This window comes from Bacillus sp. SH5-2 (assembly GCF_008368905.1).
Lineage (GTDB): Bacteria > Bacillota > Bacilli > Bacillales > Bacillaceae_G > Bacillus_A > Bacillus_A luti.
On record NZ_QOSD01000014.1, the window covers coordinates 1 to 57,671 of the forward strand.

Annotated in this window: 58 protein-coding genes and 7 pseudogenes; 24 read left to right on the plus strand and 41 right to left on the minus strand. The window is 33.9% G+C overall.

Annotated features, from left to right (window positions below):
• Window positions 1-133 precede the first annotated feature (133 nt).
• The gene (brnQ, locus tag DN410_RS11260) at window positions 134-1,492 is read right to left on the minus strand and encodes a branched-chain amino acid transport system II carrier protein (protein ID WP_149176564.1); all 1,359 of its coding nucleotides are present in this window, start codon (window positions 1,490-1,492) and stop codon (window positions 134-136) included.
• Between the two features lie 238 nt (window positions 1,493-1,730).
• The gene (locus DN410_RS11265) at window positions 1,731-2,423 is read right to left on the minus strand and encodes an FMN-dependent NADH-azoreductase (RefSeq protein ID WP_000522528.1); all 693 of its coding nucleotides are present in this window, start codon (window positions 2,421-2,423) and stop codon (window positions 1,731-1,733) included.
• 292 nt (window positions 2,424-2,715) lie between these two features.
• On the opposite strand from DN410_RS11265, the gene DN410_RS11270 reads away from it, so the two are divergent.
• Window positions 2,716-3,681, plus strand: coding sequence for an arsenic resistance protein (locus tag DN410_RS11270; protein WP_149176565.1), 966 nt, complete (start codon window positions 2,716-2,718; stop codon window positions 3,679-3,681).
• 184 nt (window positions 3,682-3,865) lie between these two features.
• Here DN410_RS11270 and DN410_RS11275 read toward each other — a convergent pair whose 3' ends face one another.
• On the minus strand, window positions 3,866-5,113 hold the full coding sequence (locus tag DN410_RS11275) for a DUF4153 domain-containing protein (RefSeq protein ID WP_149176566.1): 1,248 nt from the start codon (window positions 5,111-5,113) through the stop codon (window positions 3,866-3,868).
• Between the two features lie 263 nt (window positions 5,114-5,376).
• A complete protein-coding gene (topB, locus tag DN410_RS11280) occupies window positions 5,377-7,521 on the minus strand; it encodes a DNA topoisomerase III (RefSeq protein ID WP_149176567.1) in 2,145 nt (714 codons plus the stop codon).
• A gap of 335 nt (window positions 7,522-7,856) precedes the next feature.
• Here topB and DN410_RS11285 point away from each other — a divergent pair, with 335 nt between their 5' ends.
• Window positions 7,857-8,402, plus strand: coding sequence for a hypothetical protein (locus DN410_RS11285; protein WP_046959121.1), 546 nt, complete (start codon window positions 7,857-7,859; stop codon window positions 8,400-8,402).
• Window positions 8,403-8,582: 180 nt separating this feature from the next.
• Here DN410_RS11285 and DN410_RS11290 read toward each other — a convergent pair whose 3' ends face one another.
• Both DN410_RS11290 and DN410_RS11295 read right to left on the minus strand, forming a co-directional pair.
• Window positions 8,583-10,277, minus strand: coding sequence for an SH3 domain-containing protein (locus tag DN410_RS11290; RefSeq protein ID WP_149176568.1), 1,695 nt, complete (start codon window positions 10,275-10,277; stop codon window positions 8,583-8,585).
• Between the two features lie 605 nt (window positions 10,278-10,882).
• Window positions 10,883-12,526, minus strand: a complete 1,644-nt coding sequence (locus tag DN410_RS11295) for a multicopper oxidase family protein (RefSeq protein WP_149176569.1) — start codon at window positions 12,524-12,526, stop codon at window positions 10,883-10,885.
• Between the two features lie 370 nt (window positions 12,527-12,896).
• Between DN410_RS11295 and DN410_RS11300 the strand changes: the two genes are divergently transcribed.
• On the plus strand, window positions 12,897-13,532 hold the full coding sequence (locus tag DN410_RS11300; protein ID WP_149176570.1) for a pentapeptide repeat-containing protein: 636 nt from the start codon (window positions 12,897-12,899) through the stop codon (window positions 13,530-13,532).
• Between the two features lie 100 nt (window positions 13,533-13,632).
• Here DN410_RS11300 and DN410_RS11305 read toward each other — a convergent pair whose 3' ends face one another.
• The gene (locus DN410_RS11305) at window positions 13,633-14,916 is read right to left on the minus strand and encodes an aminopeptidase P family protein (protein ID WP_149176571.1); all 1,284 of its coding nucleotides are present in this window, start codon (window positions 14,914-14,916) and stop codon (window positions 13,633-13,635) included.
• A gap of 193 nt (window positions 14,917-15,109) precedes the next feature.
• On the opposite strand from DN410_RS11305, the gene DN410_RS11310 reads away from it, so the two are divergent.
• Complete coding sequence (locus DN410_RS11310) at window positions 15,110-16,093, plus strand: F510_1955 family glycosylhydrolase (protein ID WP_149176572.1); 984 nt, start codon at window positions 15,110-15,112, stop codon at window positions 16,091-16,093.
• A 15-nt stretch (window positions 16,094-16,108) separates the two neighbouring features.
• Window positions 16,109-16,825, plus strand: a complete 717-nt coding sequence (locus DN410_RS11315; protein ID WP_255446728.1) for an urease accessory protein UreH domain-containing protein — start codon at window positions 16,109-16,111, stop codon at window positions 16,823-16,825.
• A 55-nt stretch (window positions 16,826-16,880) separates the two neighbouring features.
• On the opposite strand, the gene DN410_RS11320 is transcribed toward DN410_RS11315, so the two are convergent.
• The gene (locus tag DN410_RS11320) at window positions 16,881-17,798 is read right to left on the minus strand and encodes a hypothetical protein (RefSeq protein ID WP_149176573.1); all 918 of its coding nucleotides are present in this window, start codon (window positions 17,796-17,798) and stop codon (window positions 16,881-16,883) included.
• A gap of 249 nt (window positions 17,799-18,047) precedes the next feature.
• On the opposite strand from DN410_RS11320, the gene DN410_RS11325 reads away from it, so the two are divergent.
• Complete coding sequence (locus DN410_RS11325) at window positions 18,048-18,278, plus strand: DUF896 domain-containing protein (RefSeq protein WP_149176574.1); 231 nt, start codon at window positions 18,048-18,050, stop codon at window positions 18,276-18,278.
• Window positions 18,279-18,325: 47 nt separating this feature from the next.
• Here the strand turns inward: DN410_RS11325 and DN410_RS11330 are convergent, their stop codons facing one another.
• The 6 genes from DN410_RS11330 to deoC all read right to left on the minus strand — a co-directional run bounded on the left by DN410_RS11330 (window position 18,326) and on the right by deoC (window position 23,087).
• A complete protein-coding gene (locus tag DN410_RS11330; protein WP_149176575.1) occupies window positions 18,326-18,808 on the minus strand; it encodes a CcdC family protein in 483 nt (160 codons plus the stop codon).
• A gap of 15 nt (window positions 18,809-18,823) precedes the next feature.
• Window positions 18,824-19,219 (minus strand): DUF2871 domain-containing protein, encoded by a 396-nt coding sequence (locus DN410_RS11335; RefSeq protein ID WP_149176576.1) that lies wholly within the window; start codon window positions 19,217-19,219, stop codon window positions 18,824-18,826.
• 145 nt (window positions 19,220-19,364) lie between these two features.
• Window positions 19,365-19,760, minus strand: coding sequence for a cytidine deaminase (locus tag DN410_RS11340; RefSeq protein ID WP_149176577.1), 396 nt, complete (start codon window positions 19,758-19,760; stop codon window positions 19,365-19,367).
• Between the two features lie 33 nt (window positions 19,761-19,793).
• Window positions 19,794-21,095 carry a pyrimidine-nucleoside phosphorylase gene (locus tag DN410_RS11345; RefSeq protein WP_149176578.1) on the minus strand — a complete coding sequence of 434 codons (1,302 nt, stop codon included), beginning with the start codon at window positions 21,093-21,095 and terminating at the stop codon, window positions 19,794-19,796.
• A gap of 36 nt (window positions 21,096-21,131) precedes the next feature.
• Window positions 21,132-22,313: a NupC/NupG family nucleoside CNT transporter gene (locus tag DN410_RS11350; RefSeq protein ID WP_149176579.1), complete on the minus strand. Its 1,182-nt coding sequence runs from the start codon at window positions 22,311-22,313 to the stop codon at window positions 21,132-21,134.
• Window positions 22,314-22,415: 102 nt separating this feature from the next.
• Window positions 22,416-23,087, minus strand: coding sequence for a deoxyribose-phosphate aldolase (gene deoC, locus DN410_RS11355; RefSeq protein WP_001017445.1), 672 nt, complete (start codon window positions 23,085-23,087; stop codon window positions 22,416-22,418).
• A gap of 157 nt (window positions 23,088-23,244) precedes the next feature.
• Here deoC and DN410_RS11360 point away from each other — a divergent pair, with 157 nt between their 5' ends.
• Window positions 23,245-23,604 (plus strand): hypothetical protein, encoded by a 360-nt coding sequence (locus DN410_RS11360; protein WP_149176580.1) that lies wholly within the window; start codon window positions 23,245-23,247, stop codon window positions 23,602-23,604.
• Between the two features lie 50 nt (window positions 23,605-23,654).
• On the opposite strand, the gene DN410_RS11365 is transcribed toward DN410_RS11360, so the two are convergent.
• Window positions 23,655-24,602: a sugar-binding transcriptional regulator gene (locus DN410_RS11365; protein ID WP_000356567.1), complete on the minus strand. Its 948-nt coding sequence runs from the start codon at window positions 24,600-24,602 to the stop codon at window positions 23,655-23,657.
• Between the two features lie 375 nt (window positions 24,603-24,977).
• Window positions 24,978-25,568: a TetR/AcrR family transcriptional regulator gene (locus DN410_RS11375; RefSeq protein WP_149176582.1), complete on the minus strand. Its 591-nt coding sequence runs from the start codon at window positions 25,566-25,568 to the stop codon at window positions 24,978-24,980.
• Window positions 25,569-26,210: 642 nt separating this feature from the next.
• Between DN410_RS11375 and DN410_RS11380 the strand changes: the two genes are divergently transcribed.
• Window positions 26,211-26,876: a CPBP family intramembrane glutamic endopeptidase gene (locus DN410_RS11380; protein ID WP_149176583.1), complete on the plus strand. Its 666-nt coding sequence runs from the start codon at window positions 26,211-26,213 to the stop codon at window positions 26,874-26,876.
• A gap of 396 nt (window positions 26,877-27,272) precedes the next feature.
• Here DN410_RS11380 and DN410_RS11385 read toward each other — a convergent pair whose 3' ends face one another.
• Complete coding sequence (locus DN410_RS11385) at window positions 27,273-29,480, minus strand: MMPL family transporter (protein WP_179958606.1); 2,208 nt, start codon at window positions 29,478-29,480, stop codon at window positions 27,273-27,275.
• A 275-nt stretch (window positions 29,481-29,755) separates the two neighbouring features.
• On the opposite strand from DN410_RS11385, the gene DN410_RS11390 reads away from it, so the two are divergent.
• The gene (locus tag DN410_RS11390; protein ID WP_149176585.1) at window positions 29,756-30,304 is read left to right on the plus strand and encodes a TetR/AcrR family transcriptional regulator; all 549 of its coding nucleotides are present in this window, start codon (window positions 29,756-29,758) and stop codon (window positions 30,302-30,304) included.
• Window positions 30,305-30,416: 112 nt separating this feature from the next.
• Here the strand turns inward: DN410_RS11390 and DN410_RS11395 are convergent.
• Window positions 30,417-30,990: pseudogene (locus tag DN410_RS11395) on the minus strand (TetR/AcrR family transcriptional regulator).
• A gap of 223 nt (window positions 30,991-31,213) precedes the next feature.
• Here DN410_RS11395 and DN410_RS11400 point away from each other — a divergent pair.
• The gene (locus DN410_RS11400; RefSeq protein ID WP_149176586.1) at window positions 31,214-32,446 is read left to right on the plus strand and encodes a cytochrome P450; all 1,233 of its coding nucleotides are present in this window, start codon (window positions 31,214-31,216) and stop codon (window positions 32,444-32,446) included.
• 84 nt (window positions 32,447-32,530) lie between these two features.
• Here DN410_RS11400 and DN410_RS11405 read toward each other — a convergent pair.
• A pseudogene (locus DN410_RS11405) lies at window positions 32,531-33,076 on the minus strand (TetR/AcrR family transcriptional regulator).
• A 686-nt stretch (window positions 33,077-33,762) separates the two neighbouring features.
• On the opposite strand from DN410_RS11405, the gene DN410_RS11410 reads away from it, so the two are divergent.
• Window positions 33,763-34,281: a GNAT family N-acetyltransferase gene (locus DN410_RS11410; protein WP_149176587.1), complete on the plus strand. Its 519-nt coding sequence runs from the start codon at window positions 33,763-33,765 to the stop codon at window positions 34,279-34,281.
• 503 nt (window positions 34,282-34,784) lie between these two features.
• Window positions 34,785-35,750: an endonuclease NucS domain-containing protein gene (locus DN410_RS11415; protein WP_149176588.1), complete on the plus strand. Its 966-nt coding sequence runs from the start codon at window positions 34,785-34,787 to the stop codon at window positions 35,748-35,750.
• A 152-nt stretch (window positions 35,751-35,902) separates the two neighbouring features.
• Here DN410_RS11415 and DN410_RS11420 read toward each other — a convergent pair whose 3' ends face one another.
• The 7 genes and pseudogenes from DN410_RS11420 to DN410_RS11445 all read right to left on the minus strand — a co-directional run bounded on the left by DN410_RS11420 (window position 35,903) and on the right by DN410_RS11445 (window position 40,545).
• Window positions 35,903-36,403 carry a GNAT family N-acetyltransferase gene (locus tag DN410_RS11420; RefSeq protein WP_149176589.1) on the minus strand — a complete coding sequence of 167 codons (501 nt, stop codon included), beginning with the start codon at window positions 36,401-36,403 and terminating at the stop codon, window positions 35,903-35,905.
• 69 nt (window positions 36,404-36,472) lie between these two features.
• Window positions 36,473-37,065: pseudogene (locus DN410_RS11425) on the minus strand (DUF3967 domain-containing protein).
• Between the two features lie 111 nt (window positions 37,066-37,176).
• A complete protein-coding gene (locus tag DN410_RS28425; RefSeq protein ID WP_255446729.1) occupies window positions 37,177-37,308 on the minus strand; it encodes a hypothetical protein in 132 nt (43 codons plus the stop codon).
• 459 nt (window positions 37,309-37,767) lie between these two features.
• Window positions 37,768-37,959: a hypothetical protein gene (locus tag DN410_RS11430; RefSeq protein ID WP_071710022.1), complete on the minus strand. Its 192-nt coding sequence runs from the start codon at window positions 37,957-37,959 to the stop codon at window positions 37,768-37,770.
• Window positions 37,960-38,334: 375 nt separating this feature from the next.
• Window positions 38,335-38,523, minus strand: a complete 189-nt coding sequence (locus DN410_RS11435; RefSeq protein ID WP_149176590.1) for a hypothetical protein — start codon at window positions 38,521-38,523, stop codon at window positions 38,335-38,337.
• An 883-nt stretch (window positions 38,524-39,406) separates the two neighbouring features.
• Window positions 39,407-39,778: an ArpU family phage packaging/lysis transcriptional regulator gene (locus tag DN410_RS11440; RefSeq protein WP_149176591.1), complete on the minus strand. Its 372-nt coding sequence runs from the start codon at window positions 39,776-39,778 to the stop codon at window positions 39,407-39,409.
• Window positions 39,779-39,915: 137 nt separating this feature from the next.
• On the minus strand, window positions 39,916-40,545 hold the full coding sequence (locus tag DN410_RS11445) for a Holliday junction resolvase RecU (protein ID WP_149176592.1): 630 nt from the start codon (window positions 40,543-40,545) through the stop codon (window positions 39,916-39,918).
• 102 nt (window positions 40,546-40,647) lie between these two features.
• On the opposite strand from DN410_RS11445, the gene DN410_RS27930 reads away from it, so the two are divergent.
• Window positions 40,648-40,812 carry a hypothetical protein gene (locus tag DN410_RS27930; RefSeq protein ID WP_179958601.1) on the plus strand — a complete coding sequence of 55 codons (165 nt, stop codon included), beginning with the start codon at window positions 40,648-40,650 and terminating at the stop codon, window positions 40,810-40,812.
• Between the two features lie 100 nt (window positions 40,813-40,912).
• Here the strand turns inward: DN410_RS27930 and DN410_RS27935 are convergent, their stop codons facing one another.
• Entirely contained in the window at window positions 40,913-41,164 is a 252-nt protein-coding gene (locus DN410_RS27935; protein ID WP_179958602.1) for a hypothetical protein, read from the minus strand.
• Between the two features lie 457 nt (window positions 41,165-41,621).
• Between DN410_RS27935 and DN410_RS11450 the strand changes: the two genes are divergently transcribed.
• Window positions 41,622-41,981, plus strand: a complete 360-nt coding sequence (locus DN410_RS11450; protein WP_149176593.1) for an FtsB family cell division protein — start codon at window positions 41,622-41,624, stop codon at window positions 41,979-41,981.
• 170 nt (window positions 41,982-42,151) lie between these two features.
• Entirely contained in the window at window positions 42,152-42,400 is a 249-nt protein-coding gene (locus DN410_RS11455) for a hypothetical protein (RefSeq protein WP_064472826.1), read from the plus strand.
• 186 nt (window positions 42,401-42,586) lie between these two features.
• On the opposite strand, the gene DN410_RS27940 is transcribed toward DN410_RS11455, so the two are convergent.
• The 4 genes from DN410_RS27940 to DN410_RS11470 all read right to left on the minus strand — a co-directional run bounded on the left by DN410_RS27940 (window position 42,587) and on the right by DN410_RS11470 (window position 45,642).
• Window positions 42,587-42,832: a hypothetical protein gene (locus tag DN410_RS27940; protein ID WP_218947469.1), complete on the minus strand. Its 246-nt coding sequence runs from the start codon at window positions 42,830-42,832 to the stop codon at window positions 42,587-42,589.
• A 30-nt stretch (window positions 42,833-42,862) separates the two neighbouring features.
• A complete protein-coding gene (locus DN410_RS27945) occupies window positions 42,863-43,078 on the minus strand; it encodes a hypothetical protein (protein WP_179958604.1) in 216 nt (71 codons plus the stop codon).
• Between the two features lie 300 nt (window positions 43,079-43,378).
• Window positions 43,379-45,238, minus strand: coding sequence for a M56 family metallopeptidase (locus DN410_RS11465; RefSeq protein ID WP_149176595.1), 1,860 nt, complete (start codon window positions 45,236-45,238; stop codon window positions 43,379-43,381).
• Entirely contained in the window at window positions 45,238-45,642 is a 405-nt protein-coding gene (locus tag DN410_RS11470) for a BlaI/MecI/CopY family transcriptional regulator (RefSeq protein ID WP_370456799.1), read from the minus strand. The genes DN410_RS11465 and DN410_RS11470 overlap by 1 nt, the downstream gene beginning before the upstream one ends.
• 165 nt (window positions 45,643-45,807) lie before the next feature.
• Between DN410_RS11470 and DN410_RS11475 the strand changes: the two genes are divergently transcribed.
• Entirely contained in the window at window positions 45,808-47,241 is a 1,434-nt protein-coding gene (locus DN410_RS11475; protein ID WP_149176597.1) for an IS4 family transposase, read from the plus strand.
• Window positions 47,242-47,648: 407 nt separating this feature from the next.
• Here DN410_RS11475 and DN410_RS11480 read toward each other — a convergent pair whose 3' ends face one another.
• Together DN410_RS11480 and DN410_RS11485 are read right to left on the minus strand one after the other, a co-directional pair.
• Window positions 47,649-47,900 (minus strand): hypothetical protein, encoded by a 252-nt coding sequence (locus tag DN410_RS11480; protein ID WP_149176598.1) that lies wholly within the window; start codon window positions 47,898-47,900, stop codon window positions 47,649-47,651.
• Between the two features lie 45 nt (window positions 47,901-47,945).
• Window positions 47,946-48,689 carry a M48 family metalloprotease gene (locus DN410_RS11485; RefSeq protein ID WP_149176599.1) on the minus strand — a complete coding sequence of 248 codons (744 nt, stop codon included), beginning with the start codon at window positions 48,687-48,689 and terminating at the stop codon, window positions 47,946-47,948.
• Between the two features lie 493 nt (window positions 48,690-49,182).
• Here DN410_RS11485 and DN410_RS11490 point away from each other — a divergent pair, with 493 nt between their 5' ends.
• Window positions 49,183-50,187 (plus strand): endonuclease/exonuclease/phosphatase family protein, encoded by a 1,005-nt coding sequence (locus DN410_RS11490; protein ID WP_149176600.1) that lies wholly within the window; start codon window positions 49,183-49,185, stop codon window positions 50,185-50,187.
• Between the two features lie 161 nt (window positions 50,188-50,348).
• On the opposite strand, the gene DN410_RS11495 is transcribed toward DN410_RS11490, so the two are convergent.
• The gene (locus tag DN410_RS11495) at window positions 50,349-50,888 is read right to left on the minus strand and encodes a DUF3967 domain-containing protein (protein WP_255446732.1); all 540 of its coding nucleotides are present in this window, start codon (window positions 50,886-50,888) and stop codon (window positions 50,349-50,351) included.
• 740 nt (window positions 50,889-51,628) lie between these two features.
• On the opposite strand from DN410_RS11495, the gene DN410_RS28175 reads away from it, so the two are divergent.
• The gene (locus tag DN410_RS28175; RefSeq protein ID WP_255446730.1) at window positions 51,629-51,835 is read left to right on the plus strand and encodes a hypothetical protein; all 207 of its coding nucleotides are present in this window, start codon (window positions 51,629-51,631) and stop codon (window positions 51,833-51,835) included.
• A gap of 49 nt (window positions 51,836-51,884) precedes the next feature.
• Window positions 51,885-52,181, plus strand: a complete 297-nt coding sequence (locus DN410_RS11505; protein ID WP_149176601.1) for a hypothetical protein — start codon at window positions 51,885-51,887, stop codon at window positions 52,179-52,181.
• A 38-nt stretch (window positions 52,182-52,219) separates the two neighbouring features.
• On the opposite strand, the pseudogene DN410_RS28430 reads toward DN410_RS11505, so the two are convergent.
• Window positions 52,220-52,444, minus strand: a pseudogene (locus tag DN410_RS28430) (N-acetylmuramoyl-L-alanine amidase); the annotation flags it as partial.
• A 177-nt stretch (window positions 52,445-52,621) separates the two neighbouring features.
• Between DN410_RS28430 and DN410_RS11515 the strand changes: the two are divergent.
• Window positions 52,622-52,948, plus strand: a complete 327-nt coding sequence (locus DN410_RS11515; RefSeq protein WP_149176602.1) for a YolD-like family protein — start codon at window positions 52,622-52,624, stop codon at window positions 52,946-52,948.
• Between the two features lie 308 nt (window positions 52,949-53,256).
• Here DN410_RS11515 and DN410_RS11520 read toward each other — a convergent pair.
• From DN410_RS11520 to DN410_RS11530, 3 pseudogenes are all read right to left on the minus strand, one after another.
• Window positions 53,257-53,490, minus strand: a pseudogene (locus DN410_RS11520) (N-acetylmuramoyl-L-alanine amidase); the annotation flags it as partial.
• Window positions 53,487-54,172: pseudogene (locus DN410_RS11525) on the minus strand (PBSX family phage terminase large subunit); the annotation flags it as partial. The pseudogenes DN410_RS11525 and DN410_RS11520, both read right to left, overlap by 4 nt.
• Window positions 54,169-54,501, minus strand: a pseudogene (locus DN410_RS11530) (hypothetical protein); the annotation flags it as partial. The pseudogenes DN410_RS11530 and DN410_RS11525, both read right to left, overlap by 4 nt.
• Before the next feature lie 126 nt (window positions 54,502-54,627).
• On the opposite strand from DN410_RS11530, the gene DN410_RS28435 reads away from it, so the two are divergent.
• The 3 genes from DN410_RS28435 (at window position 54,628) to DN410_RS11545 (ending at window position 55,447) form a co-directional block, all read left to right on the plus strand.
• Entirely contained in the window at window positions 54,628-54,825 is a 198-nt protein-coding gene (locus DN410_RS28435) for a hypothetical protein (protein ID WP_149176603.1), read from the plus strand.
• 18 nt (window positions 54,826-54,843) lie between these two features.
• Entirely contained in the window at window positions 54,844-55,065 is a 222-nt protein-coding gene (locus tag DN410_RS11540) for a hypothetical protein (protein ID WP_097879987.1), read from the plus strand.
• Between the two features lie 175 nt (window positions 55,066-55,240).
• Window positions 55,241-55,447: a hypothetical protein gene (locus DN410_RS11545; protein WP_149176604.1), complete on the plus strand. Its 207-nt coding sequence runs from the start codon at window positions 55,241-55,243 to the stop codon at window positions 55,445-55,447.
• Between the two features lie 52 nt (window positions 55,448-55,499).
• Here DN410_RS11545 and DN410_RS11550 read toward each other — a convergent pair whose 3' ends face one another.
• Together DN410_RS11550 and DN410_RS28440 are read right to left on the minus strand one after the other, a co-directional pair.
• Window positions 55,500-56,063 carry a recombinase family protein gene (locus DN410_RS11550; RefSeq protein WP_149176605.1) on the minus strand — a complete coding sequence of 188 codons (564 nt, stop codon included), beginning with the start codon at window positions 56,061-56,063 and terminating at the stop codon, window positions 55,500-55,502.
• Between the two features lie 155 nt (window positions 56,064-56,218).
• Window positions 56,219-56,344, minus strand: a complete 126-nt coding sequence (locus DN410_RS28440; RefSeq protein WP_255446731.1) for a hypothetical protein — start codon at window positions 56,342-56,344, stop codon at window positions 56,219-56,221.
• Window positions 56,345-56,400: 56 nt separating this feature from the next.
• On the opposite strand from DN410_RS28440, the gene DN410_RS11555 reads away from it, so the two are divergent.
• Window positions 56,401-57,210, plus strand: a complete 810-nt coding sequence (locus DN410_RS11555) for a DUF4393 domain-containing protein (RefSeq protein WP_149176606.1) — start codon at window positions 56,401-56,403, stop codon at window positions 57,208-57,210.
• A 147-nt stretch (window positions 57,211-57,357) separates the two neighbouring features.
• Here the strand turns inward: DN410_RS11555 and DN410_RS11560 are convergent, their stop codons facing one another.
• Entirely contained in the window at window positions 57,358-57,549 is a 192-nt protein-coding gene (locus tag DN410_RS11560) for a hypothetical protein (protein ID WP_149176607.1), read from the minus strand.
• Window positions 57,550-57,671 lie beyond the last annotated feature (122 nt).

The following is a 57,671-nucleotide window of genomic DNA, read 5'->3' on the forward strand; positions in this document are numbered from 1 at the left end:
TTCTTTGCTTTTTCATTTTCAACATTCTCCGATCCCAATTTCCCTTTTATTATACAAGAAATACCCTATAGAATAGACTTTTTTCAAGTGTCTATTCTATAGGGTACATTTTAAAATTCTATAACTTTTTTATTTAACCTATTTTTTTATTCGTACTAGCTGCCGGTTGAACTTGATTTTTCACTTTTAAAACGCTAATACCATATCCGATAAATCCACCGATAATGGCTGGGAAGATCCAGCCTAATCCTACTTCCTGCATCGGAAGGAATTTAGTAAACACTTGACTTACTACTTCAACGTTAACTCCCGCTGCACTTAATCCATCGAATAAACTAATAATAAATGTTACAGTTAAGCTCACTTGATAAACTTCAGCTCTTCCTTTGAATAATGAATGGAAGAATGTTAAGAAAATCAATACGATTGCAAGTGGATAAATTGCTGTTAATACTGGAACAGAAACTGCGATTAACTGTGTTAATCCTACATTTGCAACAATTGCACTAAATACACATAGTGTGATTGCAATTGCTTTGTAAGGAACATTTGGGAATAACTTATGGAAGAATGAAGAACATGCTGATACAAGTCCCACACTAGTTGTTAAACAAGCTACTGTAATCATTAATCCTAATAATACTCCGCCATATGATCCGAAATAGTAGTTAGAAACTTTCGCTAATACTTCTCCGCCGTTCTCTAAATGTCCAAGCTTTGCAACACTTGAAGCACCCATATAAGAAAGAGCTGTATAGATAATTGCTAAAATAGATGCTGCAATTATTGTCGCTTTTGCACAAACGACCATAATTTGTGTTTTCGTTTTCGCACCTTTTTCTTTAATAGCATTGATGATGATAATCCCGAATACGAATGATGCGAGCGTATCCATCGTTAAGTATCCTTCTTGGAATCCTTTAAAGAATGCATGTGATGTATAAGCTTCCACTGGCGCTTGCATATCTCCAATCGGATGTATAAAAGCAACGATTACTAAAATACCGATGAAAGTCAACTTAATTGGCGTTAAAATTTTTCCAACAATATCGACAATTTTCGCGGGATTTAGCGAAAAAAAACAAGTGATGCTAAAGAATATAATTGTGAAAAGAATTAAAGGTGTAGAACCTACTCCCTCTGGCATAAACGGCTTAAGACCAATTTCATAAGATACATTTCCTGTTCTCGGTATTGCAAATAACGGACCGATCGCTAAGTATAAAACTGTTGTAAACACAATCCCGAACACTGGGTGAGCGCGAGTTGCTAATGACTGTAAATCATCTTTACCTGAAAAACCAAATGCTAGTACACCTAGTAATGGTAGTCCAACACCAGTTACTAAAAATCCAGCGTTAGCAATCCATACATTCTCTCCTGCTGATTGACCAAGCATCGCTGGGAAAATTAAATTTCCTGCTCCAAAAAATAGTGCAAATAACATTAATCCAATAACTACTATGAACGAAAACGGTACTTTATTCGCCATAATATAACCCCCATTCAAATTTCCTTATCTCATTTTCCAATTTTAACTAATTGAATTTTCTGAATATTTAATTTAAGTATCAACTATTCTTGAACTCATTATAGTTTGCTATATAATATTTTGCAATACTATTTTCGAACTTTTCTTTTATTTTATAAATATACATTTTTTAACATGAAAAATAGACTAAAAAACCAACATGGTCATCCATGTTGGTTTTTCCATTTACTATCATGAATTAAAATTTCGCTGCTACTTTTTTAACGTTTTCTAGACCTTCTTCAACAATTTGTTGTGAACGATCTGGATATTGATTGTGCCCTTCAATTACAACTGTCTCTGGATTTGTAATTCCCCAGAATCCAAGTACAGTTGTTACGTAATTAACTGCCATTTCCATAGGAGCCATTTGCTCTGAAGAGTAATCTGAACCACGAGCACCTAACACAACTACTTTTTTACCACCAACTAAACCTTCTGGGCCATTTGCTGTATATTTAAACGTTTTTCCAGCTTGAGATAAGTATGAAATATATGTGATTAATGGTGCTGGTACTGTAAAGTTCCATAATGGGAATGCAAATACAACCTTATCAGCTTCTAAAAACTGATTTAAATATTGATCTACTGTAGCAACTGCCTTCTCTTCTTCAGCTGTTAACTCCATGCCTTGGCTACGTTTATATCCACCTGAAATCGCGATATTTCCGTAATAAGGGAGATCTAATGCAAATAAATCTAATTCCGTAATTTCTGTATTTGGATTTGCTTCTTTATAAGTACTTACAAATGTTTCATACATTTTTGAACTAACTGCTTGCTCCGCTGGACGATCGTTTGCTTTTACAAATAATACTTTTGACATTTTTTTATTCCCCTCTACATTCGTATTTTCTTCTTTTTTACCAAATAATGAGCTAAATAGTCCCATTTTCTTCACCTAATCTTTCTTTTCATATTCATTATTCATCATCATAAAAATTCTTATTCTAAGAAAAAGTTCCAATAGATACCTTAAGTTAAGCTATCAAAACTTTTTGTTATTTAATTACCTTATGTAAGTGATTGTAATATAGTCACTTACTTTAGTCAAGTAACTTTTAATAAAAAACAAAATCTCAATTTAAAAATATTAACTAAAATACAATTGAACACCAAATACATCTTTATTACTTGTATAATAAACTTAGAGAGGAACATTCATATATAGAAAGGATTTATTCATGAGCACTATAGAAAAGATTCAAACTTTTATTATTCTTTTTGCTGTTACATGCGGCATCGTACTCGGACAATTTAATATGATACATACGTATTCAGACAAGTTTATTGTTCCCTTCTTATTTTTCATGCTATATGGATTATTCCTCAGCATCCCATTGAAAGAAATAAAAAATGGGTTCCGCAATTTAAAATTTGCTGGCACAAGCCTTACTATTAACTTTTTATGGACCCCTTTCCTCGCTTGGGGGTTAGGAGCACTATTTCTTTCAGATCATCCCGCACTTTGGGTTGGATTTATTATGTTAATGGTCACTCCATGTACAGATTGGTACTTAATATTTACTGAAATAGCGAAAGGAAATGTAGCAATTTCCACTGCGATTTTGCCTGTAAATTTAATTTTACAAGTATTACTGTTACCCGTTTATTTATTTTTATTTGCAGGTGTAATGAAGACAGTAGCTGTTTCTGTTTTAATAGAAAGTATTATTATCGTAATCGTCTTACCATTTTTACTTGCACACGCTACAAAATTCATAATGTATAAAATGAAAAAGGCTGAAACACTTGAGAATAAACTCATTCCATTTTTCAGCTCTGCTCAAATTGTATTTTTAAGTTTAGCCATTGTAGCGATGTTTGCATCACAAGGTAAATATTTACTACAAAACATGAACGTTGTTTTATTATTACTGATTCCTGTTCTATTATTCTTTATCATTAATTTTGTACTAGGACAATTTATCGGACGCATTATGCGTTTATCTTATAAAGATACAGTAAGCCTAAACTTAACAATATTAGCAAGAAACTCACCTGTCGCACTTGCTATAGCTGTAACAGCTTTTCCGGACGAGCCACTTATCGCACTTGCACTCGTTATTGGACCATTGATTGAGTTGCCAGTACTTGCTTGTGTTTCACAAGTTTTATTGCTTATTAAGAAAAAAAAGCAATACGCATAATAAAAAACGTCCCAAAAATGGGACGTTTTTTATTATGGAGAGATCACATACAATACTTTTTTATCAATACAAGTAAAATAACCGAAACTACAAACATAATAACACCAATTATAATAAATAGATCGACTCTAAAAGTTTTATACGCTATAGAAGATTAACTTTTCGTTACATTAACAAATCCTTTCTAATTAAAAATTATAGGAAAAGTAAATATAACGAAAGCGGCCCAAAGTCCGTAGATTGGCAAATACTTCGTAACGGCATCTTGTATAGCTGTCGGTCCGGATTTGTTTTGTAGAAAACGCATATAAGAGAACATAATCCAAATCAGATTTGCCCAGATAAGTATGTTTACCCCTAAAACAGCAAGTCTATTAGGCGTAATCCCGTAAGAGGAAAGTCTGAACACAATGGCTGACAAAGCCACAGTGTCGATGATAAGTGCAAGGACAATTAAAGCAAAATTTATATAATCTGAAATGTTCTTTTTCTCGTTCGAGTCACTCTCAACAATAGAAAATATGGTAACAGCCAATACACCAAGGAGTATTCCGTTGAAGGCCATTAGAAAATCGCGGTCCAAGAACGGATTTTTCCCAACCGATATAACCGTTATAAGATAGATCAACAATGTAATCAAGACGAGAGGACTAAAAATTTTAGATATGTATGGTGTAATATTTTTAGCAAACTTAAGATTCATTAATACTAAGTATGCAGCCACAATAGCGAGGGCGGCAGCACCAAATAAAACAACATTACTAAAATAGAAGTCTCCTATATCCAAGTCAACAAAGCTAAATAACCGCATAGTCAATACTGCTAGTATCATTCCACTCACTGCCATGCTGGCGTAGAGAAGACAATATTCTAAATTAAATTTAATATAAGCTAATCTTGTACTACCTTTTGAATACTCATTTCCTGTAAACGCAAGCCCTAATATGACCCATAACAATATAGGGAGATGCAAATAAACAAGGATAATGCTGTCTTTATAATTTAATGGCAACATATTAAGATACACCCCAGAAATTAGGAAGAACGCTGCAAGGAAATAAATAATACTTTTTTTCGGAGTATTATTGTAAATAAAGTACGCAACAATAAAGGGAATTACACCAAAAGCTAGGTTAATTGGAGCAATTACTCCCTGTTCGACAAAGTGGAAAATGATTCTGGTACTTACTCCCGCCAGAATAGCTAACATACCCATGAATAAGAAACCTTTTTGAAACAAAGATGTTTTTTCTGTATTTGCCTTCTCCTTGAAATGCAACCTTTCATACCAAGCAGCTAGAACCTGAGAATCAGGATTTTGTTCCCATGCGTGTGAAAATGACTTTTTAAAAGCTTTCGGATCTTTTCTATACATTCTCTCCAATTCATGAGGGTTATCAATATTTTCAACAACCAAATTGTTAATATCCATAGTTATACCTCCTCTAATTAAAAAACAAAGTTGCTACCTTTTTCATAAAAGCACCTCACTCATTTATTATGATTTTAATACAATTTTTATCGTTTTACAATAAATAATTATCAATTAGAAAGAAATTTTTATTGTATATTTTATTTTTAGCAAAAATAAAAATCATTCCTTATTCAAAGAAATACCCTATAAAATAGACTTTTTTAAGCATCTATTCTATAGGGTACAATTTAATTATCATATTTTTTATTTGTTGAAACTACTTAATTCTCAAACACAAAATTAATCTTATTATCTTTCCACTCTAATTTTGCATCAAACGTTTTCTCGCCTTTTTTAAAGCCTTTAATTAAATCAGTCTTCTCACCTTTTAAGAGCTTCGTCATATTCTTTTGCGAGATTGTTTTACTTAAGATTTTCTTTGAAATGGTAAAATCACATTGCGTCGTATTGTAGTTTGAACAGCCGTAAAACGTTGACTTATCAATCACATCGCCATCACATTTTTTACAGCTACCAACCTTTTTCCCTGTTGTAAATTTCGATCCTTTTCGTTCAATCGATTCAACATGCAATCCAGTAAAGTCCCATTTCTCTGACATTTCCACTGCATCTTCAATAATTTTAGCTGATAGCTTTTTCGTTTGTTCCATAAATGTAGCTGGTGAAGCCGTGCCTTCACCAATTTCTGCAAGGCGCTGCTCCCATTTCGCTGTCATTTCTGGTGAAGCTAGTATTTTGTCACCGATTGCGGTAATTAATACTTTCCCTTTATCGGTCGCATACACTTGGTTCTTCTTCACATCTATATATTTACGGTCTTTTAGCATCGTAATAATACCTGCACGAGTCGCTTCCGTACCTAAACCTTCTGTTTTCTTTAATACTTTCTCCAACTCTTCATTCTCTAAATACTTACCTGCCGTTTTCATTAACGTAATTAGTTGTCCTTCTGTATAACGCTTCGGTGGTTGTGTTTTTCCTTCTTTCACTTTCACCTTTACAACTTTTCCTTCTTCACCTTCAGCTACAATCGGAAGAATGGTTTCGTCATCTTTATCGTCTTGGAAAATAACTTTACGCCATCCTTCTTGAATTTGCTGTTTTCCTTTTGAAATGAATTCAGCACGCTCATCTACAAGCGTTACAATCGTTGTATAGTCAAAGATTGCAACTTCATAGTGAGCTGCAATAAGCCTTCTTACGATCATATCGTAAATTTTCTTTTCATCACCTGATAATCTACTTGGGTTTGTAACTTGCTCTGTCGGAATAATGGCGTAGTGATCTGTTACTTTCTTTTCATTCACATAACGCTTATTATTCATAATCGATTCAACTGGAGCTGGTAATAAATTTTTATATTCATCAAACTGACTTAACTTCTGTAAAATATCCGGGAACGTCGCTGCCTCTCCTTGTGTAACATAGTTTGAATCTGAACGAGGATAAGAGACAATTCCTTTTTGATATAGTGCTTGCGTTATATCAAGCGTCTTTTTCGGTGAAAACTTAAAGGCTTTATTTGCCGTTGCTTGCAGTGATGATAAATTAAATAAAAGCGGCGGCTGAAATTCTTTACGCTCCGTTTTCATTTCCTTCACTACTGCCGGTTTACCTTGGCAAAATGACGCAATTTTATTCGCCATATCAGGGTCTTGTAAGCGGGATTCACTATCCTTCTCCCATTTCCCCTCATACTTCTTTCCTTCTATATTAAAGGTTGCGAACACTTCCCAGAACGGCTCTGACTTAAAGTTTTCTATTTCCTTTTCACGCTTTACGATTAACGCGAGTGTCGGTGTTTGTACACGACCAGCTGAAAATACATCATTCATTCCTTTTTTCTTTAACAAAATACTAAAGACACGTGATGCATTCATACCAACGACCCAATCCGCACATGACCTTGTATATGCCTCATAGTACGTATTGATTGTATCTGATTCATCAAGCAAGTTTTTAAATCCTTGATAAATAGCTTGCTTCGTTAAAGATGAAATCCAAAGACGCTTCATCGGCTTTTGTACGTTACAAAGATTAATAATATTTCGTACGATTAATTCCCCTTCACGCCCAGCATCGCCCGCATGAATAATTTCTGTTACCTGAGGATTATGTAACAGCTGTTTCACAACGTTAAACTGTTTATACTTCGACTTTGTTACTTCAAATTGAAATCGCTCTGGAATCATCGGTAACGTATTAAGTGACCATTTTTTCCACTCTGCGTGATAATGCTCTGGATTACATAACTGCGTCAAATGACCAATTGCCCATGTACAGTACGCTCCATTTGGAAATAACTCATTCGCTTCTACTTCTAAATATCCATCTTTCCGGCGATATTTAAACTGTGAAACAAGAGCCAAACCTTGATCTGGTTTCTCGGCAATAATTAATTTCATTTTATAACTCCCTATCTGTATTCCAGTGTTACTTTCATTGTCTATCTGTTTAGAGACGATGATAAAACAACAATCTTATTTATCATTCGCGGGTTACTCCCAGTAATGGGATAACTATAATATTATACGCTTATTCTTTATTGCTTCACAATAGAAACTCATCATATAACAATTTCTTTCACATGCTCACAAATAAAAAAAGACGCTCAAAAAAATCAAGCGCCTACTTGCTTACATTTATGAAATTGTGCAGATAATATGCAGATATAAATAAGCATAAGTACTCTCCATATGAACATATGATGAAGTGAACGATAGGACAGGGAGGTATCATGATGTTTGCTTATACATTAACTGCCTTAACACTTTGTTGTATCTCGATTCTTATTACATCATATATTTCTAAACGTAACGGTACCCTAATGGAGTATATGGTATTTATTATGTCTTTTAGTATGAGTACGGGTTTAAGTATCGGGTTTTATTTAGGTATTCTTTTTAAAGGTGAATTACTATATTCTACTTTGCTTGCGATTTTGATTAGTAGTTGTATCGGTTTTTTAGTCGGTCTACGGTTTCACCTATTTACTGCTTTAGAAGGCATGTTCTCTGGATTAATGGCAAGTATGATGGGAGCTATGATTACAGAAATGTTAAACGCTCAACAAGCACATAGTATACTGTTTATTAGCCTTTTACTTACTATAACAATAACTATGTCATGTATGATTCAGTTTTTATCAGAAAATTTTTCTGCTGTTATTCAGCGACGTTTTCCATTATTACTCTCAATTGGTGTAGTAATTATCCTGACTATATTTGTAACGTTCCCAGAGCATATCCCGCCAACCTCTTCCACAGAAGAACAACATAAACATTAGCAAATATAATCGATTCCCTCTACTATTTCATCATAGTAGAGGGAATCGATTTCATTATTTTATTTCTTAACAGATGAAAATAAAAAACACTTTGAATCGTTAGGCCAAAACTTCTAAATCTATGAACTTCTCTTTGCTTGAGAAGATATACAATTCCATGTTGAAATAATAAATTTTCAATTAACCAATATATATTTTTGGATCTATAGCATTGCTCTTCTGTGCATTCCATTCACCTTTATGGATTTCAAAATGTAAGTGCTGTCCTTCAGATTGTCCTGTATTCCCCATTATGCCAAGTTGTTGTCCTTGCTTCACTTTTTGACCAGCAGTAACAGAACGACTCTTTAAATGAGCATATACAGTCGTATAGGTTTGTCCGTTAATATTGTGAGAAATAAACACAACATTACCATAGCTTGTAGAATAATAAGAGCGAGTGACTACACCTTCTGCGGCGGCAACAACCGGCACTATTCCTGAAGCAGCAATATCTAATCCGTGATGCATTTGCCCACCACGTTTCTCAAATCTAGAAGTATATCTTCCTACAGCTGGTTGAATAAAGTCATTTGTTTTATTTACCTCTTGGGATTGTCGCTGCTCCTCTGCATCAGTCTCACTTGTTTTTGATAGAAATTTACTTGATACATAACCGTTTTTACCGTTGTAATTAATTTTCCCCCAGCCATTTTGTTCAAATAGAACCTGTACTTTTATTCCTTTTGATAATCCACCGATTACACCATGATTTGTACCTGCGCCGCTCCTTACATTTAATAAGCTTACGTTAACATAGTAGTCGCCAACTTTTGCTCCAGCAGATGGATTACTAATTTCAGGTATTGATGGTGTACCTCCTTTAACGAAATTTACATATTCACTACTTACATAACCAGTTCTTCCATTATGCTTAATTTTCAACCAGCCATTTTCAACGCCAGTTACTTGTAATGTTTGTCCGTTTAATACACCACCAATTACACTATGGTAAGTAGCAGGGCCGGTACGCACACGTAAAGAAGTAGCGTTTACAATGTATGTACCGTCAGTTTGAACCGTAACATTCTTTTGTTGTTCATTTGTTTGGTCTACATTTGCATTAGAGCCACTCTTTGAAATGTAATCTTTACTAATATAAGCAGTTTGTCCACTATAGTTAATTTTGACCCAATCTTGCACTTCACCAGTTACTTGAACAACTTGTCCTTTATGTATAGAGCCTAAAATCGTATGGGAAGTACTTGGACCTGTACGCACGCGGAGGGAGGATACATTAACCTTGTAATTGCCACTCGCTACTTGAACTTTTCCATTGTTATTGTCGCTTCCATTTGAACTACCGTCTATTACAAATTGACTGCTTACATAACCTACTTTTCCATTATGATTAATTTTCAGCCAACCATTTTCTTCTCCAATAACTTGTAAAGCTTTCCCTTCATACACGCGCCCCATTATTGCACTAGACGTATTTGGCTGTGTGCGAACACGTAATACATTAGCAGTTACAGTTTTACTACTACTCATGCTTACATTTGTCTTCGCTGATACAATATTTTCCGAAACGAATTCACTACTTACATAGCCAGTTTTTCCATTATGATTAATTTTCAGCCAACTGTTTTCTTCTCCAATAACTTGTAAAACTTCTCCTTCATACACGCGTCCCATTATTGCACTAGACGTATTGGGTTGTGTGCGAACACGTAGAGCATTTGTATTTACTGTTACTTGATTTTCATATTTTACTACATCAGTAGGTTGCTCATGCTTCGTGTCTTTTGGTATAATAATATTTTTCGCTTGAGCAGTACTAATAAATACACTTCCTGTAACAGAAGCTACTGCTACACTAGCTAAAATCTTTTTCATAATTATAAAACACCTTCCTATAAACACATTCAAGTATCATTATGTTTTTATATTAACTTCCATTTCTTTTCGTTCTAACTATTTAGCAAAAGTATCCTTTTATTATCCATATTGAATTTTTATTTATTTTCCACCATCTATCTCTAGTAATAAAGAAAAGTTAAATTCATCACACTCTGAAAACCCTCTCATTCTTCCGATTTAACACTACATATCGTAGTTTAAATTTCGAAAAAAATATCGCCAAATAATCACCTATAATTAATACTACAAAAACAAAAAATCATAATTTAATCCTTCTTCATTTAACTTATACTTTTGCTTAAATATTCCCTTTCTCCTTTCACACTACGAATTGTAGTACAAAATAAAAGAAAGGTCAAATATAAGTATTCAGCCTTTTAGAACTACAATATAATACATTAAATTCAGCCACTTCTAATCAAAAAACATTCTCACCTTGTAAACTCTTTCTATAGGATAACCCCCTCATATTATCTAAACTTTTATAAAAATAATATTCCCAATTCACAACATGACATATAAAAGCAGCCACCTATTACGATAACTGCTTTACATCATTAATAAACTACATAATTTTCACATTATTCTGGTTTATTAGGAATATTAGGGTTTGGAACATAATCAGATTTATAATCTGTATATTTCACTTCCGTTACCATCCCTGCTGAAGCATGATGTAGGTCGTGACAGTGGAACATCCACTCACCCGGATTGTCTGCTACAAAGGCGACTTCATATTCTTCACCTGGTTTTAAGTTCAAAGTATCTTTTACAATTGGAGAACCTTCTATCGGTTTTCCATCTTTACTCAACACCTGAAAGAAGTGACCATGTAAATGCATCGGATGATCATCCATTTTAGAGCGATTTACTAATTTCACTTTTACTAAGTCACCTTTTTTCACTGGAATTGGATCAATATCCGGAAATACTTTTCCGTTAATTGTATATACCATTTCATTTCCATTCATTTGCGTATTCAAGTCCATATTATATGAAGTAGTATACTGCTGCTCTAGTGTGAAACTACCTAATTTTTTCTCACCATATTTCGTCATATCTAATTTTGGTAGTTTTTCTTTTTCATTTGCTATGTCTTTCATCTCTTTACTACCTTCATATTCAATAATGGTTTTCATTCCTTTTGCACCTTTATCTGCCGAATGGTCTTCCACATACCATTTCCCAGAATTATTAGCAGTAAACTCGACATCATAACGTTCACCCGGTGCAATTGAAATTATTGTATCCTTTATAACTTTGGGATCATTTATTGGTTGACCATCTGTTGCAATTACTTTTATATCATGACCGTGAACATGTATATCATGTGATAAATAACCAGCATTAACGAGTCGCAGACGAACTTTATCTCCCTTATTCACTTTCAATGGCGCTACTAAATCACCACTTTTTCCATTGATTGTGAATAAATCATACATACTCATATCATGGCCTTCCATCTTCATATTTCCATGGTCCATTCCTGCCATATTGCTAGAGTCTTTTTTATCACTGCCCATGTCCATACCAGAATGATCCATGCCTTCCATATCATCATTATTTTTCGCATTAGCATTTCCCTTAGATTTATTACCGCCTGCTTTCTCTTTTGTCATGTCTTTTAACTGCTTATTAATTTCTTCTTTATCTGTAACCCATTCATCTAACATTAATGTGTAATCTTTATCATACTTTTCATTTGTATCTTCTACAACGAGAGCACCATATAATCCTCTATCTAATTGGTTTACAGAATCTTGATGCGAGTGATACCAGTACGTTCCTGGTACGTTCGCTTCAAATTCATAGGTGAAACTTTTTCCAGGTTCAACCGCATCTTGCGTCACACCTGGAATTCCATCCATGTTATTTGGAACAGGATACCCATGCCAATGAACAGATACCGGTGCAGATAGTTCATTTTTTAATGTCACTTTCACCTTTTCACCTTTTTTCACCCGAATTTCCGGACCAGGAGATGAACCATTAAATGTCCAGACCGGAACAATAACACCGTTACTTAATTTTTGCTTTTCTTCTTTCGCTATTAAAGTAACTTCTGATCCTTTTTCAACTTTCAATGGTTTTGTAGCTGTTTCAGTCTGTGATGTTTTTTTATCATTCATTTTTTTATGATCATTTGTTGTATTTGTGGCCAAAGAACATGCAGCAATTAAAGATATTACAGAGACTGTAACAGCTGTTAATACAAATCGCTTCATGGAAAATCCCTCCTTTTTTCTTTTTCAAAATCATTATAGAAGATGATTTTCAAGAAAATAAGGAGTTGCAATTAGACCTTACGTAACCTAATTGGAAAATTACTAAAAGCGGAGGCATTCCAAGAGGCGAATATTTTAAGTATACAAAACGCTTTCCTTGTGACGAATGTATTAGCTAGCCGTTCTCTTATTTGTTATGACGTTATTTCTTAAGAAACAATCACACTGCTATTATTAAATAAGAAAAAGCAACTAAAATGCTCTTCACAAAAAAACATAGGATTGTGTATAATAAGAACTAATGTTCCTTTTAATAATTCACTAAAGCTGAATTACAACTTATATATCAAAAAAAGAGGATTGATATACTATGAAAATTGATAGACCAAAAATTTCACCAGAGTTATCTTCAAAGAATTTTCAAGATATTTTTTATGAAGAAGACCCAACGTTAGAAATGTGTGAAATTATCGATTCCACTTTCGAAAATGAATCGGTGGATAGAGTGCGATTATATGATGCAGTGATAAAAAACTGTAAGTTTACTAATACAGACTTTAGCAATATTGATATTACAGATGTTTGTTTTGAAAACTGCGATTTATCAAATGTTAATTTAAGCAATTCTTCTGTTCACAGAGTCGAATTTAAAAACAGTAAACTAATCGGGGTTAATTTTACAGAATCTAGCTTAGGAAATGTTAAATTTGAGAATTCCATTTTGAACTTAGCTGCATTTGGAAATTCTAAACTAGAAAAAATCATCTTCAATGAAACTTCATTAAATAATGCAGATTTTTTTGACTGTAAACTAAAAAAAGTTGAATTCCAATTTTGTAGCCTTGACGAAGCTAATTTTGATCAGACATCACTGAAGGGGATAGATATTAGTTCTTCTAATTTTGATACACTGACAGTTTCAGTGAACGATTTAAGAGGATGTAAGGTATCTACATATCAAGCTGTTCAGTTTGCAACCTTATTGGGGTTAATAATTAAAGATTAGTATTTCGAAGGTAAACAGAACTTTATCCCGAATCATGGATTTTTAATCACCCACGATTCGAGGTAAAGTTCAAATCAATTAGTGGTGACTTTTTTTCTTATTATTTAACTACAGCTTGATTTCCTTTTACATTTTCATTATTCTTACTCATAAACTCTTCAATCTCTTCAACTTCTCTAATGATATCTTTTGACAAGTTTTCATGTCCGTCTTTCGTTACAAGAATATCATCTTCAATACGAATGCCGATCGATTCTTCTTCGATATAAAGACCAGGTTCAATTGTTATAACCATACCTTCTTCTAACACTCTATCTTTATATGTTCCTACATCATGCGTATCTAAACCAAGGAAATGACTTACTCCATGATAATAGTATTTTGATAACTCTTCGTCTGCTTGAATTAAACCAATTGCTTTACACTCTTCTGCTAACACCTTTTTTGTATGTTCATTTAATGCGGCAAACTTTACCCCTGGCTTAATGAGTTCCGTCGTTTCTTTTAATGCTTTTAATACAATATTATACATTTGTTTTTGACGACTAGAGAATGTTCCATTTGCCGGGAATGTATAACTAATATCAGCGTTATAGTAGTCTTTTTGAGCGCCTAAATCTAGCAGTACTAAATCACCATTTTGAATTTGTGCATCATTATCTTCATAATGAAGGACTGTAGCATTTTTACCACTCGCCAAAATTGTATGAAACGCATGGTGTTTAATACCTGATGATTTCAGCGTAAAATCAAAATGAGCTTCTAATTCATATTCCATCATGTCTGCTTTTGCATGCTTAAGTACGTTGTAAATTCCCTCTTTCGTTACAGCAATCGCTTCTTTAATAATTTCAATTTCTTCTTCTGTTTTAAACACTCGTAATTCACAAATATTCGGATATACATTACCAATTGTTACGTGTGGGTATTGTTCTCTTACATGCTTAGCAAACGCTAACGTTTTTGTCTCTGTGCCATTCCACTCACGACGCTCTAAATCTAAATATATGTGCTTCACATTTTCTGTAAAAAGTATATTTGACATCGTCTTTTCAAAGCTATCTAAATATATAACTTTCTTTATACCTGAAATTTTCTCTGCTTCTTCACTAGAAACGGTTTTACCAACCCATTTTTCCATTACTGGATCTGACTTTTCAATGAAAAGTGTTTCTTCAACACTATTTCCAAACTTCTTCAACATGAAAATAACATTCGGCTCATCGATTCCTGTTACATAGTAAAAATTTCGATTCGGCACAAACTTATAATGTCCATCAGCTGACATGTGAGGTGCTTGTCCAGCAAATAAAATAGTAATAGACTCGTCTGGTAATGTTTTCGTTAGTCGTTCTCTATTTTGAGCAAAAAATGTTGATTTCATAATAATCCCCCTAGCATTCTATGTATGATTAAAAAACTAATTATCTAATCAATTCATTTTATTATTGTTATAATTTTTCGTCAATTAATTGTGTTTATATAGAAAATATGACTTTCATTACTCATCACTCCATAATTTCTTGACATTTATTCCATATACTTAAAATCTCATATATAAGAAAGGAGCCACAACTTTGAAACATTATGTAGCAACAGGTTTAGCAATTACTTCCTTATTCATAATTACTGGATGTTCTAGCAACACCGAAACAGCACCCGTGAAGAAAGAAACGGTGCAATCTCAGCCCCAAAATATAGAACCAGCAAATACGAATCCGCAAGACTTCTATAAAGAAATTACATCTGGAAAAATCGAGCACATTCACGGAATTGGCTATGCAGGAAATATACCTGGTGTTTCTATCGCCACTCATAGCGGGATAAAAGTTTATCAAAATGGAAAATGGCTTGAAACTAAGACTGGATTACATGATTATATGGGATTTCAGGCGACAAAGAACGGGTTCTTTGCCAGCGGTCATCCTGAACCAGGAGCAAATTTAAAAAATCCTTTAGGATTAATGAAAAGTTCTGATGGTGGTAATACTCTCGAAAAGCTAGCTTTTTATGGAGAATCTGATTTTCACAACCTTGCTGTCGGATATAATACGGAAGCCATTTATTTATACAATGAACGTCCAAATTCTAAATTACAACAAGGCTTTTACTTCAGTACGAACAATGGACAAGAATGGAAAACTAGTAAGTTGAAAGGTCTTTCAAGTACAATTCATTCCTTTTCAGTACATCCGGATCAATCTAGTGTAGTCGCGGTAAGTGCTAAAGACGGTGTTTATTTATCTACAGATTACGGAAATACATTTGAACTATTCTCTAAATCACTTGAATCGACCGCAATTACATTAAGTAATGAAGATGTTATTTACGCCCCTATCAATAAGCAAATCGTAACGAAGAAATCAATTGCTACAAATGAAGAAACAAACTTACAAATTCCACCTTTAGATTCTAAAGATGCAATTATGTATATTTCACAAAACCCTCAACATTCAGCTGAGATAGTTTTTGCTACAATGAAAGCAAATGTATTCCTCTCTACAGATGAGGGTAATACGTGGAAGCTGATTGCTAAAGAGGGAACATTCCAATTTAATTAAAAGGGTGAATACAACGTGTTTTCAACAATTAGTGAATGGAGCTATCAACTCATGTCTCCTTTAATGGATGCCGCGAATGCTACGAAATCTGTACCTCTTTTATTTGCGTTTTTATTAGGCATAGTAGGTACCCTTGCTCCTTGCCAATTAACAGGAAACATTAGTGCTATTACGCTTTATGGTAATCAATCTTTACAAAAAAGACATGCATGGAAACATATATTATTATTCATTTTAGGAAAAATAATAGCTTTTACGACACTTGGGCTATTCGTATGGTTGTTAGGAAAAGAGATTCAGCAAATATTAACTTTGTATTTCCCATGGTTACGAAAAATGATTGGACCTTTATTAATTTTAATGGGGTTAATGTTGGCAGGTATTATAAAAGGCAAAAAATTTTTCTCAATCAAATTGATAAAAAAACAAAATGAAGTTGGCTCATTTTTACTTGGATTCTTCTTTTCCTTAGCTTTTTGTCCGACTATGTTCGTTCTATTTTTTGGAACGTTAATCCCTCTATCTTTCTCATATAATTATGGTTACTTGTTTCCGACATTCTTTTCGATAGGAACCGCTCTCCCTATCGTTATATTAATGTTCATCATCTCCTACCTTGGATTAAATGGGGCACTGCTTAAAAAGAGCCGAAAAATAGGAAAAAGTATTCAACGTATAGCCGGTGTCCTACTCATTTTAATTGGGCTTTATGACGCTGCTCTTTATTGGTAATACATACAAAAAGATAAGTTCAATTCATTTGAGCTTACCTTTTTGTAAATTATATTTAACTCTTTTGCACACCCTTTTGCTTCATCTCCCACTTTTTATACAATAATACTGCACCAAATAAGAATACCCCCGCGATAAATGAGCCTACTGGTAACATTTTTATCATTTCATCAGGAAATACGAGTGGCAATAATGGAAATGCATACGCTGCTGGAATACGTACTCCAACGATTTTTAATAAAATAAGCATTAATATCATATTTAATAAAGTAACTACAATCCATGAATCAATTGCAAAATACAATAAAGTTCCAACAGTTGCCGATATAGTTAATACGAGTATTTGTTTAAAAGCCATTTTTTCATTGTACATCGGTTTTTGAAGTGATTCATACACAACAACTAATATTGGTGGAATAACTGCTAATTGTTCATAACCAGTTATCCAACATAAACTGATCCACACGAAATTTAGTATGAGAAATACAATCATATATTTATACTGTATATTCACTTTTCGCTCAAGACCGTGGTTCAATTTAAATATAAGAACACCTATCATTAAAATAAATGTTAAAGCGAAAACAGCGATAACAAATGACCATTCCGTCACATTTGTTACTAAAGGTAATAAACCTGTCGCAATAGATGGAGCTAAATTAGATTGAATTATACGCAAAAACAACATCATTAATACGAGTGTTAAACTTACTTTTCCTAAATAGGCTATATCCATTTGATTCACCATAAAACCAATTAAAGCTGTTATTGACGGTGCAATAAAAATTTTATCAGGTTGTCTTAGCCACCCTGGCTCACGATATGCCCATAAAGCAACTGCCATCGCAGCGATTTCTGGCAAGATAACTTCCGGATCATTTAATAATACCCCTACTATTACCATTGCTAATATAAATATAAATGCAATACAATACGAAATAATTGTTTCTTTCTTTGAAATGACTGTGTCCATTTTCTATACTCCTTCTATTTATGACTCTTACTTTCTAAAGTAAGATAACTTCAATCCACACTTTTTATACCCTACTATGGTATTGTATATTAACGGTTTTTATATTTCAAGTATTAGTTGCTTCCTCCTCTCATTTTTACCATTTGAAAAGCTTTTTTATATACATTGACACTTTCTAAAAGATGGGTTACAATAACTATACATTAGTAAGTTACTAATGTAATTAAATTAAACTAGAGGTGAAAACAAATGCAAAACATTTTATTCCGTATTAACGAATTAGCAAAAAAAGAAAGAACATCTGGATTAACAGTTGATGAGAAACAAGAACAACAAATGTTGCGTCAAAATTATACACAAACATTTCGTGGAAGCTTAGATTCCATTTTATTAAACACAAAAATTGTTGATCCAAATGGTATTAATGTTACGCCATTTGCATTACAAGATGCTCAAGATCGTTTGAAATTTAGTAAATGATTTCCGAGCTAAATCATTTCAATAAAACATAAAAAAAGCTGGATTTCCTATATAGAAATTCCAGCTCTTTTTATGTTTTTTTCTAATTTAGCAAACGAGCGATACATCGCAATTCTCCACGATACAATCATCGCAAATGCGAGTAAGAAAAACATTCCGCTTAACTGTGCTAAATCAACCGATTGACTTAAATATGATTTCATTGCTACTCGCACTGCTAATAACCCAACTAAAATAAATATAAATGCTTTTGACGGTTTCATATATATGTGTTCATTTCTTATTTCAAACTTTGTTGTTTTAATAAGAAATATAGAGAAAATAAGTCCTACAGTAATTGCTTCTACTATTTCTAATGATGTTAACCGAAACTCTGGTAAGAAATACATCATAGCACCAGTACTCATAAAAAATGGTGGTAATATAATTTTCTTTTTCGTTACCGGTTTTTTCGCTGCTTTAAAACGTAGAAACATTACTCCAACAGCCATACAAACTGCTACGATACTTGATAAAAGTGCTATATTCATATTCTCCACTCCTACCTATTTAAAAGACTTTTTAAGCAAAATCATAAACCAAACGAGCCCGATACTTATAATAACATGAGCCAATCCAGCCATATGGCTTAAACCGTTAAAGTCAGTTCCATTTACTTGTAGAAGACCTCTCCATACCATTGTAGCAATAGTAAAAATTAATCCTACATTATAAACAACGAACCATGCCCGAAAACTCTTTGTTTCTTGTACATGAAACACTTTACATAAAGCTAAAGCAATTAAAAAGAATACGAAACCAAGCACTAATACATGTGTATGCACTAATTGCAACATAGTAGATCCTTTAATTCCTTGTGCCTTCGTATACTCTCTTGCAAATACTCCTGATAATAAACCAATTATTAAGTACATGAATGCTGCATTATATAATTTCTTCATTGTATTCCTCCTGCTGTAAACTTTCCATATTCGCTGCAATCATTTTACGCAAAGTTTATGAACGGAATATGAACAAAATATTACATTCTATTTTTGAAAATAAAAAATCCATTCCACAACTATTAATTGTGGAATGGATTTTTACTTATTTTAAATCTTCAATTGAGAAAGCGCCTGGCAGTAACTGTTCAACAGTCACTTCTTTTTCATCACCTTTTACATTCGTTAGTAATACAGGCATTTTCGGATCACAGAACTCAGCAATTACTTGTCGACAAGCACCACATGGTGAAATCGGTCCATCCGTTTCTCCTGTAATGACTAAGTAACTAAAATCGCGCTCACCTTCTGATACTGCTTTAAAGATTGCTGTTCTTTCTGCACAGTTACATAAACCGTAAGAAGCATTTTCTATATTACAACCAGTATAGATTTTACCTTCGTTCGTAACTAATGCTGCACCAACAGGAAATTTAGAATACGGAATATACGCTTTTGATAACATCTTATTTGCTTCTTCAATATATTTTTTCTTATCCATATTATTTCCTCCTCAAAATAAATATAATGATGTTTAGTCAGTAATAACTGTATGAACTAATTTAGGAGCAACTGCTGTTTCAGCAATAGAAATATTCTCATAAATTTTAGCTTTTACATCTTCTACGTTTTCGCGATTTGCATAAATCGTTACGAATGGCTCGCCTTCTTTTACTGCATCGCCAACTTTTTTACGTAACATTAGTCCTACTGCTAAATCGATTTCATCTTCTTTTGTCGCACGGCCAGCACCTAATAACATAGCTGCGATACCGATTTCATCTGCAACAATGTTTGAAATAACACCTGAAGTTTTTGCAGGTACATCAATGACATACTTCGCTTGTGGCATTTTTTCTGGATTGTCTACAATTGAGCTATCTCCGCCTTGATTGCTTAAGAACTCTTTAAACTTCTCAGTTGCTTTTCCGTTTTTCATAACTTCAATTAACATTTCACGCGCTTCTTCTAACGTATTTGCTTTTTTCGCAAGTACGACCATTTGACTTCCTAATACGAGTACTAATTCTGTTAAATCTTCTGGACCTTCGCCTTTTAACGTATCAATCGCTTCTTTCACTTCTAGAGCATTACCAATCGCAAATCCAAGAGGTTGTGACATGTCTGAAATAACAGCCATCGTTTGACGTCCTATATTATTTCCGATACGTACCATTGCATGTGCTAATTCTTTTGCATCTTCTTCTGTTTTCATGAATGCGCCAGCACCTGTTTTCACATCAAGTACGATTGCATCAGCACCAGCTGCAATTTTTTTACTCATAATTGAGCTTGCAATTAGAGGAATAGAGTTTACCGTTCCTGTTACATCGCGTAATGCATAGATTTTCTTATCTGCAGGTGTTAAGTTTCCTGTTTGTCCGATAACAGCCACTTTATCACGGTTTACAATATCAATGAATTGCTCTTTCGTAATTTCAACGTGGAACCCTTCTACTGCTTCTAATTTATCAATTGTTCCGCCTGTATGTCCTAAACCACGACCAGACATTTTTGCTACTGGTACATCTACAGCAGCCACTAATGGTCCTAACACTAATGTTGTTGTGTCACCAACACCGCCAGTTGAATGTTTATCTACTTTAATTCCTTCAATTGCTGATAAATCAATTGTTTCTCCCGATTCAACCATTGCCATCGTTAAATCTGCGCGCTCACGATCTGTCATATCTTTAAAGAAGATTGCCATTGCAAGTGCACTCACTTGATAATCAGGAATACTTCCGTCTGTATATCCATTAATAAAGAATTTAATTTCTTCAGTCGTTAATTCTTTACCGTCACGTTTTTTCGCAATAATATCTACCATTCTCATTACAATCACCATTCCTTTTCATATTATATGAATCTATTAAAATAATAAGCCTACGATTGTTGCTGATAAGAAACTTACTAATGTTGCACCGAAAAGTAATTTCAAGCCAAATCTTGCGACTACATTCCCTTGCTTTTCATTTAAGCTCTTAACTGCTCCTGCAATAATTCCAATTGAAGAGAAGTTTGCAAATGAAACTAAGAATACAGATATAATCGCTGTCGTTCTATCTGAGAAATTAAAGTTTCCTTGTGCTAAATCTGTCATAGCGACAAATTCATTTGATACTAATTTTGTTGCCATAATATTTCCGGCATTAACAGCTTCATGCCAAGGTACACCCATAACAAATGCAAATGGTGCAAATACATACCCAAGAATTTCTTGGAATGAAATACCGATTACACCTTTAAATACTGCATTAATGAATGCGATAAGAGCAACGAAACCGACTAACATAGCAGCTACTGTAATCGCAACTTTAAATCCATCGATAATGTATTCCCCTAATACTTCAAAGAAAGTCTTTTTCTCTTCTTCTTGTACTTCTAACATATCTTCTTCTTCAGTAACTTCATACGGATTAATAATAGAAGCGATAATAAAACCACCAAATAAGTTAAGTACTAAAGCGGTTACAACATATTGCGGTTTTAATAACACCATGTATGATCCAACGATAGACATAGATACTGTAGACATTGCAGATGCACATAACGTATACATTCTTTTCTCTGGCAATAATCCTAGTTGTTTCTTAACTGAAATAAACACTTCAGATTGTCCTAAAATCGCAGAAGCAACAGCGTTATACGATTCTAGTTTCCCCATTCCATTTACTTTACTTAATGCTAGACCGATAGATTTCACAATAATAGGTAACACTTTAATGTGTTGCAAAATACCGATTAAAGCTGATATAAATACGATTGGCATTAATACACTTAAAAAGAATGAAAACTCTTTTTGATTTACTAATCCACCAAATACGAAATTTACACCATCAGCGGCATATTTTAATAATTCTCCAAAACCATCTGCTATACCGCTAATTAATATATTCCCTACACTTGTATTTAATAATAAAAATCCCAAAATGAATTGTAATATAACCATCGTTATGATTGGGCGATATTTGACTTTCTTTCTATCATTACTAGCAAGCCAAGCGATACCTAAAATCAATACGAGGCCGAAAATACCTATTAAATATTTCATAAGCCGTCTTCTCCCTTTCGTATCCGCTTACATTCTTTTCAATTGTTAAAGCAATAGATACACTTTACTTTGTGTATCTATTGCTGTTGACTTCATTAATGATTAGTAGTTATCTGTAGCACCTTTTGCATCATTTAATACGATTGCAACACTAGCACTTGCTCCAACGCGAGAAGCTCCAGCAGCTACCATTTTGTCTGCATCTTCACGTGTACGAACGCCACCAGATGCTTTTACACCAACGTTTGGTCCTACTGTTTTACGCATTAATGCGATATCTTCAGCAGTTGCTCCGCCAGTTGAGAATCCAGTTGAAGTTTTTACGAAATCAGCACCAGCTTTTACTGATAATTCACAAGCGCGTACTTTCTCTTCATCTGTTAATAGGCAAGTTTCAATGATTACTTTTACAAGAGCTTTTCCTTTTGCTGCTTGTACTACTTCATAAATGTCTTTTTCAACAAGTTCATTGTCGCCATCTTTTAAAGCGCCTACGTTGATTACCATATCAACTTCAGTTGCACCTTTTGCGATAGCATCTTTTGTTTCAAATGCTTTTGTTTCAGTAGTGCTTGCTCCTAATGGGAAACCGATTACAGTACAAACGTCTACATCATGTCCAGCTAACTCTTCAGCCGCTAATTTTACCCATGTTGGGTTAATACAAACAGAAGCGAATTTATATTCCTTTGCTTCTTCGATTACTTTCATAACATCTTCTTTTGTAGTATTAGCTTTTAAAATTGTATGGTCAATTAATTTTGCAATATTCATTGTCTTCACTCCTCATATCTTTTAACAACTTCATTCTAACTCTTAGTTGAACAAATGTAAATACACTTTTGAAATTTTGTTCATTCTTTTCCGAAAAGGAATTTGTTGAGATAAATTGAAAATAATGTAAACTTGTAATTAAAAGGATGTGTACCTCTTGTTAAAATCAAAATTCTTTATATTCACATTGCTAGTATGCACCTTACTATCCATATTTATTTTTCAAAAAAGGAATGTTATTTTCCAAGAAGGTAACCCCATTCCTTTTGCTTTAGCTATGTCTAAAATGGTTATTCAAAATAAAGAGATGGTAGAAGTAAGTTCGATAGATGATGAGTCGCCATACTTAGTAAAACGTGGGAAAATGGATCCTTTTATCGAAATGATGGAGCAAGATGGATGGAGTTTTGTGGACAGAAATATTATGACTAACTCCATAACCTTTGAAAAGGGAGATCAAATGAAGAGCGTTTCTTACAAATACTTTACAAGATACTACACCTTGATTTACTTATAGTAAAATAAAAGGCTTTCTCAAAATTAGCATCTTGAGAAAGCCTTTTATTTCTAACCTTTTTGATAATGTAACAATTCTTTTGCTGTATGCTGATCGATAATTAATACATTTGCATACCCGCCACGTAACGCACCATCAATTGCTTTTATTTTTCTATTACCACCTGCAACTAAAATAGAGCGTTTCTTTAATTTCAGTTCCTCTAACTCAATTCCAATGGTCCGCTGATTAATCTCTTCACTACTAATATTTCCGTCTCCATCAAAGAAACGTGAACAAATGTCACCGACCGATTGTTTTTTGAGTAAACTCGTTTCATCCTTATCGAAATAACCTAATCGGAATAATAGCGCTTCGTCTCGTACTGTTCCTACAGTGAAAATTGCAATATTCGCTTGTTTCCCCATTTCGATAATGTGATGAATATGTCGATCCTGCTCTACTAATTCTTTTGTCACTGCATTATCAAATATAACTGGAAGAGGTAGATTTCTTGGCGTCGTTTGAAAAGCATCTGCAAATAAAGCTATCGTCTCATTCGCATATGTATTTACACTCGAATGACTAATACCACCTTTTAGCTGGACAACTTCTACACCTTTTACATGTTGCGGTACGATTTTTCTAGCGATTTCATACATCGTCATTCCCCAACTTACACCAACGATATCACCGTTTTTAACCGTCTTTTCCATATACTCAGCTGCATATTTACTTATATACTCTGTAATCGTTGCATATTCTGGCACTGGAGAAAATACGACATGTGCCTCTAACAAGTTGTACTTTTCTTTCAGTAAATTCCCAACGTTATCTAAATCAGCAAATGGATCGGCTATACTAATTTGAACAAATCCTTTTTCTTTCGCGTACTTTAATAATCTAGAAATCGTCGGTCTTGAAATATTTAATTTGTTAGCAATTTCTTGCTGACTATAATCTGATTGATAATATAATCTTGCAACTTCGACACTTAATTGTTGTTTATCTTTATCCATAGTAACTCATTACAAATCCCTTCCTGTATTTCCCTTTCGTTACAAGCATTATACAGCTTTATGCAAGAAATTTCGACTACCGAATTTTATCCACCTGAACTTCTATTACACTTATTATATACAATGAAACCTTATTATGTAGATTTACAAACTCAATATAGATACGCTTGAAACATATAAATCGATTTATATGTAATTCATTCTTTATTGCTTTTTCTGCAGTAACGATAACAAAGCCGTCCAATAAGAAACATGAACCATCGTCTAAAAAGCTATTCAAATACCCCTCATAAACAGAAAATACATTTTATGTTTATGAGGGGGGGATTCAATTTAAGTCTATAAAAATTGGATGAAAGCAATGTAAGTTCTCACTTATTTAGAATAAGAGAAAAGATGATGTTTTATTTGTTCAATAAAATAATGATGGTGGATATTATCGTTAGATACTCGACTTGCCATAATAGCCCCCTCCATTGAAGATGCAAGAAAAGAAGCGAGCGATATAATCTCTATATCTTCCTTAAGTTCTTGTTTCTCTATTCCTTCTTTTATGAGAGAAGCCATTAACATTACTGTATTATCATAACCTTTTGCTGCAGCTTTTTGTAATTCTGGAAATACTCCCGTACTTTCAATTGCGCTATTAAGCAACGGACAGCCTCCAGCAATAGGTGGATTGTTAGCTGCATCTTGATATACAAGGAAAATTGCAAGGATTTTATCGATTGCTTTCTTTTTATTTTCCATTGCTTTATGAAAATGCCTCCACATAATCTCACCACTTTTGTCGTAGGCAGCAAGAACAATTTCTTCTTTATTTTTGAATCTACGATAAATAGATCCTTTAGGTAGTTCAGTAGCTGTCATTATATCCTGAATGGATGTGCGAGTTATCCCATTAGTATTAAATAAATATAAAGATGTTTCAATAATTTTTTCTTTTACCTTATCCACTTTAGTCATGCTTTGTAATCCTCCTAATAAAAACGAGCTTAATATTTTAGGTAATGGTTACCATCTATTTTCTTGAATTTTTTTGTAAGTATAAATAAGTTTGGAACAAAAATATCTTATCAACCCTACATTATATGAACCTCAAACAATATAGTTTGAAAAGAGGTTAATCAAATTGTATTATCTATATCATTCAAGTGAATTTTCTGTCAAAATTAACATGACCAATTATTTAATTCAGTCATGTTATACAACTAATTTCACCTAAAATCGTAGAAAGTGTAAAAATATATAGTTAATTTTAACGTATAGACATATGATTATTATATATAATTTTGATTAATATGTTTAGCTAAAGTGTTTGAACTCCCCCCATTTTCACTTCATTCTATAAAAGGTTAATCATTAATGATTACTGAAATTAAATTGTAACAAAGCAACTGAGATATAAATATATTTGCTTTTTTCCATTTTGATTTTGTTAATACTTTGTAAAAAGGGTTTAAAAAACTAGAAACTTATAGTATCATTAGATTTCGATTCGGACCGAACCGTCCGGTTTGTAATCTTGTATAAATATATTTAGAAGGAGAACGTTATGCAGAAAGAAAAATCAAAGATTATAGGTAATTTAATTATGGGGGCAATAAAGTGAACTTTATAAAAATGAATAAAAAAGAACTTATTATGCTAATAATTTATACAATGTTTGCACTACTTCAAATTGGCTTGTTCATATTATTTGGCCTATCCCTTTTAACTAACAGCAATTTAGTTGAATCAGAATTTGCTCTTAGTGCCATCGGTTTGACTGTACCTGCTTTTGTAGGAATAATTTTCTTTAGAAAAGAAATTATTGAAAGTTTTATTTATTTTAAAGAGAAGACAATTCTAAAAATAGTAAGCATTCCTATGGTTGTTTTATTTACAGTAATTGTAGAACAAGCTGTTATGCGTTTTCTAGCAACTGGTCAACCAGAGAACCAAGAACAGCTCCTTGAAACGGGTGCGGAGATACCTCTTATATTTACATTGCTTGTATTTGGTATTCTGGGTCCAATACTTGAAGAAATTGTGTTTCGGCATATATTATTAAATCGTTTTTCGCGTTATATTAGTACTGCAATTGCATCTATCATTTCAATTATAATTTTTACAGTTCTTCATACAAACCAGCTTTCGGATATTGCTATTTATTTACCTGGCTCGGTGATACTTACTGCGGCTTATCTTATTTCTAAAAGATCCATTGCATATGTTATGGCGATACATATGTTAAACAATTGCATTACTTTCATTCAATTGCATATGTCATAGCGATACATATGTTAAACAATTACATTACTTTCATTCTAAACTAGACTTGTTTCTGTTGTAGAGTTAAAAAAATAGAAATAGATATTAATAAATGGGATTACAATTTAGATAGTGACTAATGATTTGTGTAATTCCTTGCACTTCAAAAAACCACAGTTTGGATGTAAACTGTGGTTTCTTTTATATAGGGGGCCCACCACATCGCTATCAAGCTAACAAAACAAAATACCCCCTAAAATAAAAAAATACTCCCCCTTTAATAAACAGAGTTTTATTTTTTATCTGTCTACCTAATGGGGAGCATATCAAATCTTTTTCGTAAATTGATTCTTTTTATTTGCCTTAACATGTTGGTTCAAACGATATTTTCTATCAAATTTTAACTCATAGCTACACTTATCCCACTCTTTTATCTTCGCTTTCTGATTTATGCAATATAGATTCCCCTTCAACATCTATATTTGGAAGAATCTTATCCAGCCATTTTGGCATATACCAAGCTGCTTTCCCCATCAATGTCATAACAGCTGGAACAATAGTCAGCCTAACTACAAAAGCATCAAATAGAACTCCAAATGCTAGACTCATACCTATAGCCTTTACCATTGGGTCTGGCATAAGCATAAAGCCAAAAAATACAGCTATCATAATTAATCCTGCTGCAGCTACAACTTTTCCGCTGTCTCTCATCCCTGCAAGTATAGCTTCCTTTGGATTGCCTGTATGCGTGTAAACTTCCCGCATACGACTTGCAAGAAACACTTCATAGTCCATTGCTAATCCAAAAAGGATACCAATTGTAAGGATTGGCAAGAAGGCAAGAATTGCACTAGAAGAAGGGAAACCAAATAAATCAAGGAGATTTCCATCCTGAATAACAAACACGGCAAATCCTAGTGTTGCAGCCAATGAAAGCAGGAAGCCTACTACTGCTTTTAAAGGAAGTAGTAAGGATCTAAATACTAACACTAAAAGAACGTATGCTAGTCCTACTACAAGTACTGCGAATATAGGTAATGCTGTATTTAGCTTTTCTGTTATATCTATATTGACCGCTGTTGTACCAGTAACTAATAACTCAATGTCATTTTCTTTTTTTGTTGTATTCGATTTTTCTCGAATATGCTTCACAAGATCCTTAGTTTCTATATCATTTGGTCCCGTTTCTGGGGTCACAGTGATAATAAAAACGTCACCAGAAGAATTAGGGAAAGCTGGCGTTACACTCTTAACATTCTTTAATTCACCAATTTCTTCTGTAATCTCCGCCATTGCTTTTTGTGTCTCTTGTGAGTCTTGTTTTTTACTATCTATTTTTGCTGCCACAACTAGAGAAGAGTGAACACCTTCTCCATATGCTTCTGTCATGAGATCATATGCTTTTCTTTCCGTTGTATCTTTTGACATTGTATCCCCATCATCGGGCAGTCCTAGGTTCATATGGAAAAAGGGGATACTAATGACAGCAAGTAATGCAATTGCCAGGAAAGACATAACTAACGGATGTTTTGTAACAAGATTCCCCCATTTATTCGAAGGTACTTTGCCTGCTTTTGCACCCGTGATTTTTTTTAGGAATTTATTTCCTGTAGAAGGATGAAATCTATGCCCTACTATTCCTAGTATAGCTGGAAGTACGATGATGGAAACCAATACAGCACATAATATACTAATAGATGATACTGCTCCCATCTTTGTTAAAAATGGAATCTGCATGACAGATAATCCAAGAAGTCCAATTATTACAGTGATACCAGCAAAAACAACAGCACTCCCTGCAGTTCCAGTTGCTATAGCAATAGATTCTTTAACGGTATGTCCTTCGCCAAGTTGTTGTCTAAATCGAGTCATAATAAATAAAGCATAATCAATTCCAACGGCTATTCCTAACATGATAGCCACTGAAAGCGAAAGATCCTGCAATTCAATATAATTAGAGCCTATCATTACTACGAGCATTCCAGTTCCTAATCCTATAATAGCAGTGATAATAGGCATCCCAGCTGCTAGGAAAGATGTGAAGGTAATCGCCAAAATTATAAAGGCAATAACTATTCCAATAACCTCCGATTCACCATTTGATTCGACTACAGTAAATTTTACATCACCGGTTAACTCTGTTTGGATTCCCCCGTCACGAGTTTGTTCAATTTTGTTTAATACATTCTTCTTAGATGATTCCTTTATATCTTCAGCATCATTCTTATAATTTACAACAGCATAACCCATGGTATTATCTTTAGTTAAATTTTTAAGTTGCATAGGGGTTGCAATTGATTCAACATTTGAATCATCTTTTTTAATATCAGACAAAGTATCCGTAATCACTTTATTTATCTGTTCCGAATCTAATGTCTGATCTTTTGGAGCTTTAAAAACTATTTTAATTTGAGCACCAGCACTTTGAGATTCGGGGAACTCTTTTTCTAGCAACTTACTTGCTTTATCAGCTGGTGTACCTGGAATCGTTAACTCATCATTGAAAGAGGGACCTAAACTTCCAGCTAGTATCCCCAAGATGAATAAAATTCCTAAGGTACTAAAAACAATACCCTTCCCGTGTTTTGCTGCCCAATTACCTAATTTGTAAAGATACTTTGCTATTTTAATCTCCTCCAACTTCGTTATTTACAATAGTAAGTACATGGTACTAAATGTTTTTTTTGTATCCCTTATGTACTATTTGAATTTTATTCCTACAGGAAAAACGAATTTTTGTATACATTGACAGAAATCAAATTCCCTTTATAGAATAAGCATAGTCTTCATCAAAACATTTGTATTAACATTAGTACTTACGTTTGTAAGTATAAAAGAGGGGCGAGGTTTTTCAAGTACTTTTAGTTAAATAGAAGCTAAAACTAACAAAATGAAGGGATGTGTTAGCGCTGAGAAACTCACGTCAGGATGGTATATATTCCCAACAATACATTATAGAAGCTTTGGGCCTACTGCTGCAAGAAAAAAAATTGGAGGATATAACTGTTACGGATCTTTGCAAAAAAGCTGGAGTTGCAAGAGTTACATTTTACAAATACTATCGTACCATTTACGATGTGCTTAATGCCTCTATGCAAAAAGCTGTCGACAAATTTTTAGAAGAAATTACTTATTTGGATTCTCATGATAGTCTTCGACTTTTTATAGAAGGTTTAATAAGTTTTATGGCCAATGAGCGTAGTCTAATGAAAAACATAATAGATTCCAATATGTCTGGTCTTCTTCTTGATTATATTAATTCCGCAATGAAATCTATATTTGAAACAGACAATCCAATCAGTAATAACATGAGCAGAACTCAAGCATTATTTTTTATTGGTGGATTCTTTAATGTCTTCATTGATTGGATCAAAAGATCGTCAAGGGAGTCTCCTCAATCTTTAGTTGAAAAAATATATGAGATGTTCCCAATAAAAAAAGAAATCTAGAAAATTTTTTCTTCTACTAACCCGCCCCTTTTTGTGAGATAAAAATAGCTGCCAAAATGGCAGCTATAATCAAAGAAAGTCTTTCTTACGAGTGTTGAAAATTTATTTAATATTATTGGCATTCCCTTTCAAATTGAAAAATATCTTGATTGATCATTTGATGAAAGTATTTATCCATTTCTTCTGCTGAAACACTTTTTCTATTTTGTAACCACCATGAAATTAACGTTCCAGTGACAGCCGAATAGAATTCGATAATTAGCTCATTTGGCATCTTATGATTTTTACAAAGTCGATTTAGCTCTTGATTTTCCAGTTTTTTCATTTCATGATTTTGATACTGTAAACGGTTACTAAATTGCTCATCACCCATTTATGACTCTAACATTTTACCAAACTCTTTATGATGCAAGCATTGTCCCATCACTTGAAATGGCCTAGTTAATCGATCTAAAAGTGGTATCTGAAAAACTTCCTCTTGAAATTTGTTAATTCCAACTGCAAGTAAGGCATCTTTATCTTCAAAATGTTTATAAAATGTTGTTCGATGCACGATCACAGATTTGATTTATGGTAATAAAACTATATTTCTGTTTTGATTGCGTCATTAATTCAAATAAAGACTCCCACAATAATTTATGTGTACGTCTAACACGTAAATCCAGCTGTTCCTCATTATTTTCCATCTACACTTCTCCTTTTTTGTAGATTAATTATACAACTTGTGAAAATTGATTCTCCCCTTTTAATCTACATGTGTATATCATATTTCATATAATCCTTAGTATACAATTGTATTAAAAACAATCAATGCAGGAAGTAATCTAAGGGGATTATGTTTCTGGATCAGACGAATTAGGTAGTCAAATTTTGTTCTATTGTACTCTAATTAAGCATGGAGGGATTTGCATGGAAAATACAGTAATTTCAACTTCTGAAATTAAGGGTTTAAAAACTAAATCCGAAGAATTTGCTCCATTTTCTTGGTATAAAAAAATGCTGACGGAGCATCCAATTTACTATCATGCAAGCACGGACACTTGGAATGTTTTCAAATATGAAGACGTTAAGCGAGTGCTTACAGACTATGAACTATTTTCAAGTAAGCGCCACCGTTCTATTTCCCAGATTGGAGCAGAAACAGAGGAAGGGAGCGTCCCAGATCGCTTAAAAATTAATGAAACGGATCCACCGGAACATCGTAAGTCACGTTCACTGCTTTCGGCTGCTTTCACCCCTAGAAGTCTCAAAACTTGGGAGCCACGTATTGAACAGATTATTAACGATTTGATTGGCGAAATAGGGGATAAGTCGGAGATCGACATTGTCAAAGATTTTACAACCCCCCTTCCAATCATAGTAATGGCCGATTTGCTTGGGGTTCCGTATAAAGACAAGCTGCTGTTTAAGAAATGGGTCGATATATTATTCATGCCGTTTAATAGTGAAAATGCCGAGGAAGTGGGTCAACAAAAAGCGAAAGCAGCAATGGAGTACTTTAATTATTTGTATCCAATCGTTGTGGAAAAAAGAAAGCAGCTTTCAGACGACATTCTTTCCGATTTGATTCAAGTTGAAATCGAAGGAGAAAAGTTTACGGATGAAGAAGTTGTTCGTGTGACTATGTTTCTTCTTGCGGCGGGTGTTGAAACAACAAGTCTTTTGTTGGCTAATTCATTCTACGCATTGCTATATGATGCTCCTAAACTTTACGAAGAATTAAGAAGCGATATAAACCTCGTACCTAATTTTGTTGAGGAGATGCTGCGTTACCGTTTCCACGTTATTGCATTGGACCGTGAAGTGAAAGTAGATAACAATGTTCTAGGTGTTGAGTTGAAGAAAGGTGATTTGGTAATCACTTGGAATAGCGCGGCAAACTTTGATGATGATGTATTCGAAGATCCATTTACTGTGAATATTCACCGGAAAAATAACAACCGGCATCAAACGTTTGGCAATGGGCCGCATTTCTGTCTCGGTGCGCCACTGGCGAGATTGGAAGCTAACAAAGCGTTCAAAATTTTTATAGAAACATTTTCTCGCATTGAATCGGTTCCAAGCTTCAATTTGGAGGCAAGTTTGCAGACTTCAGCTGCTGGGCAGGCTTTATCCAGTTTACCGCTGAAAGTTCATCGTTAGGCCAAGTTGTTCGGTAAATTGGAGTGTCCCAAAAGTCATCAAAAATGACGGAGGGACACCCTTTCTTAGTTTTGAAAATAATTTCTAATCTTCTATTTCAAATGCAAAGACATCTTGATCGATCATTTGATGGAAGTATCTATCCATTTCTTCTGCTGAAACACTTTTTCTATTTTGAAACCACCATGCGCTTAACGTTGTAATTACACCCGAATAGAATTCGATAATTAACTCATCTGGTATTGTATGGCTTTTACAAATTCCATTTAATTCTTGATTCTCCTTTTTCTTCATTTCACGAGTGTGAGAATGTACAAAGTTACTAAATTGCTTATCATCCATTTGCGACTCAAATATTTCACTAATCTCCTTATGATGTAAGAATTGTTCCATCACTTGAAATGGCTTACTTAATCGATCTAAAAGTGGTATTGTCGAAGCTTCATCTTAATATTTTTCAAATCCAAATGCCAATAACGCATCTTTATCTTCAAAATGTTTATAAAATGTTGTTCGATGCACCATTGCACGATTACAGATTTGATTGATAGTAATGAGGCGGCACCCCATCACCATCAAGCTAAAAAATAACCCCCCCCCCCAAAAATAAAAAAACGATATTCTTTCTATGTCTAATAATCAAGCGACTTAATTCAAAAAAATGAAACCTGTTAGGGTTTATTTCGTATGCAAATCATTAAATTAACTACATGTATCCTCTAGAAAAAAAGAAATAAACTCTACTATTAGTGACGTTGTATGAGCTTAGCTTGATAGCGATATGGTTCTACCCCACTTTGCCATCAAGTTAAAAAAATTATTTTCACCCAAAACAAAAAACGAGCTGAATTCACATAAATAACTGTGGAGAGATAACAATTTTATTTTGGGAGTACTTTAAAATATTAGCTTGATGGTGATGTGGCGAGAACCCTGCTATTCCTCAATATAACGCTAATGAGGTAATCACATTTTTACATTGTAATTCATTCTATTTGGGGTACAACCGAGATACGTGTAAAAATAGGTCATAGTCTTACTTTTATTTCCAATGTTATTTAAAATGAGTTTTTTGTCTAGTATCTCTTTGTAAAAATCCTTGGTATATCTAATAAATATTTCATTGTTTTTGATTTAAAATAAAGTCGGATATTTTATAATAAAGTTTGATTAAAAGTCCTGTATGATATGCAGGATTTTTTTGTTCCGCAAACGAGCCATATTATAGAATAACACTTATTAAGTCAACTGGGATTGAAGAAAGAATGTTATAATAAATTTTATTATTTTACTGTTTTGCATTGGAGGCACTTAACTTGGAAATTAGGAAAGCAAATAAAGAAGATATAAAGGGCGTTTCAAGGGTTTATGTTGATAGTTGGAGGACTACTTATCGTGGTCTAGTACCTGACGATTATCTGGATAAATTATCGTACGAAGATGCAGCAAAAAGATGGATTGATTTTTTAAATAACGAAAATGAATCTTTTATTTATGTTGCGATTAATGATACAGGGAATATTATAGGTTTTGCATCAGGTAAACGTATTAATGAGAAGAATTTTGATGGAGAACTATATTCGCTTTATCTCTTACAGGAATGTAGAGGATTAGGTGTTGGTAGGCAGCTTATTTCAGCTATCGCTAAGCATTTTAAAGAAAAAGGTATTTATTCTATGATGGTTTGGGTAATGAAACAAAATAAATCTGGACTTGGTTTTTATGAACGTATGGGAGGAAAAGAATATATTCATAGGACTAGTACGTTTGGAGGAACAGTAGTAGAGGATGTTGCGTATGCCTGGAAGGAAATTTCAGACTTATGTGTTGAGTAAAAGTAACAAAGGTGAACCTTGTTTAATTAACAGGTGCAATCGTTTAAGCTCAAAGGTAGAAAATGATCAAACTTTTTTATAAAATCGAAACTTAAATATGCTAGAGAAAAAGCCATTTTGATCAATATTTTTTCAAAATGGCTTTTTTTATTTACCATAAAATACGGGTTTGTAAGGTGTTTTTAACCAAACTTTATTTCAAAGCAACAATTGTTTAACTTATTATCATACGATCGAAATTAAGTATTTACAGTAACCAATCGATGGATGATTGGGTTAACCCATAATAGACAAATTACTTAATAAAAATAAACAAAACGATATTTATAATCTCAATAAATCGATTCTGGAAATAAAAGTAAGACTATGACCTATTTTTACACGTATCTCGGCTGTACCCCTTTATGAGATGTTGGAAAAGAAATAAACAACAAATACAATTTTCCTAGTCTATAGAATGATTCTTAGCATTTTCAATCCTAATGTTAATGGAGATGAATTTCATGGGAGTAATTACGAAAAATGGCGATAATATAATTAATTTTGATTTATTTACAGAAGAGTACGGTTGCATAAAAGTTGAATTTAAGCAAAAAGAAGGGGAAAGGTACTATTTATATGCTTTTCGTAACGATTTATCTGAGTGGGATTTTAATAAAGGTGAATTAATTTTAGTGACCCACAATGAAGATAAAGTTAAAGAAATCTCCTCAAAAGTGTTAACTTTATATGTAGGTGAATTCTTTTGTAAAGAGTGTTTTAGAAAAAAAGATATTGAAAAATTATCTAAGAAAGATAATACAAAATATTGGTGTCATAATTTTTGGAAACAAACCCCGAATCGTACTAAAAAATTACTACAAGATGAAATTTTATATTCAATAGATGATATGGATTGGTCTATGGTAAAAAGTATAACTAATAATGATAAACCTTTTGTTTTCTTTGGAATATGTTCAGATTTTTGCATGACTCATGAAGAATTCAAAAATAATGATGTAATACAAGAAAAAATAAAGTTGATGGACGATATATGGGAAGAACTAATAACAGAGGAATTAATGAATGGCCCTGAAAGTTTATTAGAAGATATATTATGCGACCATATATTCATCATTGAAGAAGGTATGTATTTTATAGAAAGACAATATAGAGTTGAAAATGGGATTATTGACATTATAGCAAAGGATGAAAATGGCACTAAATGTATTATTGAATTGAAGACGGTTGATGATGATAAAAGTTTAGTGTGGCAATCTGCTTATTACCCATCCTGTTTCAATGAAGATGTTCGTATGATTACAATTGCTCCCAATTATTCTAATCGAATATATAATGCCCTTAAAAATATAAACAATGTTGAAATGAAAGTTTTCGGCAAAGGTCCAAACGGGAAATTGGATATAAAAGATTTTGATACAGGAGAATCTGAATTGGAAGTAACAGAGGAATCTTCGATTATCGTATGAACAGTTAAGCCCTATATATGTAGGGCTTTTTTATTATTACTCCTAGGTAGAAAAGTAGAAAAGTATACTTTTCTACTTTTTCGTAGTTTACAATATGCCTTTCCAAAACCACCACTAGCTCATTTACACGATTATCGATATAAGAAGTAGTTTTAAGCATCAGGTAATACAAATTCCATTTGCCGACTCTGTGTTTTAAATCCAAGCTTTTCGTAGAATCGTATAGCTTTCTTGTTAAATTCTAAAACATTTAATTCTACACTTGTTGCTTGTATTTCTTCAGCATACTCAAATGTTTTTTGAATTAATATTTTTCCTATTCCTGTTCCTTGACATATTTCACTTACACCAATATTGCGGATAAAGAGTACTTTTCTCTCAACTAACTTTGGATTTTCAGATGGTTCTTTAATATCTAAGATTATATAAGCAAGAATCTCTTTATTATTGTCCTCTACTACAAATACCTCTATGGTTTTATCATTAAGCCATTCTTCGTATGCATTGTGATCCAAAGAAGCTGAAGTATCAGAGTAAATATCTGGCCTTCCCTCTATATGCAACTGTTGAACTTGCTTGTTTATATTTGATATATCCCAAAAATCTTCTAAAGTAGCTACTCTTACTGTGAAAGGTAAAACTTCATTAGGCATAAATACATTCCCCCGAATGTTTTATTTAAAGTTGGTTTAACAAAATCCTGACGGTACCCCTTCTTATTCTTACCAGAACTTCCACCAAGGCTTTTTCTTCTCTTTCGCTGCAGCGCGACCTCATCCCGAAACTCCTGCATCATTCTCTTCGTTTCCTGCATCTCACGTAGTGTCTTCATAAGTGTTTCATCCCGCGCTTTCACTCGTTTTTCCACTCGTTCATTATGCGCTTCTACACTCGCTTTAATTTCCTCATTATTTTGCTTTGCCTGGTCACTTAATCGCTTCTCCATTGCTAACATACTCTGATTCATTTCTTTCGCCATAACGCCGTACTGCTGCTGGAGTTGTTCTTGAATGTGGAATGGGATTAAACTCTTATCTTCAGGTTCTTCTTTAATTAGATCCGGATTAACTTTTTCTATTCGCTGCGTAATCATCTTCGCTGCCTTTTCTAGCGTCATACCGTCATGCTTACTCAGTTCAATTAATTTCTCAATCACCATAATGTCATTGTCTGTGTATTGGCGTCTGCCACGATTATCCTTCTTCACTGCGAATCCTTCACGTAATAATACTTCATTGTACTTTCTAAGGGTGCTATCACTTATTCCTAGTCGTTTGTATACTTCACTAGCAGAATAAACAATTTCGTCCGTCATAACGTCACGACACCTCCTAGTGAGAGTATTCCATGATGGTTAAAAAATTCCTGCAAAAAAGCAAACGTCTATTTATACAGATGACATTTGCTTTTCTTCTAATTCTTTTATTTATCTCTCCAATATTTCTATCCGTTTATCTTTAATCTCAATAAGTTCAGACATTTCTTCTCGTATTTCACGTGATTTCGTATTAAATTCTTCTTTATGTTTAGCAATCTCCAACATGCAACTTTTAGACACATGAACAGGACATACGTTAATAAATAAGAACTGGTTTTATAACCCAAATAATAATTATTTAATTCGCTCATCCCCCTTACAAAATTAGTGAACACAATATAATAAGCATATAAGAGATGGTACTAATCGATTAATAATCAAACATTACTTAGGAAAGAGGCATACACATGAAATTAAAACTAGAATTCAGATCATCTAATGGAACAAAATTAAAAATTAATATGGACAAGAAACAGCGAAACTCCACCTCGTTAGAAAAGATTTACTTGTCAGCCCAAACCCTATATGTTTTTATTAAGCTTGTACAAACATTAGTTAGTTAACTACTGCTTGTTTTCGTTCGTTGTGTTCGTTTGTTTGGTTATCTTTCCTTAACAACAAACAAGACGCCACCCAGATCACGGCAGCGCCTCCGAAAATTGATATTGGTTTAATCAAGCTTATTTATCTTCACGTCAATTATATTTTTCTTTGTCTCCATACCCCATTCTCTTTACGATAAGTATTTTTGCCATTCATGAAGTCAGCTGTATTACCAGGAATTCTATATTTTTTATCCTTTTTCTTTGCCTTCTTCTTCAGACTTTTCTCTTCTTGAACAGCTTGCAAATCCGCCTTCCATTGTTTTAACAAATCCTTTTCACGTCGCATCGAATTTGTGCCCCTTGGTTTAAATGTGAATCCAATAATTAGATTCTTCCTATTTATATACTCATTTAAACCAAATGTCCATTTTGTAAAAAATAAAGAGCACCTTACGATTGCAGGTGCTCAAATATATGAAGTGGGGCTACCCCATACTCCAACATATGCTTGTCCTTATTAAAAAGTGCAAAATAAAAAGAGTACCCGTCATTAGGTACCCTTCAACAAATAAGTATGGCGCTCCAAGTTTCATCTCATATGATAACTCGTCCCACGCGAGTTCATCATATGCTTGTCTTATTAGAATGTGCACTGGTTTAATGTGTAATTTCTATATAACAAAGAAAAAAGCACCCATTTCGGATGCTTTAATAATCAGAATTAGTAAAAGTACTTTTTACGATAACCACAACTGCGACATACATATCCAACTGAATGCCCATGGACAACTTCACCGTTGGGAAATTGTCTAGAATCTCTCACTGGAGCTGTTCTTGGGAAACTAGTCAACTTACTGCATCCTTCGCATTTCAATCCAGCTGACGACTTTCTTGTTACTCGTAATACCATGGTTTCGCCCTCCCTTCGTTTGTGTTTAATTTAGTTAAACCACTCCGAAGCACCAAGTCAAGAACTTTTTGGGTGGTTTACGAAACAAATAGCCGTTATCCGAAAATAACGGCTCACAAACTGTATAAAAAGGGGATGGGAGAAAAGAGAAAACAAATGGCAAAAGCTCTTCTTCTCGTTTATACTCCGTAGAGTTGGCTCAATACTTCAGCTACTTAATGTCATTTTCATCTTTTCTGGCCGATATCGAATTATAAAGGATTAATATCAAGACGCGTGTGTTTCTTCCGACGCCTTGTTTGAACCAATACACTAAGGGGGACGGAAGGGGAATGTTTCCGCTGTATTGGCTCAAACAAAGAGCGAAAGCTCTCTGCTCTCGTTATATTCATTAATAAAGATCGTGAGTAATTACTAATCAAAGAGATTACGTATACATTTTTAGAATTTTAGAATGCAAGTGTCACTCAATCACGAGCAACCACCCCATTTCCATTTTCATGAAACGACGTTAACAAAGAATAAATGGAGGCTGTTATGTTTAATATCAACCCAGAGGACATGGCGGCCTCTGAGCTGAACACTAAACATAATAGAAACAGCATGACGAATGCGAGTTAGCTCACACCCGCCACACTGGAATATGTCATTGTTATACATTCATTGGTCTTTTCGTCTTAACGCGGGTTCTTACCGCCTTGCCCGCCCTACTATGCGGTGTACGTTACCGTGACATTCTCGCATAAGAACGTTTCACTTATAGGTGTACTAATCCTCTTCCTTATGCGAATGTCAAAGGGCTTGTACATATAATTTATAATTTTTGACATTTTATTTAGTCCCCCAAAAAGTTCGCATTTTGACCGCGTTTTGTTCGCTATTTTTAGATGATTCCTAGTGCTGTAGCAATCAATTTAACTGCACTCTGCTTCTTCTCATAGAAGTATGTCTTCTTGAGTAGTAGATCATGATAAACATCTGAATCTTTTACTCTCTCGTTCGTCAGGAACTTACGCTCAACGATGTTACGCTCGTCTTCATCTAATAAATTATTAAACGCCTTCTCAACCTGTTGCACCTTCCATTTACTCGCATTCCTTGAATCACGTAAATCAGGGAACAAACTAATTCCTTCCTGCTCCACATCATTACTAAATCTCATCTTGAGCGCTCTGTATTCCTTTAACACTCTTACTACTTCCTTTTGTACTTTCTTATCATCGATAGCCGGTAATAATGTTAATTGTCTCTCCATGAAGGAATCCCCCTATTTCGTATTTTGGTTTTTACATTCATATCAGGTACGTGAAATTTTACTATCTCTTTGTTGAATAAAGAAAACATACATAGCGAGTAGCCCCCACCATCCACTCTGCATGGTTCCGTTATCCATTAAGCCTTTAATAATTTTCGTTTCTTGTTAGTCATCTTCTCTTTCGCTGCTTCTATGTTATTTGTTACTTTCTTATGGTCCTGATCAAATTGAATCATGCCATCAAACATAACTGGAGCTACTGCCTCATCAACGTATTGTAAGTAATCAACTAGTGCTCGTTCTGTCTGCGCTACTAAGTACCCATAAATATCGAAGTCTGCTCGCGGAATTGACTTCTTACCTTTTGGCTGTTGCGATATTCTTACATAAGATTGAATGACTGATAGTGGTACTAAGAATACTGACTTATCCTTACTAAACTCTATAAGGAAGAAACATATTGCTCCCATCTTCTCCGCTTTCTCCAGGTAATCCAGCTGATGTTGCGCGATGTTCTTTAAATCAAATCGTCCAGCGTTCTCTGTAGACTTCGCTTCAAATGTGATAGCTCGTCCTTTATACACGCCATCATAGTCTACTGTACTTTTAGCTTCATAGAACCCATTTAGCACACGACCACCTTTACTTTTTAACACCTTCACAGGAGTCGGACGCTTGTTTATAAGCGCCAATCCCCCTCTTTGATACATTTCATTTGCTAGATTAATAAGCATTTCAAATGCCATTCCACGGTTTCCTAGTCCCACTGTTATTTCCTCGCTTTCTATTAGAAGGATTATTTTATTAAGTTTCTACAAAATGGTAATTAATATATAATTAAACTATTCAAATCTTAGGTGGTGAAGCAAATGACTGATACGATACGAATTGTTCTTTTCACTCTTGTAGGAATAAGTGCCGTATTTTCTGTAATTAAAGAATTTCAAAAACCAGGAAAGAGAAATTTCTGGATTACATTCGAAACTTTGATTCTAATCGGGGCAGCTTGGATGTTAATAGGGCTTCTCATGTAACCTACATAATTAATAGACCCCCTGAATAAAACTCAATATTCCGTCAATACTGTATATGACATTATATTTTCTCCTTGTTCCCCCTTGGAGAACCGAGCAGTTAGCTTTTGCTAGCTGCTTTTATAATTTCAACTGGCACCCAATACTCATCGTTTTCATGTTTCCATCCTTGTTCATATAGTTGAGCTGACATCCTATTCGCTGATTGACTACATATCAATATGGTTTTATTTAAGGATTTAATTCGTTCCTCATGATGCTTTATATCATTTTCAAAAGATATTATATCTCTTAATTCTGCCTCAACACATCTCTTATAAGCTGCAATTCTGTTTTCTGGCCACTTTTCCATATCCATTTCCCTTTTCTACAAAATGAAATTTTTAACATAAAGTTAATTGTTAATTTTTTACGTTTATACATTATAATGGAATAGTTATTGTGTATTGGCATTAAGAGGAGCATCCTGATTAAGCGCTTCTCTTTTTTTATAAAATAGCGTTTTTGTTTAAAATAATAGCTCTAAATAAATTGGGCACATTTGCCAGTTTATTCACCGCAACATTCATGTTAAAATCCCATGTGAGTACGACATAACTCAACCCTATGAAGCTCTGCAATATTTGCGGGGCTTCTTTTTTTTACAAACCGTTAGTTAATTGTGATGACTACCTTGGTGTACAAAATAAGGATTTTATTTAAATTTCATAAAACCTATCTTTGCCTAAATAGGTTCAAAATTATCTATTTAGCATATATAATACTTTTAAGCAATTTAAATTCTATACATAAGTAATGGAGGCATTAAAATGGGGAGTGTCCCAAATTTACCACCACAACAATCAATCTCCCAAAAACAAATTAATCCTAACAAGAACCTACAAACGAATAAAAAGCTAAGACGTCGTCTTTTATTAGCGCTTGCTTTTATGCTACCTATGGTTATTTCCATTCAAATTTCCATTTATAAGCAAGAACAAATGATTCAAGAAAAACAAATTACACTTAATAAAGAAAAGAAAAGATTATCTGAATTAGAAATTACAGGACGTTATTTTGAAAACGATATTAAAACTTTAACAGAGAGTGAAGAAGGTATTTTAAAGTTCGCAAGGAAATTATATGGATTCTCCAGACCTGATGAAACTATATTTCAAATAACTGAATAGCTTTTCAGTACATAAGCGATGATCATTGAGCGATTTAATGATCATCGCTTTTTATCAAAATTCTATTAAATAACGCTTTTGTTTGACTGTATTTCTTACATAAGACTGACTAGACACTAACATTTTTCTGTAGTACAATTCCTATCAGAAAAGTGTTAGGAGATATATTTATGACTTTTGAGGATAATCGTAAATTAGGCATTCAACAAGGATGTATTGTAATTACAGATCAATCACAATATCTTGTTGTTAAAAAGAATGAAAATTATTCTTTATTAAACATCACAACTGCGGAATGCATAAACTATGAAGTTTCACTTGAACATCTTGAAGAAATGGTCCAAGTAGATTTAAAAGAAAAAATTCAAGATATCATTCCACCAGAGAATATTAAAATCGTAGCTCAAAACAGAATATAAAATGTATTTTCTAAGAGCACTTTCGATAGTGTTCTTTTTTCATGAACAGTTTCAAATAACTATTTTATTTAAATATCCACTCCTTTAATTAAATAATAGTAGATAATTGCCATATTCCTCTTAAATACTCAATGAATATATTAATAAGACATTTAATAATTAGGAGGCGAAATTCATGCACCATTTTCAACAAGACCCACATATACCTTTTCCATGCGCTTTCCCTTTACCAGAAATTGGACCATCTGGACCTACTGGTAGCACGGGTCCCACTGGTGCTACTGGAATCACCGGACCTACTGGAATTACTGGGATTGGAACTCCGGGACCTACTGGACCTACTGGACCTACCGGGCCTACTGGATTTAATCTTCCTGCTGGACCTGCTTCTATTACCTTGACTTCTAACGACACTACTGCATGCGTATCCACCCAAGGAAATAATACTTTATTTTTTTCGGGTCAAGTATTAGTAAACGGTATTCCTACTTCAGGAGTAGTAGTCAGCTTTTCATTTAGTAACCCAGCTCTTGCTTTCATGGTTCCTCTTGCTGTTATCACAAACGCTTCAGGTAACTTTACTTCTGTATTTCTAGCGGCTAATGGACCTGGAACAGTAACTGTTACTGCTTCACTACTTGATTCTCCAGGAACAATGGCTAGCGTCACTATTACCATTGTAAATTGTCCATAATGGATGGACTAAGACATCTATAGTAAGATGTGCACTGTAAATCAGTGCTCTTTTTTCATTTGGATATTCCTTTCAAATGAAGTCTTTAATTTGGGGTACCACCCCATCGCCATCAAGCTAAAATTTTGAAGTACCCCCAAAACAAAAATTTCATCTCACTTTTTTGTTTTATAGATTATTAATTTCTTTTATCACATGAAGATTTCATTCGAACTGAAATAAAAACAGAGTCTCAAATTGTAATAATAAGAGTGTCTCAAGATTCTTTTCTTGAGACTCTGTTTTTATTTCAAAAAGGAAATCATGATTTTCTCTAATTCAGCCTTATTTAAAACATCATCAATGATTACAACTTGATAGGCATTGTCCTTTCCTATTGCAGGAACAATCATTTTCATCGCCTTTATATTACTCCCAGTCATCTTAACAAAGGTGACTTGTGCTCCTTCCAGTTCATAATTTTCTATCTTGTCATTGTCTTTAATCCACTGATAAAATGGATCTCTTCCTCTTTCTAAAATGGCGGATTGATAAATTGTATAACCAAACTCCCCGGCTCTATATTCTAAGGTATTGATAGGATTCAACTTTTTTGTTGTAATTACTGTTTCAACTTTTCCCCTCTTTAGTTCATAACCTTTCGCTACATAAGTTGGTTTCTTGATTGGAAAATCAAATGAAGTAGATATGAAATGCGAATAAATTTTTCTCCATAATGGTTCAATAGCTTTGCTATTCTCCTCTAATTTTTTTTGATCGTCTGGTTCTAAATCTTCAGGTGTCCCTACTGATCTTATCTTTTTGTCTATGATATACTCCTCTCTTTGCAATTTGATGAATTGGTCAAATTCTTCTTTTGTTAACAGATTCCGTGCCACTTCTATTTCTTGAAGTAGATATTCATATCGCCCCTCTGGAATATCAAATTCTACAAATGCTTGTTCTTTTGTACCAATCATCTTTTCTACAATTTGCTGAATAGGAACTTTAGTTTGTGCTTTTGCTTCTTTAATATTATTTTTCACTTCCGTTGGTTCTTTCTGCGGGTTAGTTGGTATATCTGCATGTGCATTTAATAAAGACACAGATGATACAGCAATAATAGCAACAACTCCAAATGCAGACCAACGATAAGAGTTCTTTTTAAATTTTTTAATCATAAGAATTCTCCTTTTTAATGTTCTTTTATTTCTACTTAAGTTCGCTAAGCTTGGTACTTGATAATAACTTGAGTAGTGTTCTAAAAGGGTAATAATGGTATGACCATATGCAAGTTTTTCCTCTGAATCTATATATGTAAGAGCAAATGCATCACACGCCAGTTCCTGATCTTCCCGCATGCATGAGTAGGCATACCAAAGGATTGGGTTAAACCAATTTAGAATCAGTAAACCATGCATAAGCCAATTCACACCAACATCTCTTCGTTTGATATGAGCTAATTCATGATGAAAGATGTATCGTAACTGTTGCTCATCTAATACTTTCATATGTGCACTTGACAATAACACCCTTGGTCTAAGGAATCCGAAAACAGTTGGACTTGCAATTTTCCCAGCTAAGAGGAGTGGGATATCTCGCTTAACGGACATAGATTTCTTACAACTCTCAAAGATTTTACTAATCCTTTCATCTGTAATAACAGGTTGCTTTTTTATATAGAAGAGTAAACGCTTATTCATAATGATGGTGGCAAAAGATAGAATGATAACCACAGCAAGCCAAATATATAAAACGATTGTATAAAATGAAACCGTTTCGTCATTTTGCTTTTCATTATTATGCGTTTGTTTCTTACTTTTTTCAGCTGTTTGTGCAGAACCATATGTATAGGTCTTTGTACCACCTATAGCTGTCGATCCTTGTATACGACGATCTGCGGAGTCTTGGTGAGAAGTAACTGGAGTTCCATTACTGTACGAAAGAATAGAATAGATACTGTAAGAACTATCTGGTGACCATGGCAATAAAAGTCTTACAATTAATATTATCCATAATAGATACTGCCATCGTGGGGGTAACTTATTTTTAAGCAAGATTTTGATACATAAGATTAGGCCAACTAATATACTTGCCATAATGGAGGTTTCTATCACCCAATCAAAAAAGCGAGGTAGATAGACGTTTACAAACATATCTATCATTATGATCTATCCTTCCTCTGATTTTCCTCATTCTTCTCATCTAAAATACGTTTGAGTTCGTTAATATCCTCTGAGGACAGCTTTTCTTCTTTTAAGAAATTCACAAGTAAAGGTTTAAATGCTGCACCATAGAAACGTTTGAGAAGCGATTTTGTTTCTACATGTAGATAACTATCTTGCGACACTAAAGGATAATAAGCATACATACGCCCTTTATCCTGATGGTAAGAAACAGCTTCTTTTTGGACTAATCGATTAATAAGCGTTCGAATCGTTTTCGGCTTCCAGTCCATCGTTACTTCTAGCGCTTCAATCACTTCATTTGCTGTTTGAGGAGATCTTGACCAAAGAACTTTCATAACTTCTAACTCAGCTTCCGATATTTTAGGTAATTCTTTCATTATTTAAAATTCCACCCCTTATATTACACTTGTAATCTGCAATACAATATTACAAGCGTAATACTAGAATGTCAACAATTTTTGGAATAATAAATATAAATAAAATATTAAAAAAATATAAATAAGCTATTCTTTCTGTTGAATCATAGGAAAGGATGGCATTTTTGTATGTCTATTTCTGTATCTGACGAACTACAACTATTCGCACAGGAGATTCAGAGTCTTTTATCCCCAAATACCTTACAGAATCTAGCTAGAGATGTTGGGTTTGTACAGCGAATGAGTAAGTACCAAGCAAAAGATTTAGTCGCTTTATGTGTATGGATAAGCCAAAGTGTAGCAAAAACGTCCTTAACCCAGTTATGTAGTTGTTTAGAAGCATCAACAGAAGTGCTCATCAGTCCCGAAGGACTAAATCAGCGATTTAACGCTGCAGCCGTGCAGTTTCTACAACAAGTATTAGCCAAACTTCTCAACCAAAAGTTATCTTCAGCTAAGCTGCTCTCTTCTCCATACACTTCTATTTTCAAGCGTATTCGTATCCTGGATTCAACTGCATTTCAACTTCCAGATCCTTTTTCATTCGTTTATCCAGGTGCAGGAGGATGCAGCCATACAACGGGAGTAAAGATTCAGCTTGAGTATGATTTATTAAGTGGACAGTTCCTTCATATTCATACAGGCCCAGGTAAACAACATGACCGAACCTACGGTTCCCTGTGTGTCCCAACTGTAACAGCGAATGATTTATGTATTCGAGATTTAGGTTATTTTCATTTGAGAGATCTTCAATATATACAAAATAAAAAGGCTTATTATATCTCACGTTTGAAATTAAATTCCCGAATCTATCGTAAGAATGAGAAGCCAGAGTATTTTCAAAATGGGACTGTGAAGAAAGGGACACTCTATATTCAGTTAGATATGGAAGAACTTATGAATCAACTGTCTCCTGGCCAAACAATGGAGATTTCAGAAGCATACATTGGACAGTATCAAAAATTACCATCTCGTGTTATTATTCATCGATTAACAAAAGAACAAACAGAGAAAAGACTAAAGGAACAAGCTAAAAAAGAAAAGAAGAAAGGTATTATCTACAAAGAACGAAGTAAACGATTAAGTGGTATCAACGTGTATATTACAAATCTTTCTGTAGAAAATGTTCCAACGGAACATATCCATGACCTGTATTCATTGCGCTGGCAAATTGAAATTTTGTTCAAAACATGGAAATCTTTCTTTCAAATTGACAAGTGCAAAGAAATCAAAAAAGAACGCTTAGAATGCCATTTATACGGGCAACTCATTAGCATTTTACTCTGTTCATCGACAATGTTCAAAATGCGTCAGTTACTCTTAGACAAGAAAAAGAAAGAGTTAAGTGAATACAAATCCATCTATATGATAAAGAATTATTATCTATTGTTTTATGAGGGAATACTGAATGGAACCGATGAATTATTAAAAGTTTTGCTGCGTTTGTTTTACCTTTTAGAGAAAAACGGGAGAAAATCTCATCGGTACGAAAAGAAAACCGTCTTTGATATCTTAGGTGTTGTGTATGACTATACGATGTCAAAAAGTTACAAGGTTGCATAGTGTTTTTTTTAACACCTAATTGATAGGTTTATTTGTTATGCACATCTTTAATAGAGTCGTAGAAATTCCAAAGAAGCACACTTGCATATACTCTCTTGGCACTCTTAGCTTGATGGCGATGGGGTGGTACCCCTAATAGAAAATAAGCGACTTTTTTTGTAGGGCTTCTCGTTTTAAGTAATTACATTTTCACCAGTACCACCACTAGCTCATTTACATAATTCTCACCTAAAGGCTATCGCCTTTTCTTTTTTTCTGTCATTGCGGAACTTTTTTCGGTTCGTGTGCTTTTCTCTCCAAGCCGACAGACAAAAAGCAAAATTCAGATCAAAAGAAAAATAGCCCTTCTAGAAGGGCTATTTTAAATTAAATAAGATAATTTAAAATCTAAAATAGTAATTAGAGTCTTATCCTTTATTACGTGATGGACAATTACACTTGTTATTAGAGGATGGTGTTACATTCGGAGGTGGTTGAGTTGATATTTCATTCTGAGGTGGTTGAGTTGATACGGTATCAAATCGTTTTATACGTTGTGGTGCTTGAAATGACATTGTCTTAGGTGGTGCTACATTAGGTGGTAGCATTTGAATATGTGCTGCATCAGGTGATATTAATACAAAATACTTGTTATAGATTTTGTGGTGTTTAGGGGACATTTTAGTCTTCCTTTCTTTACTACTGATTTAAATTGGGTGTTATTTTTATGGACAATCTTGAAAATATTCGCTTTTTTTAGCTTCAGTACATTGATCCTCTGTTACTCCAATAGAATGATCTTTTAATAAGCCTTTATACATAATGTTATCGTCATTATCAACATGACCGGCATTAGGTGAATATTTCAATAAAACGTGTCCTAATTCATGAGCAAGGATTAGTTCAGAGCGGGGATATATATAGACGTTGTTTTGTGGGGTAATTATGTCAGGTAGATTGTTTGTTATAACAATGGCTGGACCAGAAGGAGTATAATAACCGCCGCATCCTAGAGCTCCATCGCCTAGGAATGGTCCTTGTACATAGTATACAGCAATATCTAGTGGTCTTGTTTGACCGAATGGAGAATCATCCATTCCTGGTCTTTTGGCTAACCATTGCTTGATAAAAGATGGATCACTACCAGGATTTTGAATATTATCAGGAAGCGAATTATAATCACCACAAGTAAGTACATTTGGAGTTTCTGGAAAAAGTTCGGGTGGAGCGGATTCTTTGGCTTCATCTGGTATAAGACCATCAGGAATGCGTCCAGTTGTAACGATTGGCCCTTCAATATCTTTCATTATTGGTGTTTGATTTTGATCCTGGAAGCGCCATCTTATATCTAAATTACACTGGTCTCCCCAAATTTTTTGAACTTGTGCTACATGTTTACTGAATTCCCTTTGAGTCATATTTGATCCAGGTGCTTTATATGCGTCAATTATTAGACAGCGAACTGTCATTTTCTCATCTCCTTAAAGTCGAATGCTATAAAATATTCAGAGGTAATTAATATGGCTTGGATAAATACCTGTTGTAATGAAAAAATGTATATCGTATTCATGTAAGGTTAAAATAACTTATCATTATCAGTAGCAAGAAAAAGGCGGATCCCTAATTTTACAAGGAATCCGCCTTTTTCTTTTTTTATGACTCTATTCATTTTTTATACATCCCTATCCTGACGTGGGTTTTAGGGTTCTTGTTTGTTACTGGATTATCCGAAAAGTTGTATAAAATCTTGCATACTCTTAGCCTGGTTTTTTCCGAAATGCTGACGGTACCCCTTCTTATTCTTACCAGAACTTCCACCATGGCTTTTTCTTCTCTTTCGCAGCATCTACCTCATTCCGAAATCCCTGCATCTAAGTAGTGTATAAGGGACAGCATACAAGCACAGTTATTTGATTTGAATATAAATAATTATATTTAGTTTCAAAAAAGGAGCGAACAGTTTTGAACTCTTATTTTTCAAATCAAAAGAAATGCTGTCATAGACTTTATCCTGCTTTTCCACCTGCAGCCCCGATTCCAGAACCAATAACATTCATGACATGGAATATTTATCAAGGTGCTGACGTTAGACCATTTTCTTCTGTGCCTGTAGGACAACTCCCAGCAGTCGTAACACAAGTCTTTAGACAATTTCTTGCGACAAATTTTCCTATTCGTGCCCAGGCAATTGCTAAAGCTATTGCTTCAGAAAAACCTGATTTTATCGGTTTGCAAGAAGCTGTACTGTGGAAACTAGTTATTCCAACTTTTGGAACCGTAACCTATGATTTTATAGATATATTATTAAAAGCGTTAGAGGAACGCGGTTTAAAATATGAAGTTGCGGCCCTTAATAATAATGTTAAGGTAGAATTGCCAGACAGCAATGGAAATTTAGTTCAATTTCTAGAAAGAGATGCAATCTTAATTCAGAAAGACCACAATTTAGACGTGATAGAAAAACAAGAAGCTAACTTCCAAACAAATCTGACTGTCACCATTGCAGGACAATCTTTTACAATAATCCGAGGATGGTCTTCTATAGATGTTAAGATTGACGGACAAATTTTCAAGATGATTAATACACGTTTGGATCCTACTGTTGAAAGTATACGGAATGCCCAAGCACTCGAAATTCTTCAAGGACCTGCAAATACATCTTTACCAGTAATTATTACGGGAGATTTGAATTCCCCTCCTAATAGTAGTACTAATAATCTTTTTATTGCTGCAGGCTTTAAAGATACATGGAATAAAGTAGGTAAAAGAGAAGGGTTGACCGCTGAACAGGGTCCTGATCTATTAAATGCGGTTTCTTTTTTGAATCAAAGAATCGACTATATTTTATTTAAAAACGGCTGGGAACCAATTAAAGCAGAATTAGTTGGAGAATCGCAGAGTGATCGAACAGAAACAGGGCTTTGGCCATCAGATCACGCAGGGGTATTTGCAAGTTTACATTTATAGAGTCATCATAACCATCACCTACAATGACAAAAGCAGCAATTAGCATTTATACAAAAACGAAAAGACGGCAGGGTTACCTATCGTCTTTTTTCATTTAGCTTCTTTGCTTTTTGACTAAATTGTATGATACTTTTCTGCCCTTACATATTTTATACAAATCCTTACCAGAACCTCCACCACGGCTTTTTCTTCTCTTTCGCAGCAGCAACTTCATCTCGAAACTCCTGCATCAACCTCTTCGTTTCCTGCATCTCACGTAGTGTCTTCATAAGAGTTTCATCCCGTGCTTCCAATCGTTTTTCCACTCGTTCATTATGTGCTTCTACGCTTGCTTTGATTTCCTCATTACTTTGCTTTGCCTGCTCGCTTAATCGTTTCTCCATCGCTAACATGCTTTGATTCATTTCTTGCGCCATAACGCTGTACTGCTCCTGTAATTGCTGTTTAATGTGGAATGGCACTAAATCCGTTTCCTCAGGTTCTTCTTTAATTAGATCTGGGTTAACTTTTTCTATTTGCTGCACAATCATCTTCGCTGCCTTCTCTAGCGTCATACCGTCATGCTTACTCAGTTCAATTAATTTCTCAATCACCATAATGTCACTGTCTGTGTATTGGCGTCTGCCACGATTATCTTTCTTTACTGCGAATCCTTCGCGTTGTAATACTTCCATGTACTTTCTAAGAGTGCTATCGGATATTCCTAGTCGTTTGTATACTTAACTAGCAGAATAAACGATTTCGTCCGTCATAACGTCACAACACCTCCTAGTGACAGTATTCCATGATGATTAAGAAATTCCTGCAAAGAAAAAAGCGCCCTCCATTTGGAGGCTACGCTTTTTTGTGCTGTTTCGGTGAATAGTCTTTTTTGGGCCTAGTATGATTTTTGAATAAAAATACAGCATTTACTTTTTCGTATTCTTCTGCAAGAGCTGTTTTTACTCTCTTTTCCAATTATATGGTGTAATATGTTAAATAATTTATAAGGAAGTTGGTATGAAAATGGTGATTATAAATGATAACACAAGGATCGCAATAGAAGTCATAGCAAAAACCTTTATATTATCGGAGCAAGCCTTATTACATGTTTTAAAATCATTGACAAAGTTACTGGAAAATAATGAACAACCTCCAGCAGATTATATTCCTGATGAAAACACCAAAGAATGTATAAGGCTACGATTAAAGTTCCGGAAGGCGCAACTCTTAATACACAATGAGCAGGACTAAGTTTAAAGGTGGTGGAGATCAAGTTTTACTTCCACAAAATTGGCCTTTAGAATGGACTTCAGATGTACAAAAAGTACCAAATAAGTAATTGAAATGAAAATGGAGATATTTAAATGCTAATGCATACTCAAAATATTACCGAATTAAAAAAACAAATGAACAATATTATTAAAAATCTTGAAAAAGAAAATGAAGTTAACGAAAAAAAATGATCGATGATATAATTAAACGTTACAAAGCAGCTGTAACCGTATTAGAAACTAAAGAACTTTCTTCACTATCTAGATTAGATTTCAAGATTTTTGGTGGAGTTAGAGCATATCTCGACTCTTGTAGTGATTATGATAATCCTATATTAGGTGAAATGTATCAGGTAGAACAATCTCTTCAGAATATATTAAACAACAATAAATAATATTAGCCCGTCCTCAAAAAAGCTCAAGATATGTAGGAAGACAAACTCAATGGTATATAGACAATTTGGACAAACTGATAGAACCTTAAAGGTAGAAAGGTTAATTGATTCAGGACTCGTAGAAATTACTAAAGAAATAGACGTACATAAAAATGGCGTAGGGAAAGTTGCTAATATCTCCTTTTTAGAAAAAACTTATAATGAACTATTACAAATGAAATCAAAGATGTCAGCTGTTCTTTTTAAACCATCTTTTTCAAGAACTGTACTTGATTCATGGGACTATTCGTTACCTCTAGCTGATTTATTAATTAAAATAGATTATGAATATAACAAATTAAAATAATAATTGACCGCCTATTACAGGGGGGCTTTTTCTTTTTTCTATTTCACATACACATAGGCTTCATTTGCTGTTACATAGTATGTTTTGCCTTTGCTATTGTTTATTTTATATTGTGGCGATCCATTAACGCTTACTTTAGCATCAATTGTAAACCCTAATCCTCTGGCATCTACAGAACCAACAACATCTTTATCCTGCCAAGATCGAGCATCATAGAAACGTAGATTGTTAACTTTAGCAACAACAAGCTGACCTACAAAGGAAATCTATAGTAATTTCTCCTATTATATATATAAATCATGCTTAGTTAAATTGATTTGATTTTATAAGGAGCCAAAAACCTCTAAATGTTTATTTTATAATTACATAAATAATCCTAACATCTCCAAAATTTGATATAATAACGCAGTTATTAATAGCAATTAGGGAGATATACACATATGCCAAAGGGAATAGGAATGGTTAAACGGACTCCATCCGCTTCGATACCGAAGAAATTCATCGGTATTGGTAAGATTGTTAAAAAACAAACAAAAGTGGAGCGCCCTACATTAACCCAAGACGAACAAGAAATTATTGAAAACAAGTTATTATGTTCATTTCTTTCTGAAGAGAAGATATTGATTACTTATTATAGAGATGGTCATTTGCTTACTAGATATGTGACTGTAACTGACATAAATCCGATAAAGAATTTAATAACTTGCACTGATGCATCTTATAACAGAATTTTCCTTAAATTTATGAATATAATTGATTTGAGATAAAAAACATACAGTTTTTCAAATATATCCGGGAATAAAAATGAAAGAATCTTGTATTCTGGGTTAAATACAGATAGAGCAAAAGTGTAAGTTCTTGTGAGAGTTAGCAAGATAAAGGCTGTTTGTTTATGTTTTGGACTGTCTGTTATGGTTATCGAATTTACAAATACATAAGAGGAACAGAACTCAATAGAGAAAGCTAAAAAAGCATTTAGATAATAGTTGAAGACTCCCGATTAAGGACGGCTTCAACTATTATCTCACTTTGATATATTCATACTATCATTAGAACCACCGTTTCCTCCACCATCCCCAACAGTTTGTCCCGTTAAGGCGTATACGATAGAATTTGCTATTTTACCAACGTTCCATTTAGCCATATCAGCATCATTATCGATAAATCCAAGTTCAATCAGGATTGCTGGTGCCTTCGTATTAGCTAACACATATAATTCTCTTCGTTCTTTGGCTCCGCGGTTTCTCCAACCGATGTCCTTAGACAGTTGAGCTGAAACTTTAGAAGCAAGAGATTGTTGGTCATAGTAACGTAGTCACAAGACACATAGTACTCGACGTAGTTACGTTCAATAGAAGGGACTTCGTGAACATCCTTGTTAAACATATCGAATACGAGACCTGAAGTAGCTGCTGCCATTCACCTTTGATGTATCTACGATAGAAAACACCACTATACATACGGTTGTAACGTTCTTTTGTTTTCTTATCATCTAGCCACTTCGTTTTAAACCAATGATACGGGCCACCCGGATTACAGTTGAACCACATTTTCGCTTCAGTAACAGCACAACGCCCAGTTGCTTGCTCTACAAAACTTCGTACCATAAGCACTACTTCATCAAAGAATATCCCAGCCAAGGTAATACCTTGAATGAGATCTTGAGAACTTTCATCTTTACCGCCAAAGATATAAAAGAAGTTTGTCACACCATCTTTAGTAATGGTAAGCATATTTTCACTACGATGATTTTTAACCTTATATCCGCGAGACTTTAACATCTTTTTAAGTGGCGTTATAACGTTACGACGGTGCGAACCAATCGTTTTACCGCACATACCGAAGTTCTCGCCTTCGAATGATTCCATTGCCCACATAACGTAAGAAAGAGCCATCGAAACTGTCTTCCCGGCACGAATGGAACCATCACAAATAATCCCGTCATAATCTTTAATGGGACTGTTAGGCTTCCACCAGGTTAATACTTTCATCTGCTTCTTGGAGAATGGCTTAAACTTGAATGGAGCAGGTCTTTGGAATCGTCGTCATAGTCATCCCACGCTTCCTCTACCTTCCCCTCTAATGCTTCTTTGAAACCGTCATCTTCATACTCTTCCCCATCTTCCCCCTTAATACGAGCAGTGTCAGCTTTCGTTTTCTCTATGTCAGCTTTCAATTTATCTAACTCTAATCTTCTCTTATCATCTGCATTTGCTAACCTATCAAACCTCTCAATAAGCTGTGACAATGTAGTCATCGCCCTGGATTGGGCATTCATAAATGTGGCCCGCTTATCCCAAGCAAATTGAATTTCATATTCTACTTCTTCAGAAGATTAGGAAGAAACTCGTTACAACTCCCCCTTATGGCAATTTCTTTTATAAATCCCTTTATTTAAATGTATAATTATATAAAAGTTCTAAAAATTAGAATCGAGGTGAAAATCATGAGAAGTTTTGGCTCATTAATGACCTCTACTGTCTGCTCAGTACTTCTTGTAATTTGGAATGCCTATGAATTCTATAACGGATTCACAACAGGGCGCACATACTACTGGATTAATGGCATCGGAGCTGTTATCTTCCTTCTATTCTTTATCCTCAACATGCGAGATTTCAAAAAGAAAAACTACAGAACCTCATAACAATAGGAATTGATACATATGTGGAAAAAAATTAAGAATTATAGATTGAGCTTAAAAGATTTGAAATTCATGTTATGGTTATTCGGTATTACATGTTTTATATACGGCTACAATTTTATTACAGGATTAGCTTTTGACCACAAATTCCAAGTCTATTATTTAGGCGGCGCTATAGCTACATTCGCCGCATTTATGGATACTAAAAATAGGATTAAAAATAAAAATTATAAGACAGCGTAATATAAAAGGGAGGCTTTGTGGTTTCCTTTTTTATATGCAAAATAAAAAGCAGCCTATTCGCTGCCTGTCATATTCCCCTAACTCACGGTAATTCCTTTATATTTCATTTTAAATCTATAAATTTCGCTGTATAATTTTTGTAAGAATCTTATTTTTCAGAAACGGAGTGGAAAATATGAAAAGTTTTGGTACGTTAGTAATCTCTACCGTCATTTCAGCAGGCTTATTATATTATAATGTCGATTCCTTTTATAATAAGTTCACATCAGGGAATACATATTACTGGGTAAACGGTATCCTAGCTGCTGGATTTCTTATATCCTTAATTATCAACATAAAAGATATCATCAAGAAAAACTACACAACTTCTGAATCGAATTAAGGAGCCTGCTATGGTTCCTTTTTCTATGCAAAATAAAAAAGCAGCGGATTCGCTACTTTAATTCTTTAGCTTTAGCATAAATAGTAGAGCGTGGGACACCAGTCATTTTAAAAATATCATTCACACTTAAACTATTTTCTTTTCTATTAAAAAATAAGTTCATGGCTTGTTTCACTTGTTTTTCATCCTGCCCTTTACGTCCCATATGTTTGCCCATCGCTTTAGCCCTTTCTCGGCCTTCAGATGTTCTTTCATTAATTAAATCTCTTTCAAACTCAGCAATAGCCCCTAGCATAGTAAACATCAATTTACCTGCAGGTGTCGAAAAATCAATTTGTTCTTTAAGAAATACCACCGCTATTCCTCGATCAGCTAATTCATTTGCAATCTTATGTAAGTCGAATATTGATCTAGCTAAACGGTCTATTTTACAAACAACAAATTTATCTCCGTCTCTCATATACTCTAATGCTTTTTGCAATTCTTCTCGATCGCTATTAGCTCCACTGTATTTTTCAGAATATATTTTGTCACATCCATAATCCGTTAACATTTCAATTTGCACATCTAAATTTTGATCTTTTGTACTTACCCTTGCATAACCAACAATAGCCATCAAAATCACCCCAAAATAGTCTAAAAGTCTTAAGAATTATATACCTTTATTCTAGACTATCTTTTAGACATTAACAACTATCTGTTTACCAAGTTTTTAACCTATAAATTTAATTTGTACAAAAGGGTCAACTTTTAGACAGGCAAACTGGACATTTATTTCCGCTCGTTGTGTTCATTTGTTTTGTTAGACTTTACCATTGCAATAACACTAGATAAACAAAAGAAAAACCAGCCAACAAACCAAGTAGTTAACCAAGGATTCTCATAAATCACTTCCATTTTTACCCGCAACCTTTCTTGTTTCGTTATAATGTAATAAAAGGAGATGAATTAATATGGAAATAAATATTATTCCAAAATTTCTAGATGAAGCCGTAACACCAGTAGCGCAAAGAGCAGGTAACACTCTATCCTCGATTTGGGGTATTGTATTTGGAGGAATAGATATTTACGCAGAAAAAACTCAGATAAAGCGAGTTCATGCACTAAATCAATTTAAGGAAGAATTAGAACAAGCTGTAGCATCTATTCCAGAGGAAAATATAATTGAACCACCCTTACATATTGTGGGTCCAAGTTTAGAGGCATCTAAATATTATTTTGAAAATGATAAGTTAAGAAGAATGTTCACTAAACTTATAGCCGCTTCATTCAATAAGGAAACAATCTCTAATGCTCATCCATCATTTGTAGAAATAATTAAACAGCTTTCTCCATTAGATGCTATAAACTTATATCTGTTTCAAGAACGAGAAGCGCTTCCTATTGCCCATTATAAATACATCACTAATAGAGGTGGTAGCATTACCTTTAAAACAAATGTATTTCTTGAAAGTACTCAAAATATGGATGTAGATTTAAATTCAACATCAATTTCTAATTTAAATCGACTAGGTTTAATTTCTATTTCCTACTCTGAACAGTTACAACTTAAGGAACTTTACGAAAAATTTTCTACTGCTCCATTTTATAAAAACGAACTACAAGAGGTTAAGAGAAATATTCCCAATATAAATATCAATAATTCTGAGACTGTTAATGAAAGTGCAGAAGAACGTCCGCCATATTTAGATATTTTCATTACTAATGGAATAGCATCTTTAACACCATTAGGAAAATCTTTTATTAGAACTTGCATTAAATAAACTTACTAATCTCCTTTTATTGAAAAGGAGATTAACTTCTATTCACCCCTTATCTTTCCTTAACAACAAACAAGACGCCACCCAGATCACGGCAGCGCCTCCGAAAATTGATATTGGTTTAATCAAGCTTATTTATCTTCACGTCAATTATATTTTTCTTTGTCTCCATACCCCATTCTCTTTACGATAAGTATTTTTGCCATTCATGAAGTCAACTGTATTACCAGGAATTCTATATTTTTTATCCTTTTTCTTTGCCTTCTTCTTCAGCCTTTTCTCTTCTTGAACAGCTTGCAAATCCGCCTTCCATTGTTTTAACAAATCCTTTTCACGTCGCATCGAATTTGTACCCCTTGGTTTAAATGTGAATCAAATAATTAGATTCTTCCTATTTATATACTCATTTAAACCAAATGTCCATTTTGTTCAAAATAAAAAGAGTACCTGTCATTAGGTACCCT

What these genes read in the sequence shown, in the direction of transcription:
- DN410_RS11345 (WP_149176578.1), bottom strand. Translation starts at nt 21,095, where the DNA reads ATGAGAATGGTAGATATTATTGCGAAAAAACGTGACGGTAAAGAATTA.
- DN410_RS11330 (WP_149176575.1), bottom strand. Translation starts at nt 18,808, where the DNA reads ATGAATATAGCACTTTTATCAAGTATCGTAGCAGTTTGTATGGCTGTT.
- DN410_RS28175 (WP_255446730.1), top strand. Translation starts at nt 51,629, where the DNA reads ATGATCGATGATATAATTAAACGTTACAAAGCAGCTGTAACCGTATTA.
- DN410_RS11485 (WP_149176599.1), bottom strand. Translation starts at nt 48,689, where the DNA reads ATGACAGTTCGCTGTCTAATAATTGACGCATATAAAGCACCTGGATCA.
- DN410_RS11325 (WP_149176574.1), top strand. Translation starts at nt 18,048, where the DNA reads ATGCAAAACATTTTATTCCGTATTAACGAATTAGCAAAAAAAGAAAGA.
- DN410_RS27930 (WP_179958601.1), top strand. Translation starts at nt 40,648, where the DNA reads ATGACTGATACGATACGAATTGTTCTTTTCACTCTTGTAGGAATAAGT.
- brnQ (WP_149176564.1), bottom strand. Translation starts at nt 1,492, where the DNA reads ATGGCGAATAAAGTACCGTTTTCGTTCATAGTAGTTATTGGATTAATG.
- DN410_RS11455 (WP_064472826.1), top strand. Translation starts at nt 42,152, where the DNA reads ATGACTTTTGAGGATAATCGTAAATTAGGCATTCAACAAGGATGTATT.
- DN410_RS28440 (WP_255446731.1), bottom strand. Translation starts at nt 56,344, where the DNA reads ATGGAAGTGATTTATGAGAATCCTTGGTTAACTACTTGGTTTGTTGGC.
- DN410_RS11285 (WP_046959121.1), top strand. Translation starts at nt 7,857, where the DNA reads ATGTTTGCTTATACATTAACTGCCTTAACACTTTGTTGTATCTCGATT.
- DN410_RS11515 (WP_149176602.1), top strand. Translation starts at nt 52,622, where the DNA reads ATGCCAAAGGGAATAGGAATGGTTAAACGGACTCCATCCGCTTCGATA.
- DN410_RS11475 (WP_149176597.1), top strand. Translation starts at nt 45,808, where the DNA reads ATGTCTATTTCTGTATCTGACGAACTACAACTATTCGCACAGGAGATT.
- DN410_RS11400 (WP_149176586.1), top strand. Translation starts at nt 31,214, where the DNA reads ATGGAAAATACAGTAATTTCAACTTCTGAAATTAAGGGTTTAAAAACT.
- DN410_RS27935 (WP_179958602.1), bottom strand. Translation starts at nt 41,164, where the DNA reads ATGGAAAAGTGGCCAGAAAACAGAATTGCAGCTTATAAGAGATGTGTT.
- DN410_RS11335 (WP_149176576.1), bottom strand. Translation starts at nt 19,219, where the DNA reads ATGAAGAAATTATATAATGCAGCATTCATGTACTTAATAATTGGTTTA.
- DN410_RS28435 (WP_149176603.1), top strand. Translation starts at nt 54,628, where the DNA reads ATGAGAAGTTTTGGCTCATTAATGACCTCTACTGTCTGCTCAGTACTT.
- DN410_RS11555 (WP_149176606.1), top strand. Translation starts at nt 56,401, where the DNA reads ATGGAAATAAATATTATTCCAAAATTTCTAGATGAAGCCGTAACACCA.
- DN410_RS27945 (WP_179958604.1), bottom strand. Translation starts at nt 43,078, where the DNA reads ATGGTAATAGTGACGCTAGCCATTGTTCCTGGAGAATCAAGTAGTGAA.
- DN410_RS11560 (WP_149176607.1), bottom strand. Translation starts at nt 57,549, where the DNA reads ATGCGACGTGAAAAGGATTTGTTAAAACAATGGAAGGCGGATTTGCAA.
- DN410_RS11415 (WP_149176588.1), top strand. Translation starts at nt 34,785, where the DNA reads ATGGGAGTAATTACGAAAAATGGCGATAATATAATTAATTTTGATTTA.
- DN410_RS11350 (WP_149176579.1), bottom strand. Translation starts at nt 22,313, where the DNA reads ATGAAATATTTAATAGGTATTTTCGGCCTCGTATTGATTTTAGGTATC.
- DN410_RS11275 (WP_149176566.1), bottom strand. Translation starts at nt 5,113, where the DNA reads ATGGATATTAACAATTTGGTTGTTGAAAATATTGATAACCCTCATGAA.
- DN410_RS11440 (WP_149176591.1), bottom strand. Translation starts at nt 39,778, where the DNA reads ATGGAGAGACAATTAACATTATTACCGGCTATCGATGATAAGAAAGTA.
- DN410_RS11270 (WP_149176565.1), top strand. Translation starts at nt 2,716, where the DNA reads ATGAGCACTATAGAAAAGATTCAAACTTTTATTATTCTTTTTGCTGTT.
- DN410_RS11295 (WP_149176569.1), bottom strand. Translation starts at nt 12,526, where the DNA reads ATGAAGCGATTTGTATTAACAGCTGTTACAGTCTCTGTAATATCTTTA.
- DN410_RS11305 (WP_149176571.1), bottom strand. Translation starts at nt 14,916, where the DNA reads ATGAAATCAACATTTTTTGCTCAAAATAGAGAACGACTAACGAAAACA.
- DN410_RS11300 (WP_149176570.1), top strand. Translation starts at nt 12,897, where the DNA reads ATGAAAATTGATAGACCAAAAATTTCACCAGAGTTATCTTCAAAGAAT.
- DN410_RS11435 (WP_149176590.1), bottom strand. Translation starts at nt 38,523, where the DNA reads ATGGTATTACGAGTAACAAGAAAGTCGTCAGCTGGATTGAAATGCGAA.
- DN410_RS11550 (WP_149176605.1), bottom strand. Translation starts at nt 56,063, where the DNA reads ATGGCTATTGTTGGTTATGCAAGGGTAAGTACAAAAGATCAAAATTTA.
- DN410_RS11450 (WP_149176593.1), top strand. Translation starts at nt 41,622, where the DNA reads ATGGGGAGTGTCCCAAATTTACCACCACAACAATCAATCTCCCAAAAA.
- DN410_RS11430 (WP_071710022.1), bottom strand. Translation starts at nt 37,959, where the DNA reads ATGCGACGTGAAAAGGATTTGTTAAAACAATGGAAGGCGGATTTGCAA.
- DN410_RS11320 (WP_149176573.1), bottom strand. Translation starts at nt 17,798, where the DNA reads ATGGACACAGTCATTTCAAAGAAAGAAACAATTATTTCGTATTGTATT.
- DN410_RS11480 (WP_149176598.1), bottom strand. Translation starts at nt 47,900, where the DNA reads ATGTCCCCTAAACACCACAAAATCTATAACAAGTATTTTGTATTAATA.
- DN410_RS11505 (WP_149176601.1), top strand. Translation starts at nt 51,885, where the DNA reads ATGGTATATAGACAATTTGGACAAACTGATAGAACCTTAAAGGTAGAA.
- DN410_RS11375 (WP_149176582.1), bottom strand. Translation starts at nt 25,568, where the DNA reads ATGACTAAAGTGGATAAGGTAAAAGAAAAAATTATTGAAACATCTTTA.
- DN410_RS11340 (WP_149176577.1), bottom strand. Translation starts at nt 19,760, where the DNA reads ATGGATAAGAAAAAATATATTGAAGAAGCAAATAAGATGTTATCAAAA.
- DN410_RS11265 (WP_000522528.1), bottom strand. Translation starts at nt 2,423, where the DNA reads ATGGGACTATTTAGCTCATTATTTGGTAAAAAAGAAGAAAATACGAAT.
- DN410_RS11420 (WP_149176589.1), bottom strand. Translation starts at nt 36,403, where the DNA reads ATGCCTAATGAAGTTTTACCTTTCACAGTAAGAGTAGCTACTTTAGAA.
- deoC (WP_001017445.1), bottom strand. Translation starts at nt 23,087, where the DNA reads ATGAATATTGCAAAATTAATTGACCATACAATTTTAAAAGCTAATACT.
- DN410_RS11545 (WP_149176604.1), top strand. Translation starts at nt 55,241, where the DNA reads ATGAAAAGTTTTGGTACGTTAGTAATCTCTACCGTCATTTCAGCAGGC.
- DN410_RS11465 (WP_149176595.1), bottom strand. Translation starts at nt 45,238, where the DNA reads ATGATAGATATGTTTGTAAACGTCTATCTACCTCGCTTTTTTGATTGG.
- topB (WP_149176567.1), bottom strand. Translation starts at nt 7,521, where the DNA reads ATGAAATTAATTATTGCCGAGAAACCAGATCAAGGTTTGGCTCTTGTT.
- DN410_RS11290 (WP_149176568.1), bottom strand. Translation starts at nt 10,277, where the DNA reads ATGAAAAAGATTTTAGCTAGTGTAGCAGTAGCTTCTGTTACAGGAAGT.
- DN410_RS11540 (WP_097879987.1), top strand. Translation starts at nt 54,844, where the DNA reads ATGTGGAAAAAAATTAAGAATTATAGATTGAGCTTAAAAGATTTGAAA.
- DN410_RS11365 (WP_000356567.1), bottom strand. Translation starts at nt 24,602, where the DNA reads ATGGATAAAGATAAACAACAATTAAGTGTCGAAGTTGCAAGATTATAT.